Origin of the sequence: Paenibacillus endophyticus (genome assembly GCF_014192395.1) — a bacterium.
GTDB lineage: Bacteria > Bacillota > Bacilli > Paenibacillales > Paenibacillaceae > Pristimantibacillus > Pristimantibacillus endophyticus.
In genome coordinates this window covers 25,202-82,872 of record NZ_JACHXW010000027.1, presented here as the reverse complement: position 1 = coordinate 82,872, position 57,671 = coordinate 25,202, and the positions used below count along the sequence as shown (strand labels likewise).

General features: G+C 48.2%; 50 protein-coding genes and 2 pseudogenes (1 of these 52 cut by a window edge). 36 read left to right on the top strand and 16 right to left on the bottom strand.

Annotated features, from left to right (window positions below; genetic code table 11):
- The 5 genes from FHS16_RS28365 to FHS16_RS32845 all read left to right on the top strand — a co-directional run.
- Positions 1–591, top strand: the end of a protein-coding gene (locus FHS16_RS28365; protein WP_183570592.1) for a sugar ABC transporter substrate-binding protein. 732 nt of this gene lie to the left of the window's left edge; only the last 591 of its 1,323 coding nucleotides appear in the window; the start codon falls outside the window, past its left edge; it ends in the stop codon at positions 589–591.
- Positions 592–768: 177 nt separating this feature from the next.
- On the top strand, positions 769–2,082 hold the full coding sequence (locus FHS16_RS28360) for a carbohydrate ABC transporter permease (protein WP_183570590.1): 1,314 nt from the start codon (positions 769–771) through the stop codon (positions 2,080–2,082).
- 2 nt (positions 2,083–2,084) lie between these two features.
- Complete coding sequence (locus FHS16_RS28355; protein WP_183570648.1) at positions 2,085–2,924, top strand: sugar ABC transporter permease; 840 nt, start codon at positions 2,085–2,087, stop codon at positions 2,922–2,924.
- Between the two features lie 3 nt (positions 2,925–2,927).
- A complete protein-coding gene (locus FHS16_RS28350) occupies positions 2,928–4,607 on the top strand; it encodes an alpha-amylase family glycosyl hydrolase (RefSeq protein ID WP_246432014.1) in 1,680 nt (559 codons plus the stop codon).
- Positions 4,608–4,927: 320 nt separating this feature from the next.
- The gene (locus tag FHS16_RS32845; RefSeq protein ID WP_446685753.1) at positions 4,928–5,062 is read left to right on the top strand and encodes a Ger(x)C family spore germination protein; all 135 of its coding nucleotides are present in this window, start codon (positions 4,928–4,930) and stop codon (positions 5,060–5,062) included.
- A 127-nt stretch (positions 5,063–5,189) separates the two neighbouring features.
- Here FHS16_RS32845 and FHS16_RS28345 read toward each other — a convergent pair whose 3' ends face one another.
- From FHS16_RS28345 to trxB, 4 genes are all read right to left on the bottom strand, one after another.
- Positions 5,190–6,470 carry an MFS transporter gene (locus FHS16_RS28345; protein WP_221226498.1) on the bottom strand — a complete coding sequence of 427 codons (1,281 nt, stop codon included), beginning with the start codon at positions 6,468–6,470 and terminating at the stop codon, positions 5,190–5,192.
- Positions 6,471–6,626: 156 nt separating this feature from the next.
- The gene (locus FHS16_RS28340; protein WP_183570588.1) at positions 6,627–7,559 is read right to left on the bottom strand and encodes a LacI family DNA-binding transcriptional regulator; all 933 of its coding nucleotides are present in this window, start codon (positions 7,557–7,559) and stop codon (positions 6,627–6,629) included.
- Between the two features lie 455 nt (positions 7,560–8,014).
- The gene (locus FHS16_RS28335; RefSeq protein ID WP_183570642.1) at positions 8,015–9,928 is read right to left on the bottom strand and encodes an alpha-glycosidase; all 1,914 of its coding nucleotides are present in this window, start codon (positions 9,926–9,928) and stop codon (positions 8,015–8,017) included.
- 232 nt (positions 9,929–10,160) lie between these two features.
- Entirely contained in the window at positions 10,161–11,105 is a 945-nt protein-coding gene (gene trxB / locus FHS16_RS28330; RefSeq protein ID WP_183570586.1) for a thioredoxin-disulfide reductase, read from the bottom strand.
- 157 nt (positions 11,106–11,262) lie between these two features.
- Here trxB and FHS16_RS28325 point away from each other — a divergent pair, with 157 nt between their 5' ends.
- The 5 genes from FHS16_RS28325 to FHS16_RS28305 all read left to right on the top strand — a co-directional run bounded on the left by FHS16_RS28325 (position 11,263) and on the right by FHS16_RS28305 (position 17,142).
- On the top strand, positions 11,263–11,937 hold the full coding sequence (locus tag FHS16_RS28325; RefSeq protein ID WP_183570584.1) for a response regulator transcription factor: 675 nt from the start codon (positions 11,263–11,265) through the stop codon (positions 11,935–11,937).
- On the top strand, positions 11,934–13,325 hold the full coding sequence (locus FHS16_RS28320; protein ID WP_183570582.1) for a HAMP domain-containing sensor histidine kinase: 1,392 nt from the start codon (positions 11,934–11,936) through the stop codon (positions 13,323–13,325). Before FHS16_RS28325 ends, FHS16_RS28320 begins: the two co-directional genes overlap by 4 nt.
- A 223-nt stretch (positions 13,326–13,548) precedes the next feature.
- Positions 13,549–14,427, top strand: a complete 879-nt coding sequence (gene galU, locus FHS16_RS28315; RefSeq protein ID WP_183570580.1) for a UTP--glucose-1-phosphate uridylyltransferase GalU — start codon at positions 13,549–13,551, stop codon at positions 14,425–14,427.
- Positions 14,428–14,751: 324 nt separating this feature from the next.
- Entirely contained in the window at positions 14,752–16,011 is a 1,260-nt protein-coding gene (locus FHS16_RS32540; protein ID WP_183570578.1) for an FxLYD domain-containing protein, read from the top strand.
- Positions 16,012–16,023: 12 nt separating this feature from the next.
- A complete protein-coding gene (locus FHS16_RS28305) occupies positions 16,024–17,142 on the top strand; it encodes a S1C family serine protease (protein ID WP_183570576.1) in 1,119 nt (372 codons plus the stop codon).
- 112 nt (positions 17,143–17,254) lie between these two features.
- On the opposite strand, the gene FHS16_RS28300 is transcribed toward FHS16_RS28305, so the two are convergent.
- Positions 17,255–17,602, bottom strand: coding sequence for a hypothetical protein (locus FHS16_RS28300; RefSeq protein WP_183570574.1), 348 nt, complete (start codon positions 17,600–17,602; stop codon positions 17,255–17,257).
- A 34-nt stretch (positions 17,603–17,636) separates the two neighbouring features.
- Here FHS16_RS28300 and FHS16_RS28295 point away from each other — a divergent pair, with 34 nt between their 5' ends.
- A complete protein-coding gene (locus FHS16_RS28295) occupies positions 17,637–18,065 on the top strand; it encodes a hypothetical protein (RefSeq protein ID WP_183570572.1) in 429 nt (142 codons plus the stop codon).
- Between the two features lie 160 nt (positions 18,066–18,225).
- Here the strand turns inward: FHS16_RS28295 and FHS16_RS28290 are convergent, their stop codons facing one another.
- The gene (locus FHS16_RS28290) at positions 18,226–18,837 is read right to left on the bottom strand and encodes a superoxide dismutase (protein WP_138755821.1); all 612 of its coding nucleotides are present in this window, start codon (positions 18,835–18,837) and stop codon (positions 18,226–18,228) included.
- 345 nt (positions 18,838–19,182) lie between these two features.
- Between FHS16_RS28290 and FHS16_RS28285 the strand changes: the two genes are divergently transcribed.
- From FHS16_RS28285 to folE, 8 genes are all read left to right on the top strand, one after another.
- A complete protein-coding gene (locus FHS16_RS28285) occupies positions 19,183–19,605 on the top strand; it encodes a GNAT family N-acetyltransferase (RefSeq protein WP_183570570.1) in 423 nt (140 codons plus the stop codon).
- Positions 19,606–19,714: 109 nt separating this feature from the next.
- On the top strand, positions 19,715–20,272 hold the full coding sequence (locus FHS16_RS28280; protein ID WP_183570568.1) for a DUF402 domain-containing protein: 558 nt from the start codon (positions 19,715–19,717) through the stop codon (positions 20,270–20,272).
- 2 nt (positions 20,273–20,274) lie between these two features.
- Entirely contained in the window at positions 20,275–20,892 is a 618-nt protein-coding gene (lepB, locus tag FHS16_RS28275) for a signal peptidase I (protein ID WP_183570638.1), read from the top strand.
- Between the two features lie 13 nt (positions 20,893–20,905).
- Positions 20,906–21,340, top strand: coding sequence for a ribonuclease HI (gene rnhA / locus FHS16_RS28270; protein WP_183570566.1), 435 nt, complete (start codon positions 20,906–20,908; stop codon positions 21,338–21,340).
- 3 nt (positions 21,341–21,343) lie between these two features.
- Positions 21,344–22,531, top strand: coding sequence for a tRNA epoxyqueuosine(34) reductase QueG (gene queG / locus FHS16_RS28265; RefSeq protein ID WP_183570564.1), 1,188 nt, complete (start codon positions 21,344–21,346; stop codon positions 22,529–22,531).
- Complete coding sequence (locus FHS16_RS28260) at positions 22,524–23,063, top strand: methylated-DNA--[protein]-cysteine S-methyltransferase (RefSeq protein WP_312891109.1); 540 nt, start codon at positions 22,524–22,526, stop codon at positions 23,061–23,063. The genes queG and FHS16_RS28260 overlap by 8 nt, the downstream gene beginning before the upstream one ends.
- Before the next feature lie 123 nt (positions 23,064–23,186).
- A complete protein-coding gene (locus tag FHS16_RS28255; protein WP_183570562.1) occupies positions 23,187–23,408 on the top strand; it encodes a YneF family protein in 222 nt (73 codons plus the stop codon).
- Positions 23,409–23,443: 35 nt separating this feature from the next.
- Complete coding sequence (gene folE / locus FHS16_RS28250) at positions 23,444–24,037, top strand: GTP cyclohydrolase I FolE (protein ID WP_183570560.1); 594 nt, start codon at positions 23,444–23,446, stop codon at positions 24,035–24,037.
- 356 nt (positions 24,038–24,393) lie between these two features.
- Here the strand turns inward: folE and FHS16_RS28245 are convergent, their stop codons facing one another.
- Both FHS16_RS28245 and FHS16_RS28240 read right to left on the bottom strand, forming a co-directional pair.
- Entirely contained in the window at positions 24,394–25,479 is a 1,086-nt protein-coding gene (locus FHS16_RS28245) for a Fe-Mn family superoxide dismutase (RefSeq protein WP_183570558.1), read from the bottom strand.
- Between the two features lie 81 nt (positions 25,480–25,560).
- The gene (locus FHS16_RS28240) at positions 25,561–26,613 is read right to left on the bottom strand and encodes an alpha/beta hydrolase (protein WP_183570556.1); all 1,053 of its coding nucleotides are present in this window, start codon (positions 26,611–26,613) and stop codon (positions 25,561–25,563) included.
- A gap of 254 nt (positions 26,614–26,867) precedes the next feature.
- Here FHS16_RS28240 and FHS16_RS28235 point away from each other — a divergent pair, with 254 nt between their 5' ends.
- On the top strand, positions 26,868–27,611 hold the full coding sequence (locus tag FHS16_RS28235; protein ID WP_183570554.1) for an IclR family transcriptional regulator: 744 nt from the start codon (positions 26,868–26,870) through the stop codon (positions 27,609–27,611).
- A gap of 245 nt (positions 27,612–27,856) precedes the next feature.
- Here the strand turns inward: FHS16_RS28235 and acnA are convergent, their stop codons facing one another.
- A complete protein-coding gene (acnA, locus tag FHS16_RS28230; RefSeq protein ID WP_183570552.1) occupies positions 27,857–30,580 on the bottom strand; it encodes an aconitate hydratase AcnA in 2,724 nt (907 codons plus the stop codon).
- A gap of 244 nt (positions 30,581–30,824) precedes the next feature.
- On the opposite strand from acnA, the gene FHS16_RS28225 reads away from it, so the two are divergent.
- From FHS16_RS28225 to FHS16_RS28170, 12 genes are all read left to right on the top strand, one after another.
- Positions 30,825–32,144: an amidase domain-containing protein gene (locus tag FHS16_RS28225; RefSeq protein WP_246432013.1), complete on the top strand. Its 1,320-nt coding sequence runs from the start codon at positions 30,825–30,827 to the stop codon at positions 32,142–32,144.
- Between the two features lie 23 nt (positions 32,145–32,167).
- On the top strand, positions 32,168–33,289 hold the full coding sequence (locus FHS16_RS28220) for a D-alanine--D-alanine ligase (RefSeq protein WP_183570550.1): 1,122 nt from the start codon (positions 32,168–32,170) through the stop codon (positions 33,287–33,289).
- A gap of 720 nt (positions 33,290–34,009) precedes the next feature.
- Entirely contained in the window at positions 34,010–34,327 is a 318-nt protein-coding gene (locus tag FHS16_RS28215; RefSeq protein ID WP_183570632.1) for a hypothetical protein, read from the top strand.
- Between the two features lie 3 nt (positions 34,328–34,330).
- Positions 34,331–35,359 (top strand): UV DNA damage repair endonuclease UvsE, encoded by a 1,029-nt coding sequence (gene uvsE, locus FHS16_RS28210; RefSeq protein ID WP_183570548.1) that lies wholly within the window; start codon positions 34,331–34,333, stop codon positions 35,357–35,359.
- Between the two features lie 102 nt (positions 35,360–35,461).
- On the top strand, positions 35,462–36,280 hold the full coding sequence (locus FHS16_RS28205; RefSeq protein ID WP_183570546.1) for a sulfite exporter TauE/SafE family protein: 819 nt from the start codon (positions 35,462–35,464) through the stop codon (positions 36,278–36,280).
- A gap of 104 nt (positions 36,281–36,384) precedes the next feature.
- On the top strand, positions 36,385–37,239 hold the full coding sequence (locus FHS16_RS28200; RefSeq protein WP_183570544.1) for an inositol monophosphatase family protein: 855 nt from the start codon (positions 36,385–36,387) through the stop codon (positions 37,237–37,239).
- Between the two features lie 72 nt (positions 37,240–37,311).
- Entirely contained in the window at positions 37,312–38,487 is a 1,176-nt protein-coding gene (locus FHS16_RS28195; RefSeq protein ID WP_246432012.1) for a PQQ-dependent sugar dehydrogenase, read from the top strand.
- Positions 38,488–38,651: 164 nt separating this feature from the next.
- Positions 38,652–39,254, top strand: coding sequence for a sigma-70 family RNA polymerase sigma factor (locus tag FHS16_RS28190; RefSeq protein WP_183570541.1), 603 nt, complete (start codon positions 38,652–38,654; stop codon positions 39,252–39,254).
- Positions 39,181–40,503 (top strand): DUF4179 domain-containing protein, encoded by a 1,323-nt coding sequence (locus FHS16_RS28185; RefSeq protein ID WP_183570539.1) that lies wholly within the window; start codon positions 39,181–39,183, stop codon positions 40,501–40,503. Before FHS16_RS28190 ends, FHS16_RS28185 begins: the two co-directional genes overlap by 74 nt.
- A gap of 339 nt (positions 40,504–40,842) precedes the next feature.
- Entirely contained in the window at positions 40,843–41,361 is a 519-nt protein-coding gene (locus tag FHS16_RS28180) for a hypothetical protein (RefSeq protein ID WP_183570537.1), read from the top strand.
- Positions 41,362–41,611: 250 nt separating this feature from the next.
- On the top strand, positions 41,612–42,460 hold the full coding sequence (locus tag FHS16_RS28175) for a stalk domain-containing protein (protein ID WP_183570628.1): 849 nt from the start codon (positions 41,612–41,614) through the stop codon (positions 42,458–42,460).
- Positions 42,461–42,482: 22 nt separating this feature from the next.
- On the top strand, positions 42,483–43,409 hold the full coding sequence (locus FHS16_RS28170) for an aminoglycoside phosphotransferase family protein (RefSeq protein ID WP_183570535.1): 927 nt from the start codon (positions 42,483–42,485) through the stop codon (positions 43,407–43,409).
- Between the two features lie 111 nt (positions 43,410–43,520).
- On the opposite strand, the gene FHS16_RS28165 is transcribed toward FHS16_RS28170, so the two are convergent.
- The 6 genes from FHS16_RS28165 to FHS16_RS28140 form a co-directional block, all read right to left on the bottom strand.
- On the bottom strand, positions 43,521–45,032 hold the full coding sequence (locus FHS16_RS28165) for an ABC transporter substrate-binding protein (RefSeq protein WP_246432011.1): 1,512 nt from the start codon (positions 45,030–45,032) through the stop codon (positions 43,521–43,523).
- A gap of 62 nt (positions 45,033–45,094) precedes the next feature.
- Complete coding sequence (locus tag FHS16_RS28160; protein ID WP_183570531.1) at positions 45,095–45,856, bottom strand: response regulator transcription factor; 762 nt, start codon at positions 45,854–45,856, stop codon at positions 45,095–45,097.
- Positions 45,831–47,594, bottom strand: a complete 1,764-nt coding sequence (locus FHS16_RS28155; RefSeq protein ID WP_183570529.1) for a sensor histidine kinase — start codon at positions 47,592–47,594, stop codon at positions 45,831–45,833. Before FHS16_RS28155 ends, FHS16_RS28160 begins: the two co-directional genes overlap by 26 nt.
- A 236-nt stretch (positions 47,595–47,830) precedes the next feature.
- Positions 47,831–49,333 (bottom strand): ABC transporter substrate-binding protein, encoded by a 1,503-nt coding sequence (locus FHS16_RS28150; protein WP_183570527.1) that lies wholly within the window; start codon positions 49,331–49,333, stop codon positions 47,831–47,833.
- Between the two features lie 87 nt (positions 49,334–49,420).
- Positions 49,421–50,350, bottom strand: coding sequence for a carbohydrate ABC transporter permease (locus tag FHS16_RS28145; protein ID WP_183570525.1), 930 nt, complete (start codon positions 50,348–50,350; stop codon positions 49,421–49,423).
- Between the two features lie 12 nt (positions 50,351–50,362).
- A complete protein-coding gene (locus tag FHS16_RS28140) occupies positions 50,363–51,319 on the bottom strand; it encodes an ABC transporter permease (RefSeq protein ID WP_183570523.1) in 957 nt (318 codons plus the stop codon).
- 209 nt (positions 51,320–51,528) lie between these two features.
- Here FHS16_RS28140 and FHS16_RS28135 point away from each other — a divergent pair.
- Together FHS16_RS28135 and FHS16_RS28130 are read left to right on the top strand one after the other, a co-directional pair.
- Positions 51,529–51,852: pseudogene (locus FHS16_RS28135) on the top strand (histidine phosphatase family protein); the annotation flags it as partial.
- Between the two features lie 193 nt (positions 51,853–52,045).
- A complete protein-coding gene (locus tag FHS16_RS28130) occupies positions 52,046–52,525 on the top strand; it encodes a hypothetical protein (protein ID WP_183570521.1) in 480 nt (159 codons plus the stop codon).
- 419 nt (positions 52,526–52,944) lie between these two features.
- On the opposite strand, the pseudogene FHS16_RS32840 reads toward FHS16_RS28130, so the two are convergent.
- Positions 52,945–53,253, bottom strand: a pseudogene (locus FHS16_RS32840) (IS4 family transposase); the annotation flags it as partial.
- A 186-nt stretch (positions 53,254–53,439) separates the two neighbouring features.
- On the opposite strand from FHS16_RS32840, the gene FHS16_RS32535 reads away from it, so the two are divergent.
- Positions 53,440–55,971: a winged helix-turn-helix domain-containing protein gene (locus FHS16_RS32535; RefSeq protein ID WP_183570519.1), complete on the top strand. Its 2,532-nt coding sequence runs from the start codon at positions 53,440–53,442 to the stop codon at positions 55,969–55,971.
- 125 nt (positions 55,972–56,096) lie between these two features.
- Positions 56,097–57,671 (top strand): InlB B-repeat-containing protein (locus FHS16_RS28120; protein WP_183570517.1); only part of this gene is annotated, 1,575 nt, incomplete at its 3' end.

Genomic DNA, 57,671 nt, shown 5'->3' with positions numbered 1-57,671 from the left:
ACAGAAGGCGCAGTTAGCGGCTTGAAATACTATGGCTCGCTAAAAGACAGCATCCTGCCGCTGAACTCCGGAGACATCACGTATGACATCAAAAAAGGCATGTTCACAGGCGGTACGCTTGCTATGGACATTAACGGCCCTTGGACGATCGCGGATTACAAAAGCGCTGGCATTGATTTCGGCGTGGCGCCAATCCCGAGCATTAATGGCCAACCGGCTTCTTCGTTCTCAGGCGTTAAGGCTTGGTACGTGAATCAATTCTCGAAATATCCGAATGCGGCTCGTTTGTTCGCAAATTTCGCTTCCACTAAGGCAGCTCAATTGAAGGATTTTGAATTGACAGGCGCTATTCCAGCCAACACAGAAGCAACAAATGACGCAGCAGTTCAAGGTAATGACATCGTAAAAGGTTTTGTTGCGCAGTTCAACCAGTCGACGCCTATGCCTTCGATTCCAGAGATGGGCAACGTATGGAGCCCAATCGCGGCGGCGTTCTCCGATGTGTGGAATTCCGGCAAGGTTGCGAAAGCAGCTCTTGATAACGCGGTTCAACAAATCAAGGACGCGAATAACGGTACAACAGCAAAATAATAACCATAGCAAAATAATAACCATAGCAAGATAATAACCATAGCAAAATAATAACCGTATCTGGCACAACCCGCCGAGCTATGCTCGGCGGGTGAGTCGATGTGCTGAAATCTGCGGCTTTTTTAAGCGTATGGCGGTTTAAATTGTTTTTGATATGAAAGGAAGGGAGCTTGGCGGATGAAACGTCATCGCAGCACCGCGGCTATATTTTCGTTACTCGTAATGGGTCTTGGCCAATTGTATAACCGCCAGTTTATTAAAGGCTTGATCATGCTTGCTGTCGAAGCGGCAGCGCTGATGTATTTTATACCGAATCTAGGAAGAGCCATATGGGGTATCGTAACATTAGGCGAAAAAACGCAAGGGCTCGAGAAAATCGGAAAAATAAGTGTGCGCGTGGAGGGAGATCACTCGATCTTTCTATTAATCAGCGGTCTAATTACGCTATTCCTCTTTATACTTTTTATCATCATCTACATTATGAATATTCGCGATGCTTATCGGAATGGCAAGCAGAGAGATGAAGGCGTACTGCCTGCAAGCTTCCGGCAGACGTTGGCTTACGTGACGGACCGTAATTTTCCGCATTTGATGCTAACCTTGCCGGCGCTCGGCGTTTTGTTTCTAACGATCATGCCGATTATCTTCATGGTTATGCTTGCTTTCACCAACTACGCGTCGCCTGATCATATTCCTCCGGCCAAGCTGGTGGATTGGGTAGGCTTCCAAACGTTTGCTAATTTGCTCACGCTCAAGACGTGGAGCCATACGTTTATTGGCGTGTTTACATGGACGATAATATGGGCTGTTATCGCAACGGTAACGACGTATTTCGGCGGCCTGCTGGTTGCCCTATTAATCGAGCAGAAGGGCATTCGTTTCAAAAAGCTGTGGCGGACGCTGTTCATCATTCCTTATGCGATCCCGCAGCTGATTTCCTTGCTCGTCATGCGAAATCTATTCAACGGGCAATTTGGCCCGATCAATCAGTACTTAGGATATTTCGGCATGGGCAAGCTGCCTTGGCTGACAGATCCCTTCTGGGCAAAAGTAACGGTTATTCTAGTCAATATGTGGGTAGGCATACCGGTATCCATGGTGCTTATTCTCGGCGTACTGACCGCTATTCCGAAGGACCTGTACGAAGCGGCGGATGTTGATGGAGCAACGGGTATTCAGAAGTTCCGCATCATCACGATTCCGTTTGTGCTGTTCTCCACAGCGCCGATTCTGATTACGCAATTCGCGGGCAACATTAACAACTTCAACGTTATTTTCCTGCTTACGAACGGGGACCCGGTAAAAGGTGATTATCAATTCGCCGGCAGCACCGACTTGCTCGTCACGTGGCTGTATAAACTGACGCTGAACAACAGTCAATTCAACATGGCCTCAGCTATCGGTATTATTATTTTCATCATCGTTGCTACATTCTCGATTTACAACTATCGCCGTACGCGGTCATTCAAAGAGGAGGATATGATCCAATGAAAATGGGGCGTAAAACCGCAAATGTTGTCCGTTTAACGTTAAGCTATCTCTTATTGATTGCGATTGCCATCTGCGCGATCTATCCGGCGCTTTGGGTGCTGCTGTCGTCGCTTCGCCCGGGCACATCGCTTTTCAGCTCGAGCTTGATTCCGGAATCCTTTACGCTTATCCATTATAAAGAGCTGTTCACGAATCCAAGCTTCCGTTACGGAGCCTGGTACTTGAACACGCTGAAGATCGCGACGTTAACGATGATTTTCTCTACAATTCTCGTTACGTTAAGCATGTATGCCTTGTCGCGCTTCCGCTTCCGCGGCCGCAAGATGACATTGACGATTATGCTCGTACTGGGCATGTTTCCCGGCTTTATGAGCATGATTGCGATCTTTATTTTCTTGCTGCAGCTTAATTTGCTGGATACGCATGCAGCGTTGATTATCGTGTATTCGGCAGGGGCGGTACTCGGGGGCTTTGTCGTAAAAGGTTTCTATGATACGATTCCGCGCAGCTTAGATGAAGCGGCGCGCATTGACGGCGCATCTCATTTGCAGGTATTTGTGAAAATTATGCTCCCGCTGTCGCGCCCAATGCTTACGTATGTGGCACTAACGACATTCGCGGGCTCATGGGTTGACTTCATATTTGCGAGATTGGTGCTGCGCAGCAAAGATAACTGGACGCTGGCTGTCGGAATGTGGGATCTTGTTAACTCCTATCAGAACAGTAACTTTACGCTCTTTGCAGCTGGTGCGGTCTTGATTGCGATTCCAATTACGCTGCTATTCGTCTTCTTGCAGCGTTTCCTTGTGCAAGGGCTTATGTCCGGCGCTTCAAAAGGATAAGGGATGAAAGACAAACGTTTGCATAACATTGGAATTGTCCTGTTTAGTCTAATGCTGCTTACTGCACTAGCTGCTTGCTCATTTGGCGGCGACGGCACCGAGCAATCGGGGAATTCAGCTCCAGGAAACAATGCCGTGAGTACACAAGAGGATGAAGATGAGGATGAAGGTGAGCCGCTAGCAGCCGCTTATCAAGTGGATGAGCAGCCAGGCGGGGTTTATTATGAAATCTTTGTCCGTTCCTTCTACGACACGGATGGAGACGGGATAGGCGACTTGAACGGGGTTACCGCCAAGCTTGATTATTTGCAGGAGCTTGGCGTGAGCGGCATTTGGCTTATGCCGATCAATGCTTCTCCAAGCTATCATGGCTACGACACGACCGATTATTATGCTGTTAACGCGGAGTACGGTACGCTTGAGGACTTGAAGAAGTTGCTGGGTGAAGCGCATAAGCGCGGGATAAAGATCATTATGGATCTTGTCGTGAATCATACGAGCAAGGAGCATCCTTGGTTCAAAGAAGCGCTCGCGGATGAGAACAGCCCTTACCGCAGCTGGTATACGTTCGCGAAGCTTGATGAGAAGGTCCGCGCAGACGGCGCGGTTGGCGGCGACCCCTGGCATAGCTACGGCGGTTTGAAGTATCTCGGCGTGTTCTGGGAGGGCATGCCTGACCTGAACTTCGAAGAGCCTAAGGTTCGAGAGGAAATGGTCAAGATCGGTCAATATTGGCTGGATCAGGGACTGGATGGTTTTCGGCTGGATGCAGCGAAGCATATTTATGGAGACTTCGCTTCTACGGCGGGCACGCCGGACATTCAAGCCAAGAACAAAGCCTGGTGGCAGGAATACCGCACAGGCATGACGAAGTCGAAGCCGGATGCGTACCTCATTGGAGAGGTCTGGGATTCACTGACCGTCATTGCGCCTTACTTTGACCAAGCGCTTGATTCCGCGTTTCACTTTGATTTGGCAGGGCGCTTGCTTAGTGCAGCAGACAAAGAACGGGACGCTGACTTGGCCTTCTCGCTAGGACGCGCCTATGGCGTCTACGAGAAATCCTCGGGCGGCAAGTTCGTGGATGCGCCATTCCTAAGCAACCACGATCAGAATCGCGTCATGACTGTATTGAATGGTAACGTTGATCATGCCAGAATGGCGGCGGCTATGCTGCTGACGCTTCCGGGAACGCCTTATCTTTATTACGGCGAGGAACTTGGGATGAAAGGCGCAAAGCCTGATGAATACATCCGTGAGCCTATGCCATGGCATAGCGATCCAAGCGGCGGCGAAGGCCAGACGGCATGGGAGAAGCCGCGACATAATACGGAGCCGCAACAGGTGTCCGTAGAAACGCAAACGAATGATGAAGCCTCCCTGCTGAACCATTATCGCCAATTGATTAAGTGGCGGAACGAGGAACCCGCGCTGCAGGACGGAAGCATTGCGGAGTTCAAGCTGGAGCCGGCAAACCAGAAGCTTAGCGCCTATGTACGGATGACAGCTGCAGAACGCGTTCTCGTTGTTCATAATTTATCCGCAGACGAGCAAACGACGGCATTGCAAGCATCGCTGGCATATGGCAGCTTTGAGTCGCTTGTCAGGGCGACGAGCACAGGAGCCGAGCTAGCTGAGGGCAGGCTAACACTACCAGCGTACAGCACCGTTATATTGAAATGATGAAGAGGGAACTGCACATAGAGTGCGGTTTCCTCTTTTTTGCGTACAGAAGTAATAAGAAACATTTTATAGCCAGAAAAATACTTTGATCTGTTTTCAATGGAAAAGCATGGTGATTAGGTCGCAAGCGACAAGCGCAAGCAATGAACGCAATGAAATGAATTTCGACAATCTAAAGGCTCTCAGACAAGTGACAATTGAATAAATGAGGTGAAAACCTTTGAAGCGTATGATGTGAGGCATGCTATTGTTTATGCCAGCAGCAGCGGAATCGCACTTTACCATGCTACGGCTCCCATATTGTTTGAGCATTCCGTAAGCTGACGGAAACAAGCTCCGGAAAATTTTATTTCGAACACATTCGGTTTCTGGTTTTGGGGAAGCCGCATACAAGGGAAGGAATAAGTGAGTTGCTGGATATGCTTTGTCGAAATTCCGAAGCGCACACCGATTAATATTTGATAGTAGTTCGCACTACCTCGACGATGCAGCTGCTCAAAACATTGACTTCTATTGAGAAACATAAAAAAACCGGTGCGCTGGCAGGTTCATTAAAGGGTTAGCTTCCGGGCAGCCCCCCAGCTACTGGAAGGTACGAATAGCCGTGAAACGCCGGTAGGCAATCATTCCAATCAGAAGCATGGCGGCACCGCTTGCCGCAATAATGACGGCAGGGCCGTACAGATCCGATAAGGTGGAGAAGACAGCGAGCCCGATTGGCGGGGCAACGCTGGTTAAAGCGCCAACCAGGCCGAATACCCTGCCCTGCATAGATGGTTCAACGGCAACCCGCAGCGCGATGAAAATAATGGTTGTGCTGAACGAGAAAAGGAAGCCGACAAGCAGAATGAGCGGCAAAGCCGAACTTGCTGATGTCATAAACGAAATGGCGATAAATAAAGGACCCATTAGGATCACGCTCCATAACGTCCATTTCCCTCTGCTTTTTAGCCGAGTATCGAGCCGCATGATTAGTATGGAGCCAATCACGTAGCCTAGCGGGATACAGGCTTCCATGAGTCCGAAAACAAAAGGCTGCGCATGCCACACCTTCACAGCCATGACCTGTATAAGCATAAAGGTCGATAGGAAGAAAAACATGACGAGCGGGAGCAGTAAAACAGCAGCTTTGGCAAACGGCTCCTTCCATACATAATGGAAGCCTGCTGCGAGATCATCCTTGAAGGAGGTTTTGGCTATGCCTTCGTCCTTAGGTGCTTGGTAAGGGAATTTGCCTGCAATCAGCAAAAGGATTGCCGAGAGAAGGAAGGTGGCAGCATCGATTGCGATCGCGAAAGCGCCGCCGACTGCAGCGACTGCTATGCCTCCGAGCGCAAAGCCGGATATACGGATAATATTATCGGAAATGCTGATGGCGCCTACTGCTTGGGTAATCTGCTCTTTGCCCACGATCTCGACGAGCGAGGCTTGGAAGGCGGGTGTACGGAATACACCCGCAAATGCGACAAGCCCGGTTAACAGGACGATATAGGCAAAAGGTACATTAGGCAAGTAAATGAGTACAGCGATCGCTGCGACAAGCACGAAGCGTACGGCATCGGATATCCACATTAACGTGCGGCGGTCGGTACGGTCTGCAAAGGTGCCTGCGAAGGACCCGAACAGCATGCTGATGACGAGATGCGTGATGAGAACGACGGACATGAGCTTGGCGCTTCCGGTCGTTTGCAGCACCCAGAGATTGAGCGCAATGCTGTGAAAGGTATTGCCGAGCAGCGACAGGCTGTAGCTCGAGAATACGGCGAGAAAAGTCCGGTTTTTCCAGATGGATACTGCACTGCTGTCATATGGGAGAGCTGCCGCTGACGTATCGTTTTTAGACGGTTTAGCTATCTCAAGCATTTTAAAACCTCCTAAATGAATAGTTGGAATAGTGGGTGAGCCAGTGGCCAAATTTTTCTAAATTGCCTTTTACTATTTTGACTTAAACGTTTAAGTTTCCGTAGATATATGGAAGGCTAGCCGCTGTCCAGACGACTGGACAGCGAATTAGCATCGTTAATTCGTTCTGACCGCTTTCACAAGCACATATTGGTTATCGGGGCCTTCCCTCGGCGCTGCTAACAGCTTAATCATCAATTGATAAGCACCTTCCGCCTTGAGATTGCCAAACGAGATACGTATGGCTGCGTTCGGTAGAATGTCCGGACATCCTGCTGAGCATATAACGGCTAAATTGGCCGGATTCACGTATTTGGCCGCTATAATGGCCGCAAATTCGCTTAATGCCAATCCTGTCTGAGTCGTCTTGCTGCTCATAAAACGCGAGAGCGATTGCTCATCTTTTAGCAAATGGACAGCATCCTGCCCCAAACCCGAGAGGGAGGCGATGTAATGGGCAAGCTCCACATTGTTGAAGCTGTCGATAATGATATATCCGAAGGGAGCAAGTGGGGATGCTTTTGCAAGGGCGAAGGCATCTTCATAATCGTAATTCACCTTGTAAAACAAAGAATCATCAATGATGCTGTCCACCACGATAAGAGGTACGCCTATGGAGAAGCGACTTGAGATGAGGTGGAAATTTTCAGTTCTGACATCTACGACGAAAACGCCATCGAGCTTGCGCTCGGAAATGATATCGAGTTTCGGGTCAGCGGCGTCAAGGCTGAATAAAACAACATGATAGCCTCGTGCCGTGAGCAGCTGCTCCAGGCGATTAATGAATGGCGAATAATGGAGCTGCCTCCAAAAGCCTTCATTGTCGGCACGGTTGACCAAGATTCCAATCAAGCCGGACTTCTGCTTCACAAGCGATCTCGCCGCTAGGTTGGGAACGTAATGCAGCTGCTTGGCTGCTTCCAGCACGCGGCATTTCGTCTCCTCGGGTATCGTCTGCGTAGTAACGTTGTTGAGCACATAGCTGACGGTTGCGACAGACACCTCAGCGGCTTTGGCAATATCTTTGAGCGTAGCTTTCTTGATCGTCATACAGCTCCCTTCCTCTTTGCCTGCAAGCAAATATACGATGGCATTTGGGGATAATAACTAAATGATGCAGTGTAATCATAACGACTTAAACGTTTAAGTCATTATGGCATCATACAAGCTCATTTGTCTAGGGGCTCTCTTATGCAGCAAAGCCCAATAAGGTGAGGACCAGCAGGGCTTAGAAAGGAATGCCTGATAGGCCGAGATCGGCTCGAGGCATTCCTTTCTATCATAAGTTGAAATAACGAATGAGCTGCGCGGGCGGAGAGAATAAAGTCGTTCTGGAGAAATGTAATGTTCGCTTTTGCAGACCAAATGACAACTATAAATGGCAACTATATATGAAGCTAACGAATCAAAACCATTGGCTGCAACCGCGATCGGAAAAATGACTTTGTTCTGGCAGCAATAACGGCATACTAACTTTTAATTCATCTTATATAGGTTGCCTATTATTATTTGCTTTGCTCTAATACGACAAAACCGTATGCCTGAAGAGTAAGGTTAAGCTTGCCGCTGATCGTATCGAACTTTAAAGCTGCGTTTGCTGCAGGAGCGGAATCGCTTGAAAGCACTGTTGTCCAACGGGTTTCACTCGCATAGTCAGCCGTTTGGAGGATGCTTGCTGCTGCCTTATCAGTTGTAAGCAACCCAACAGGCGGTTCTGAATCAGCGCTCACAAAGCCGGTAAATGTAATAGCTTGCGGCTGCAAATCATCACCTTCTTGCATTGATGGGATAGGGATGCTAATTTCCGCTTCATTCTCGCGCGCATTTAATGCGATTAACAAACGCTGGTCGCCATCACGCCGTTCATAGACGAGAATACCGTCAGTACTGCCGGCATGGACAAAGCGAATGTCGGCGCTGCGAAGCGCGCTGTATTGGTGGCGAAGCCCGATTGCCGACGTATAGAACGCGAGCAGATCGTGATTTTGCTCAGCCGGGTCCCAAACCATGCACTTGCGGCAGCCGGGGTCACCTGCGCCATTCAAGCCTACCTCATCGCCATAATAAATGCATGGGGTTCCCGGGTAGGTTAGCTGGAACAAGGAGGACAGCTTCATTGCAGCCGCATTGTCGCCGCAGATTGTAAGCAGCCTTGGCGTATCATGGCTGTCCAGCAGGTTGAAGGCCGTTTCGGTTACCTGCTGCGGGTAAGCCGCCAGCTGCTCGCCGATCGCCAGCGCAAATTGTGATGCATCAATTGTCTGGTAGGCGAAGAAATCTAATACGGCGTTCGTGAACGGATAATTCATGACGGCATCGAATTGATCCCCTTGCAGCCACATGATCGAATCATGCCAAATCTCGCCCAAAATGTAAGCCTCCGGGTTGACCTTTTTCACCGTCAATCGGAATTCGCGCCAGAACTGGTGATCAACCTCATTCGCTACGTCAAGCCGCCAGCCGTCGATTCCGATTTCCTCGATCCAATAACGCGCTACCTCGAATAAGTATTGCTTCACCTCGGGATGCTCGGTGTTCAGCTTCGGCATAAGCGGCTCAAACGCGAACGTTTCGTAAGTAGGAACGCCGTCAACCACTTGCAGCGGCCATTCCCTTACATAGAACCAATCCGCATATTTGGAATCACGTCCATTCTGCTGCGCATCGACGAAAGGCGGGAATGTTTTGCCTGAATGGTTGAATACGGCGTCCAGCAAAACGCGAATACCGCGGGCATGGTAAGCATCAACAAGCTCTTTGAGCTTCTCGTTTGTACCGAACTGAGGATCGACCTTCATATAATCCTGCGTATCGTACTTGTGATTGGTCGTGGCCTCGAACAGAGGCGTGAAATAGACGGCATTAATGCCAAGCGCGGCAATATGGTCTAAGTGATCGATTACGCCTTGCAGGTCCCCGCCAAAGAAATTGTAAGGCGTCGGTTCGCCGCCCCATGGCAGAACATTCTCTGGATCAAGTGAAGGATCGCCGTTCGCAAAGCGCTCCGGGAAGATTTGATAGAATACGGCATCCTTTACCCAAGCAGGCGGCTTGAATACATCAATCGGATTGATATAAGGAAAGTCGAAAAAAGTGTTCGGGTTATTCGGCAATAATAGCTCGAAGCCTTTATCCGTAAGCAAGATGCTCTCAGAGCCGCTAGTTAAGCGGAAAGCATAGCGAAGACGGCGAAAAGGGGGAATAACAGCCGTTTCCCAATAATCGAAACGCGCATCCGAGGAAAAAATCCGCATAGGAACCGCAGTGATGGTTTGATCCCAAGCATATTTGTCGCCGACGATAGCCTCAACCGCGGCTACGTCATTTTTTTTGGTACGGATGCGCAGGTGCAAGGTTTGATCGTCGTAGGCATAAGCCCAGTTCTGTTTTGGTCTGTGGTATACCGCTTCTAATAACATCATAATCGCTCCTTTTGGCTGAATGGGAGAAAGGATGAAAACGCGAAAAAAGGTACAACCTCTGCTAATTAAAGCCGAGGTTGTACCTTCTCCCATAACACGTTCAGGCGCCGCTAACGCGATGCATAATGTGAACATATGGATGCGGTAGCATTGCCTTTCTATTGTAACTCTCAACACATTTATTATACATAATTTGCACGTATTGTACCAGTAACAATTTCAAAAAAGTTTATGCGTGAATGGCTTCGTGTGCCTGCGATTCCAAGAAGCGCTCACAATCCAGAGCAGCCATACAACCGCTGCCTGCCGCTGTAATGGCTTGACGGTAATTGCGGTCCTGAACGTCGCCGCAGGCGTATACGCCTGGGATATTCGTCTCGGAGGTACCCGGTTTCACGATAATATAGCCTTGATCATCGGTATCGATTTGTCCGCCAAGGAAGCTAGTATTGGGGGTATGGCCTATCGTAATAAATACGCCGTCCGTCTCAAGCAGCTCTTCCTCGCCAGTTTCATTATTGCGCACTTTCAACCCTTGCAAGCCCATGCCTGTCGCTGCTACTTCAAGCGGCGTGCGATTTAAGCTCCACACGATTTTTTCGTTGGCGCGAGCGCGATCCTGCATGATTTTGGAAGCGCGCAAATCGTCGCGGCGATGTACGAGTCTGACCTCGGAGGCGAAGCGGGTAAGGAATACCGCTTCTTCCATGGCAGAGTCGCCGCCGCCGACTACAATAATTTTTTTGCCGCGGAAGAAGAAGCCGTCGCAGGTTGCGCAGGTGCTGACACCGCGTCCGATATTGTCCTGCTCGCCTGGAATGCCAAGGTACTTGGCGGAAGCGCCGGTCGAGATAATAATCGACTCCGCCTGCAGTCCGCCGATGCCTTCAACGTCCAGCGTATAAGGCCGTTTGCTGAAATCAACGCTCTTTACGGAGCCTGTTTTGAAATTCGCCCCGAAGCGCTGTGCTTGCTTGCGCATGTTGGACATCAGCTCGCTGCCTAGGATACCGTCTGGGAAGCCGGGGAAGTTCTCTACCTCTGTCGTTGTTGTCAACTGACCGCCTGGCTGCCAGCCTTCTATTACAAGAGGCTCCATGTTCGCGCGTGCTAGATAGATGGCAGCTGTCAAGCCTGCAGGTCCTGTTCCGATAATGATCGTTTTGTAAGTCATCTATATTCTCCTCCATTTCGTATACGTTCAATGTAATAAATACTACTTTAAAATTATTACAATCTAAATATAATGTCAATATCGTTCATGTAACGTTCATGTTCGTATTATATGCTGTCTGTAGAGCTTGCTTGAGCAGGACTGGAGGACGATTGAAATGCCGAAAATTGTGGTGGTTGACGATGACCCAAATATTCGCGAGCTGGTAAGCCTATTCCTAAAAAGAGAGGGCTATCAGGTAATGGAAGCCATAGATGGAGTGGATGCGCTGGAGCAGCTGGATGCGGTTCGCCCCGATTTTGCCATAATCGATGTGATGATGCCGCGAATGGACGGATGGGCGCTATGTACCGCGCTGCGGGAAAGCTACGATATACCGCTGCTCATGCTGACGGCAAAGGGAGAGACGACCCATAAAGTCAAAGGCTTCGAGCTTGGAGCGGATGATTATATGGTCAAGCCGTTTGATCCGCCGGAGCTGGTAGCAAGGGTCAAGGCTTTGCTTAAAAGATACCGCATAACCGCGTCCCAGACAGTCGAGTTCGGCGAAGTGACGATGAATAAAACCGACTTCCATATGTCTGCAAGCGGAGAGAAGATCACCTTGCCGCCAAAGGAATTCGAGCTGCTGTTCAAGCTTGCCAGCTATCCAGGCAAAACGTTCGCGCGCGATCAACTGATTGAACAAATATGGGGCATGGATTACGAGGGAGATGAACGGACGGTCGACGTACATATCAAAAGGCTCAGGGATCGTTTTCCGGAGGAGTCCTACCGATTCTGTATCGTTACGATACGAGGGCTTGGGTATAGGCTGGAGGAATGGTCATGATTCGCAGCTTGTATGTCCGTATTACAGCAACTTTCCTCGTCGTCGTCTTAATAAGCATTGGCGTTGCCTTTCTGTTTACGAATCAAATGTTCAAGCGTGACGCAAGGGGACAGCTTCCGAATCAGATGGAGAAAGCGATCAACAGGATCGAGCAGCTTTATGCCGTTTCCAAGCCAGCATCACTGAAAGAGTTTTTGGATGAGGTATCGGATCAGCAGGGCTTGTCGATCATTGCAGTCAGCAGCGCGAACCGGCTCGTACAGGCGGGCGTGCGAAGCGATGCGATGGTGAATAGGCTGACATATGAGCAGCTGGGCAACGTGTTCCGAGGGAACATGGTCAACATGGGAATGTTCAATCGCGAGGAAGGGAGCCCACCGATGCCGCCTGCCATGGGCAAGCTGGTTCAGTTCGGTAGCGAGAACTGGGCATTGTTCGTGCAGCCGGAATCTTTCCCGCAGAACAGTAATTTTATATGGACGGCCGTTACGCTGCTCGTCACGCTGCTTGTCGTCGGAAGCGTGCTTATTCTCATTGCTGCCCGTTATTTGGTCATGCCTCTTAAAATGATGACGAATGCGGCGACGCGGATGTCGGAAGGAGATTTCACGGTTCGCCTGCCTGTCAGGCACGGGGACGAGCTTGGCGAGCTGGCCGAAGGCATGAACAAGATGGCGCTAAGCTTGTCCCAGCTTGAGATGATGCGCCAGGACTTCGTATCGAACGTCTCCCATGAAATTCAGTCGCCGCTTACGTCGATTGGAGGCTTTGCTGAAGCGCTTCGCAGCGAAGAGGTGACCGAGTCGCAGCGTGATCGCTATATCAGCATCATCAAGCAAGAAAGCATGCGTCTGTCGCGCTTAAGCGAAAATCTGCTCAATCTGGCTTCTTTGGATTCGCGGCAGCATCCTTTTCATCCAAAGCCTTACCGGTTGGATCGGCAGCTGCGCGATGTGGTGCTTGCTTGCGAGCCGCAGTGGATGGCTAAGCGGCAGACTGTCGAGCTTCTAATGGAAGAAACGACGATAACAGCCGACAGCGACCAGCTTAATCAGCTATGGATAAATCTGTTCGCGAACAGCATGAAATTCACGCCGGAGGAAGGGAAAATATTTTTTGGGCTGAGTGAGCAGGATGGGTATGCTATCGTCCGAATATCTGACACGGGCATAGGCATCAGCGAGGATGACCGCGAGCGTGTCTTCGAGAGGTTCTATAAAGGCGATATGTCGCGGGACCGCAGTCAAGGAGGAAGCGGTCTTGGATTATCGATCGCGCAAACCGTTGCCCATATCCATGGAGGCAGCATCATGCTTGATCCGCATGCGGATCAGCTGGCAGGCGCAAGCTTCATTGTGAGACTCCCTCTCGTGGCAATAAAGCGATAATGCAGGGTTTCTCCTTCTCAAAGCGTTAGAGCGATAATACGGTGTGTCTATTTCTTGTTGTGTTAGAACGATCATGCAGTTTGTCTCCTTCTCGTGACGTTAGAGCGATAGCTGTGGTATGGCTCCTATATTGTAATGCCTAAAGCATGGATAAACCTGGGCCAAGCGGTTATGATGGAGGGAGAATATATCATACATGTAACGTTTTGGGGGAGAAGCTTGAATGGAGAAGCGGATACGGAAAGCCATCATACCGGCGGGAGGGCTAGGGACAAGGTTTTTGCCTGCAACAAAAGCGCAGCCGAAGGAAATGCTCCCGATTATCGATAAGCCTGCTATTCAATATATTGTAGAAGAAGCTGTTAATTCTGGCATTGAGAGCATTGTCATTGTCAGCGGCCGCAACAAGCGGGCAATCGAGGACCATTTTGACAAATCAGCGGAGCTTGAGATGGAGCTGGAGGCTCGCCATAACGAGGAAATGCTGGAGATGGTGCAGAAAATTTCGCAGCTGGCGGACATTTATTATGTCAGGCAGAAGGAGCCGCTCGGACTTGGGCATGCCGTATTATGCGCGCGCCGTTTTATCGGAGATGAGCCTTTCGCAGTCCTGCTCGGCGACGATATTCTGAAATCAGACCCGCCTTGCTTGCGCCAAATGATGGATATCTACGAGCGTGACCAATCATCGGTTGTCGCAGTCATGGAAGTGCCGTGGAACCAGACCCATAAATACGGTATCGTCGATATCGAAAGCGGCAAGCAGATTGCACGCGTACGCGATATTATCGAAAAGCCGGCAGCCGGTCAAGCACCTACCAATTACGCGGTTGTAGGACGTTATGTTCTGGATCCCGCTATATTTGGATTGCTGGAGAACGCAGCGCCGGGAAAGGCGGGGGAGATTCAGCTTACGGACAGCTTGCAGCAATTAAATCGGCTTTCTTCATTGACCGCTTACCGTTTCGATGGCCGCAGGCATGACGTAGGCGACAAGCTTGGTTTTGTTCAAGCTACGATCGACTTTGCGCTGGAGCGCGCGGATCTGGGTGATGACGTAAGGAAGTACATGCTGGAGCGATTGAAGGAAACCAACGCATAGGATATGTATTGAAGTAAGGAAAGAATGACAGTTAGAACTAGAACCTTCTTCCGCCGAAAAAGGCAATGTCAGGTCTCTGATCGAGGAGATTATATACCCGCAAGTTATAAGCAGCCTATCCGGTCACTATTTTCGTGACCGTAAGGCTGCTTTTTGTATGCCATGAAATAATGGGGCGCTGTATGATATCAACAATATGATGTCTTAGTTAAATGATACGCAATTCCCACTAATTAAAAATGGAGATCATTTACTTTTTGAGATAGAATAGATAAATGTGTATAGAGAGAGTGGAGAGATTCATGGGCTGGGGGATGAACGGGAGTGTATTGCCATCATTGTGGAAAGAAGCGCACAGACGATGCGGTTTATTGCAGCCAGTGCGGCAGGTTGCTTGCTGCTGAAGAGAATGAAACGGCAAGCGTTAGCTCGGAGAGTACATTGGTCGTATTGGAAACGGCTGCTGCCATAGAGACAAGGCGAGCAGGGACGATAGAGAGCTTGAGCGTGCCGGCAGGCGTATATCGAGGAAAGAGAAGAGGGTCGGCTTGGGCATGGCTGCTGCCTGTTATTCTTTTGCTCGTTACAGGTGCCTCGCTGTTTAGTTACTATATATATCAAGCTGGAATGAATGATAGAGTTGTCAAGCTGCAATTAGAAGCGAGGACGTCAGCGCTGGAAGGCAAATATGAAGTGGCGCAGGCTAAGCTTAAAGAGGCAGCAGAAGCCAGGCCCGCTTTTGCCTCGGTTCAGAAGGATCTGGAGATCGTTGCGATGGCAATCGAGCTGTCGCGTTCTGTCGCAGCCGCAGGCAAGCAGCTGGAGGAGAAAAATCTGGAAGACGCTGAGCTGACCATTGAGAAAGCTAAAAATGAGCTGCATGGGCATAGCGAGCCGATTTTTTTGAGTATGAAAGAACAGCTGCGGGGGTATGCCGTAAAGCTTAACGTATTGAAGCTGACAGCGGAGCTGGCTGATTTGAATACAGTGGATGAGCTGGGAGCGAAGCTCAGCATCGCAAGTCAGCTGGAGGGCGAAGAAGCTGCTGCCGTGAAAGAGCAAATTATTGTTAAAATCGTAGAGATTAGCATAAAGGAAGCAGATGCTTTACTGAAGAAGAAAAGTTATTCCGATGCTTTGGCGATAACGGGCAAGGGACTGTTGTATGCCAAGGATGAAGTCAAGCTGATTAATCTGGAGAAAAAAATTACCGATGCTCAGGCTGCGTACGAGCGGGATGAGCAGCGCCGGCTGGAGCACGCCATGCAGCAAGCGGCAGCGGAGGATTTGAAAAATCAGACAGCAGCCGTTGAGGTCGTCCAGATTGAATCAACGCTGGATGAATTCGGTGACCTGAACATTGAAGGCGAGTTAAGAAATGCGGCAACGCGTCCGATTTATTCGATTTCCGTGAAATTTATCGTACGCGACGCCGAAGGCAATGAGGTAGGCTCCGGCACGGCCGAGGCAACGCCTGATTATGTAGAACCGGGCGAGAGCATTCGCTTTACAAGCACCGTATACGGCGTCTACATTCAGAATACGACTGTCGTCGTGGATCATGCGACATGGTACTTGGATTAAGGTGGTGGTGAGATGAGCAAACGAGCGTGGATCAGCGCGATCGCTTCCGCCTTGATCTTGTGCGGAGGAATGGCGGCTGCAGCAGCTATCCATTCAGAGGTGCCAAGCAGACTAGAAGGAAAGCCGCTGCTTGCAATTGCCGATGAATCGAAAAAAAAGTCATTGAAGGATATTATATTCGAAACGCAGAAACTCGTTGTGATGATCGAAACGGATGACGGCACACAAGGCTCCGGGTTTCTCTATAACTCGGAGGGAGACCTGATTACGAACGCACATGTCGTTGCAGGCGCCAAAAAGGTAAAAATCAAAACCGCTGATGCTCGTGAGCTCGAAGGTGAAGTCATCGGCATCAGTACGGTGACGGATGTTGCTGTTGTGCGTGTCGATGCACTGGCAGGCACCGAGCCGCTGCAGCTTGTGCGCGATGAAAAAGCTGAGGTCGGCGACGAGGTAATGGCGGTAGGAAGCCCGCTCGGTTTTCAAAATACGGTGACAACCGGCATTATTAGCGGACTCGGACGGAGCTTCGAGATCGAGCCGTATCTTTACTCTGATTTGTACCAAATATCGGCGCCAATCGCGCCAGGCAATAGCGGAGGCCCGCTTGTCGACCGATCGACCGGCGCTGTGCTGGGGATCAATTCGGCTGGATACGAGCAAGGCTCCATAGGGTTCAGCATGCCAATCTCGAACGTAATTGATATAGCGGAAAGCTGGTCGAAGGAGCCTATGGCGGAGCTGCCGGAGCTGGAAGTGTCAGAGGAGTCTGCTGTTAACGAGGCTGACGCGAAAGTAGAAGAGTTCGCAGGTTATCTCGTGACGCATTTCTACGACAGTCTTAACAATGCGGATTATGTCTACGCCTACTCGCTGCTCGGAGGGAATTGGAAAGAAGGCACGAGCTATGAGAAATTTAGAGAAGGATATCTAGGCACCTTGAATGTCGTCATCGACGATATGCACGTGAAGGACAGCAGAGACGACAAAGCTACGGTCATTGCGGTTATTTCGGTGGATGAGCGCGTCGACGGCAAATATGTATTGAGCAAGTATCAGGTCACCTATGAGGTTGGCTATGAGAATGATCAATTGAAGCTGGTAAGCGGCAAAGGAAAAGCGATCAAATAAACAGCTCCAAACAGTAGGATTACGCACAAAAAAAGAGCGAGAGAAAGCCGTTCAGGGGAAACGGCTTCTCTCGCTTTTTGGTTATCGGAGCAGGTCGGATATGATGATGAACCTAGTCCTGCTCGCTAGATGATCCAAGGAAGTCCTGCTCATAAGCGAGCTCGCCTTCCTCTTCGCGCAATATCGGATTGAAAATCAGCACGAGAGCTACAGAATCGTTACGTTGAACAGGGAAGCTAAGCAGCGATGCCGGTATGACGCGTCCATTCAGTTGAAGCTGATAAGTGGTTCTGCCGCCAATGGGCACGCCGCTGACGGAAACGATTTGTCCGTTGAAGTTGAAGCGAACGGCGCCTGTTTCTGCTAATGCCTGATAAATCGTCAAGCCTGGACGGAAAGGAACCCTGTAGGCCTGCGTGACGTTAGGAAACGTTCTGCCTCCGTTGATTATAACCGTCACCGACGCCTGCTGCCCAGGAGGAAACGGCAGAGGAATGGGAAACGGAATAGGGAACGGAAATGGAAACGGCGGACGCGGCGGAGGGAACGGCCCTGGCCCTGGAGGGAACGGCCCTGGCCCTGGAGGGAACGGCCCTGGTCCAGGCGGGAACGGCCCTGGTCCAGGAGGGAACGGCCCTGGTCCAGGAGGGAACGGCCCTGGTCCAGGCGGGAACGGCCCTGGTCCAGGAGGGAATGGCCCTGGCCCTGGAGGGAACGGCCCTGGTCCAGGCGGTAACGGCCCTGGCCCAGGCGGGAACGGCCCCGGCCCAGGCGGGAACGGCCCTGGCCCTGGAGGGCCGAAGCCGCCGCCTGGCGGGGGAGGCGGCATAATGGACCTAGGCCCGCCGCAGCCGCAGTCGCTGCGGGTGCCGGTTGTCATCGCTTGCTGCGTGTACGCAGGAAATTGTTGCTCGTTAGTGTAAGTATAATCCATACAAGCACTCATACTCCTTTACGAAACAGATTAGGCATCTATCCTTATCTATCGTATGCGGCAATTGCCTATCCGGTGTATGCAGCGTATAACGCAAAAAAACGACGCCGTCTCATAAATGAGACAAGCGCCGTTTCAATTCCAAACAATTATTTTACAGCTGCTTCGTAACGTTTGCCAACTTCATCCCAGTTAACTACGTTCCAGAACGCCGCGATGTAATCAGGACGTTTGTTTTGGTAGTTCAGGTAGTAAGCGTGCTCCCATACATCAAGACCAAGAACTGGCGTTTCGCCTTCCATGATCGGGCTGTCTTGGTTCGGCAAGCTGTATACTTTCAATTTGCCGTTAGCAACTGCTAGGAATGCCCAGCCGCTGCCGAAACGAGTTGTTGCTGCTTTAGCGAAATCAGCTTTGAAAGCCTCGAAGCCGCCAAGCTCGCTTTCGATTGCAGCTGCAAGAGCGCCAGTTGGTGCGCCGCCAGCGTTCGGAGCAATTGTTTCCCAGAACAAGCTGTGGTTAGCATGTCCGCCGCCGTTGTTGCGAACAGCTGTGCGAATGGCTTCAGGTACGCTTGCAAGGTCAGCAATCAATTCGTCGATTGATTTGCTTTGCAATTCTGGAGCGGACTCCAGTGCAGCGTTAAGGTTAGTCACGTATGCGTTATGGTGACGGCCGTGGTGAATTTCCATTGTAGTCGCATCGATGTGCGGCTCAAGTGCGTTGTGCGCGTAAGGCAAAGCTGGTAGTTGATGTGCCATTATTTACAGCCTCCTAATTTGTATGTAGTTATTCCATTCCATTATCCCTTATCCGATCGAATAAATCAACATTATTGTTTCAAAAGTCGAAAGGGGAACAGCGCTCGAAATAGGGTATCACCGTCCTATGGAAATTATACGAAGTAGGTGCAAGGAACGGCATCCGTTAACACAAAAACCGATTAAATGACTGTAAGCGCTTAATATAAAGCGTTTTCACGAGATAATCGATGATTTGTTTAATTTTTTTAAGGAATATTAAAGATTCAAGCAGGATTTCGTTAAATTTTGTCGTAATATATTCTAAATGCAGTACTATGACATGGTATAGAAGGTGTAATTTTAATGAATGTTCGTTCCTTCCAGCTGTCCGATTACCGACCAATTACAGCACTGCTTGAGGATGTTCTTACCGAAGAGTGCTACGAACAAACGATGGAGGCTTTTGCCCGCCAGTTGTCATGGGATAGTGATTTGGTTCTAGTCGCTGTCGAAAACTCCGAGATCGTGGGCATGATTATCGGTACGATCGATAATAACAAAGGTTATTATTATCGCATTGCCGTGTCTCCCCTCCACCAACGGAAAGGGATCGGCAAAACGCTTATCCAGTCACTGCGTCAGCGCTTCGAACAGCGCAATGTCACAAAGATACTAATTACCGCGGACGAGCACAATGAGCCTGTTCTGCCGCTGTATGAATCGATGGGCTACGTTGCCAACGATTTTATCAGATCATTTCAGAAGCTTAGTATTGTAGCCGGTTAACGCGAACTTTACTGCATGTACGTTGTACGCAGGGCATATCTGCATCGCCATTGCTTTTGGCGGTCAGATATGCTTTTCTTATTACTATATACTATATGAGGAGAACGGGATGGAACCATATCGGCACTGTGTTATCAAAAGCTTTAAACATAACGGTCACATTCACCGTACTTGGCAGCAGAATTGGCTTGTTCCGGACGAGCTGCTTGATGACAAGCATAGAGCGGAAGCGATGAAGGTATTCATTAACCGCCAAACGCCAATTCAAGAGTCGGATGGGAAGATATGGATCAGCCGTGTGCCGGCAGTCTCGTTTTTTATACCGAAGCAGTGGTTCAATGTCGTTGCTTTATTGGAAGAAGGAGGCGTTCGCTACTATTGCAACATTGCTTCTCCTCCTTATTTGCAGGGCGATGTATTGACCTATATTGATTACGACCTGGATGTTATTCGTACGGCAGGCGGCGAGAGGTCCATCGTGGATCAAGATGAGTATGAGCTGCATAAGGCGGCCTATCACTATCCGAAGATGGTGGATGAGAAGGTGCAGATCGGCCTTTCTGCGCTATTGGAGCGCATGGATCAGAACCTGTCACCTTTCCAGGATAAGCTCATTACATCCTATTACGAGGCATGGGTCAAACGCAGCGATGAGGTGGAACAATGAGCATGAACGAGCTGAGCGGCGGCCGAGACAAGGATCAAGCTGCTGAGAACCAGGAAGCCGGTGCTTCCAAGCAGACACCTGCCGGCAAGCGGCCACGCTGGATGACAGAGACGGAGGATTGGGCCAAAACGCTGATCATTGCCTTTTCGGTCGTGCTGCTCCTGCATTTTTTTGTATTCAACCTCTCTAAGGTTGAAGGGCATTCCATGGAGCCGACGCTTACCGCTCATGAATGGCTGTTTGTAAACAAATTTATATATCTGGTCAGCAAGCCGAAGGTTGGCGATGTCGTTATTCTGAAGGAACCGGATACAGGCGACGGGGAGCAGAAGTACTTAGTCAAACGCATTGTCGGCATTCCCGGCGACCGCATCGAGGTTCATGACCAGCAGCTTTATCGTAATGGATTGCTTGTCGATGAGCCTTATACGGACACTGCAATTGAAGATATGAGCTACGGGCCAGAGGTTATTAACGATGGGCATTACTTTGTCATGGGAGACAATCGCCACGCTAGGGCAAGCTTGGACAGCAGATCGTTCCATGCGGTGCCGAAAGGGCTTATTAGGGGCAGGGCGGATTTCATCCTATGGCCATTCAAAGAGATAAAAGCGCTCTAAGGAGGATTCAACTATGAAGGACGTTATGATCTATACGGATGGAGCATGCTCTGGCAACCCGGGTCCGGGCGGCTGGGGAGCGGTGCTCTTTTTTGGCGTCCATCAGAAGGAAATCTCAGGCGCGGAGAAGCACACGACAAACAATCGCATGGAGATCCAAGCCGTGATCGAAGGCCTATGCATTCTGAAGGAGCCGTGTCAGGTCAAGGTGTACAGCGATTCCGCATATGTCGTGAATTGCTTTCAGAAGGGCTGGATTAAAGGTTGGCTCCGCAACGGCTGGAAAAACAGCAAGCAAGAGCCCGTTGAGAATCAAGAGCTTTGGAAGGCGCTTTGGGAGCTTATGAAGAAGCATAAGGTAGAATACGTAAAGGTAAAAGGCCACAGTGACAATGAATGGAACAATCGCTGTGACGAGCTTGCTCGTGCAGCGATTAAACGGTTGTAGCGTATGAGCGATAAATGGGAAAAGCTGAAAGCGGAGATGCAGGCGGCTGCGAAGAGTCTGGGTATCGACAAAATCGGCATTGCTTCGGCAGATCCGTTTGTATCCCTAAAGCAAATATTGCTGCGCCACCGCGAGCTTGGCCGAGAGTCGGGCTTCGAGGAGCCTGACATCGAGAAGCGTACGAATCCCGCATTGTTATTCGATAATCCACAGTCAATCATTGCGATTGCAATCGCATATCCCTCGAAGCTGAAGGATCCGCCCAAATCGGAGCCTGGAGCAAGGCGGGGTATTATGTCCCGTTCGGCGTGGGGAGAAGATTACCATAAGGTACTCCGCGACAGGCTGGCCAAGCTTGAGGCGTGGCTTCGGGAGCGGGTTCCTGAGCTGCGTGCAGAAAGCATGGTCGATACGGGAGCCTTGTCGGACCGAGCCGTAGCAGAGCGTGCAGGCATTGGCTGGAGCGCTAAGAATTGCTCGATCATCTCGCCTGAGCTTGGATCATGGATATATCTTGGCGAGATGATTACGAATTTGCCTTTCGCACCGGATGAGCCTGTCACTGAAAGCTGCGGAACGTGCACGAAATGCATCGATGCGTGTCCGACCGATGCGCTGGTTGGACCGGGACAGCTGAATTCGAGTCGCTGTATTTCCTTCGTTACGCAGACGAAGGGCATGCTGTCAGATGAGTTTATGCGCAAAATCGGCAATCGGCTCTACGGCTGCGATACGTGTCAAACCGTCTGCCCGGTGAACCGAGGCAAAAGCTGGACGCATCAGCCGGAGCTGCAGCCCGAGCATGAGCTGGTGAAGCCTTTGCTTGTTCCTTTGTTGACAATTGGCAACAAGGAGTTTCAGTCCAGATACGGCCGAACCTCCTCGGCATGGCGCGGTAAAAAGCCGATTCAGCGCAATGCGGTTATCGCGCTTGGCAACTTCAAAGAAGCAAGCGCAGTACCGGATTTAATAAGGGTGCTGGAGCAGGATACGCGCCCGGTGCTGCGCGGGACGGCAGCATGGTCGCTTGGCAGAATCGGCGGAGAGCAAGCGAGCGCTGCATTGCAAGCCGCTTCTGATAAAGAAAGCGATGAAGAAGCGCTGCAAATGATTCATAATGCGCTATTCGCGCTAAGTGAAGGCAAAAGGACTGAACAGTCCGCGATAGAAGCAGGTGACCACGGTGAGTGAAACGTTTTATGCGACAACAATGGATACGCCTATCGGTCCGTTAACGCTGACAGTTAATGACGAAGCCATTTGTTATTTGGATTTTGCCCCGTACGAGGCTGCCTCGGAGAGGTTCCGTCAGTGGGCTGGTCGGCAATTGGGCCAGCATGCTGCAGATATGGTATTGGTTGAAAAGGCTAACCATGTTTTGCTTAAAGAGGCTGACAAGCAACTTAAGCTTTATTTTGAAGGAAGCCTGCAGCAGTTCGATCTTCCCCTGCACATGCACGGCACGCCTTTTCAGAAAAAAGTGTGGGCGGCTCTTGAGCAAATCCCGTATGGAGAGACAAGAACCTACAAGGATATCGCCGTTATGATAGGCCAGCCAGGCGCGATGCGTGCAGTAGGCGGGGCGAATAACCGCAACCCGGTTTCGATTATTGTGCCATGCCATCGCGTGATTGGAGCAAGCGGCCAAATGGTGGGGTACGGCGGCGGGTTGCCTATTAAAATAGCGCTGCTCGGCCTAGAGCAAACCGTTAGGAATAAGTGATGGATTCCGTTCCAAAAAAGGAAGAACCTGCAAGAATACGTTCGTTGCGCGTACGGGATGAACATGCTATCATGGGAACATTATACACACAGCAGGAGATATAGAAAGGGTCTGGTGAAAGGTATGTCTTGGGTTAATATCGTAGTTCCTATCGTTACATTATTGGCAGGAGCGGTTGGGGGATTTTTTGTAGGGGTATTCTATCTGCGCAAGCAGCTTGAGAAGATGCAGAACGATCCGGAAATGATTCAGAAGATGGCCAAGCAAATGGGCTACAACCTTAATAAGCAGCAAATGCAAAAGGCGCAGCACATGATGAAAAACCAAAAAATGCCTCGGAAATAAAGTTTTCGTGAGGGAGGCGGGAGGAGAATTCGGAAATGGCGGGAAGGAAAGACTACGTCAATTCGGCTGTAACGAGCAATCGTGAACAGATTGAGTATCATATAAAAGAAGTATTGAAGCTGATTGGTGAAAATGTCGAGCGCGAAGGTTTGCTTGAAACTCCTGCTCGTGTAACTCGGATGTATGAGGAAATTTTTGCCGGCTATGAGGTCGATCCTCGCGAGGTGCTGGGCGTAACTTTCGATGAGCAGCATGAAGAGCTGGTCATTGTCAAAGACATCGTCTACTACAGCCAATGCGAGCATCATATGGCTCCATTCTTCGGGAAAGCGCATATCGGCTACTTGCCAAGCGGCAAAATAGCAGGGCTTAGCAAGCTTGCAAGACTCGTAGAAGCGGTTACCCGCCGCCTGCAGGTGCAAGAGCGTATTACATCACAAATCGCAGACATCCTCGATGAGGAGATGCAGCCTCATGGCGTAATGGTCGTGGTGGAAGGCGAGCATCTCTGCATGTGCGCGCGCGGCGTGAAAAAACCTGGCAGCAAGACGGTCACATCCGCTGTGAGAGGCGAATTCCGTACCAATTCCGCCCTTCGTTCCGAGTTCCTTACTCTGCTTAAGCAATAGCATGACAACATAAAGTCCGACTAGGGAGCATCCCTGTCGGGCTTTTGTTGATAGATAAGCATTTATATGTTTTCACATGAAAATTTGCTTTTCTATCTCCGCGAAACGACTGCTTTTGCCACAGAGGACGGCTTCAGCCGTTTGCGCTTGACGTATAGGAAAGCATATGAGTTTGCTCATCCTTTCTCTATACGTTTCGTCGAAACGATGGCGTCTATAGAAAGTACGCCGTCAGGCGTTTCTTCTTAAAATATAGGAAAGTATATGATTTCGCCATCCTTTCTCTATATTTCTCGGTATGAAACGCGCTGCGCCGCCAAAGGACGGCGACAGCCGTTTCACCTTGCATAACGGAACTAGTAGGGGGCCCATGTTAGTTTGCGTGCTTCCTCAAAGCGCTCGTTCACGAACGGCCATATGACAACGTTCCACCAGCTTTGAACATAATCGGCACGATTGTTTTGATGCTTGAGGTAATAGGCATGCTCCCACACATCGAGTGCGAGAATAGGAACAACATCCCATTGCGACAGGTTCTGATGCTTCTCGGCCATCAATATTTCAAGTCTTCTGCTGCGCGGGCTCCATACGAGAAGAGCCCATCCGCCGCCTTCCACCTTTATGGCTGCTTCGCTGAACTGCCTCTGGAAAGCTGCCGGGCTGCCGAAATCGGTTCGGAGCTGCTGGCTCAGCGCCCCGACCGGCTCACCCCCGCCATAAGGTGACATGATGCTCCAGAACAGTGTGTGCAAATAATGCCCGGCGCCGTTGAAGGCAAGCTCGCGCTCCCAATGCTTGACGAGCTCGAATCTATTCGATTCACGCGCGGCTTGCAGCTGCAGTTCAGCTTTATTCAGGCCGTCGACATAGGCTTGATGATGAATATCGTGATGGATACGCATTGTTTGCTCATCTATATAGGGCTCAAGCGCATCGTAAGCATAAGGAAGCGGCGGCAGCTGATGCCCGCCAACGGGAACACGTTGAAGAGGTGCGCTTTGCTCACGGCTCGAAGAACGGTTCGCGCCTTGGCGGTAAGCGCTCATTAAGCCGACGTAATAGTTTGATTCCCGAATCGCATGCAGCATAACGGTTCGGGATAGCGGCGTTGAGACAGCAGCTGTGCGCTCCATGAGCTGTGACAGCTGATCGATATACGTACGGGACTGCTCAAGCGCCGCATCAATCAGGGATTCGATCGTTTGCTCCACATAGGCAGGCAAACGAGTAGGATAAGGAAGCCATTCATCCAGCCGCTGATTCGTATAATGGGCAGTTTGGGAGAAAACGGGCTCCCAGGATTGAATAAGCTGAACGTATTGCGGTTCGAGCTCCGGCGATGCTTGCATAATAAAAGCAGCATGCTCCTTTTCTTGCAGCTTCCAATGGCGAATCAATTCCATGACGCGAACGGGCATGAGCGCTCCGTAAACAAAAAGCACGACCATCGCCTCCTTTGTTGCAACAAGTGCATCTATGTTAGATGTATTCGTTGTCAAAGGGGCTTATGTCGTGCTTGTCGATTATATTCGTTCAGCTTGGAGCTGCTGATCGACTTGGCTGAGAAACAAAGCAGCTCTCTGAATATATTCGCTCGGATGAACCTGGAACAGCAGCTCGTGCTTGCCATCCTGTACGATCCAAGAGCGGGAAAGAACGTTTCCTTGGCCTTCGGCAATCGCTTCGGCTGTTTCGAAAGGGGCTTTCACATCGTTGGTGCCATGGATGATGAACAACGGGATATCATACACATTAGCGATGACTTCGCTGGCTGGAATGGAGCCGAAGCTCGTTCCCGTCCATAATGGAATCATGGATTCAATTAATGGCAATGAGAAATCCGGCAAGGATACGAATTGATTCAAGTTATCGAACAATGCTTCTGAGCTTGGGATAAATAAGCTGTCAAGAATCATAGCATCGATCACATCAGTCTGAAGGGCAGCTTGCAGGGCAGTGCCTGCGCCCATTGAGAAGCCCCATACGACGATGTCCTCTGCCCCGCGTGACTTGGCGTAATCAACAGCTGCAAGCAGCTGCTGCGACTCCTCCAGACCTCCTGTTGCCGGAGCTTTGTATTGCTTCGAGGCGTATCCATAGTCGAAAAGCAATATATTGTAATTCAAGCCGTGAAGCAGCTTGGAGAGTTCATACATAGGTACCCATGATTCTTCACGATTGGCACCGTATCCGTGGCTGAAAACGACCGTTCGAGCAGAGGGCTCAGACAATGTGCTATCCGCATCTGCAGGAATGAACCAGCCGCTGACCGTCGTATCGCCGCTTTTACTAGGGAAAATGACATCCTCGTAATCTAGGCCGATAGCCGCTTGCGGATTGGAGGAGAGCGGAGCCACATAAGGATAAGCAAGCATCCAAGCCACATAGCCGTGAAAGATAATGATGGCAAGCAAGCACATGGCGGTTACGGAAGCGACAGACGCAATAAGCAAATGCTTGCCGCGGCTTCTCGTTCTTCGCAAGAGGAATGAATGGTCGGAATCTCCGAGCGGAAAGGGTTGAAGGCTCTGCGGGAACCCGCCTTCAAGCGGCATTGGTGTCATTATCGTGCTCATGTCGGTGTCCTCCCTCTGCGTGCAAACGTCTATATGGTCTTAAACAAGCCATAAGTTGTAAGCGCTTTTTGTTTCTAGTACTTTTATCGTAGTCCGGTCCTAGGAGCCTGTCAATTGATGTCGAGGTAATGTTAATCATTTGTAATATTGCTGTAATGTAAAGAACTTTTCTTTACGTGGATGGAAGCAATGAGTTATACTGAATGAGAATCGGTTTCATTGGATGAAACCCTTTGAATGGGAGGTGCAGCTGCATGGAAGAAGGAAAATCGACGGTTCGGGCAGTGGATCGGGCGCTGGATATTTTACTGTGTTTTACTTCGAAAACGGACTGGGCGATGACGGAGATTGCCGAACATGTTGGCCTGCACAAAAGCACGGTTCACCGGATGCTTGCAACGCTTGAAGAAAAGGGCTTCATTGAGCGGGATCGCTCGACGGACCGTTATCATTTGGGTATGAAAATGTGGGAGCTATCCGCCAATATATCACGTTCTGATGATCAAGCTACGATTTGGCTGCCAGAGATGGAGAGGCTTCGCGATCAGCTGGGAGAAACAGTTAGCATATACGTAAGAGACGGCTCTGAGCGGATTCGCATGCAGGCCGTACAGAGCAACCAACCCGTAAGGCGGGTGGCGCCGGTGGGTGCAAGACTTCCTCTTTATGCAGGTGCTTCGAGCAAAGTACTCATTGCCTATTCTGACCCATTGGTGCAGGAGAGCATATTCGGAGATCCAGCATGGCTGTATTCGATTGATCTGGATCTTTATAAGCAGCAGCTGGAGGAGATTTGCCAGCAAGGGTATGCCACAAGCTTTGAGGAGCGAGAGCCCGGCGCTGCTGCGTTGTCTGCTCCAATATTCAATCGGACGGGCAAGCTGGCCGCCGCGTTGTCGGTTTCGGGTCCGGCAAGCAGATTAACGATGCAGACGATGCGGGATTACGCTCCGGTTATGATGGAGTCGGCCAAACGAATGGGAATTATGATTTTATAGGCAGGAAGCAGCTCTGGGATAAGTTCCGGAGCTGCTTCTTTTTTGCGTAGTAAAAGGATGTGGCTTCCATGAAAATCAATGTTGGAAACTTTAGCATCTACTTGTACATAACGCGTAATATAGGATAAAAAAATAACCTTCAGCTCCACTCGTTCAGTGGTGTTGAAGGTTATTTTGAGCATGTTGCGAAATGGGTTCAAGTTCAAGCGGGTTTACCTAATAAGAGTACACCCATTGTTCAGCAATTAAGCTGTTGTGTTCATGTTCGCAATCATTTGGCGAAGTACCGTTTGAAGGATGCCGCCGTTGCGGTAGTAATCAACGTCAACTACGGAATCAAGACGAACAATCGCTGGGAAATCGAATGTCGTGCCGTCTTCGCGCGTCGCTGTAACGGTTACTTGCAAGCCTGGCGTTACGTCATTGGACAAGCCAACGATGTCGAACGTTTCACGGCCGGTAATGTTAAGCGTCTTCCAGCCTTGGCCCTCTGGGAATTGAAGCGGCAGTACGCCCATGCCGACAAGATTGGAGCGGTGAATACGCTCGAAGCTTTCAGCGATGACAGCTTTCACGCCTAGAAGGAAAGTACCTTTTGCCGCCCAGTCGCGGGAGCTGCCTGTACCGTACTCTTTACCAGCAAGCACAACAAGGTTTTTGCCTTCTTTCTGATATTTCATCGAAGCATCGTAGATGGACATCACTTCGTCAGTTGGAAGGTAAGTCGTTACGCCGCCTTCTGTGCCAGGAGCCACTTGGTTACGAATACGGATGTTCGCGAACGTTCCGCGCATCATGACTTCGTGGTTACCGCGGCGTGAGCCGTACGAGTTGAAGTCTTCGCGTTTAACGCCGTTGTCGATCAAGTATTGGCCGCCCGGGCTGTTAACGGTAATGTTGCCGGCAGGGGAGATATGATCCGTTGTTACGGAATCGCCCATAAGCGCAAGCACATTTGCCGAATGGATATCTTTAATGTCGGTTAAATCCGGTCCAAGGTTTTCGAAGAACGGCGGGTTTTGGATGTAAGTTGATTTGTTATCCCACTCGTAGCTTTCGCCTTTAGGAACCGAAATCGCGTTCCAACGCTCGTTTTGTGTAAACACGTTCTCGTATTTATCGCGGAACATTTGCGGGTTAAGCGCAGCTGTCATCGCGTCGTTGATCTCTTGGGACGTAGGCCAGATATCTTTGAGGAATACCGGTTTGTTGTCCTCTGTGTAACCGATAGGTTCGGTTGTCAAATCGATATTAGTCGTACCTGCAAGCGCATAAGCGATAACAAGCGGCGGCGAAGCCAGGTAGTTTGCTTTTACTTGTGCATGGACGCGACCCTCGAAGTTACGGTTACCGGATAGTACGGCGGATACCGTCATATCGTTGTCGGCAATTGCTTTGCTGACTTCATCCGGAAGCGGACCGGAGTTACCGATACAAGTTGCGCAGCCGTAGCCTGCAACGTGGAAGCCAAGGGCTTCAAGCGGCTCGATTAGATTTGCTTTTGTTAGGTATTCCGTAACGACGAGCGAGCCAGGCGTCAGGGAGCTTTTAACGTAAGCAGGTTTTTTAAGTCCCAGGGCTACAGCTTTCTTAGCCACGAGGCCAGCGCCAACCATTACGCTTGGGTTAGATGTGTTCGTGCAGCTAGTAATAGCGGCAATTACGACTGCGCCAGTGCCCATTTTGCTCACTTGGCCGTCATTGTGCTTAACCGTTACCACTTGCTCGATTTTCTCGTCGCTTAGGCCGTATCCGCCTTTGTCGATCGGCGTTCGGATGATGCTGTTGAACGATTCTTTCATTGCAGTAAGCTCAACGCGGTCTTGCGGACGTTTTGGACCTGCAAGGGAAGGAACGATGGTTGAAAGGTCAAGCTCAACTACATCCGTAAATACTGGATCCGGTGTATCGTCCGTGCGGAACATATCTTGTGCTTTATAGTAAGAGCCTACAAGCTCAATAAGGTCCTCAGAACGACCCGTTTGCTGCAGGTAGCTGAGTGTTTCGTTATCTACAGGGAAGAAGCCGATTGTAGCGCCATATTCCGGAGCCATGTTGGCAACTGTAGCACGGTCAGCAAGGCTGATGTTCGAGAGGCCGGGGCCGAAGAACTCAACGAATTTGCCGACAACGCCTTTTTTACGCAAAATTTGAGTGACGGTAAGCGCAAGGTCAGTTGCTGTGGAGCCTTCCGCAAGCTTGCCAGTCAATTTGAAGCCAATAACCTCAGGCATTACAAAATATAGCGGTTGGCCAAGCATACCAGCTTCAGCCTCGATACCGCCAACGCCCCAGCCAACAACACCGAGTCCGTTGATCATCGTTGTATGCGAATCCGTACCAACGAGGGAATCAGGGAATACGACCGTTTCGCCGTCGATTGTTTTGGTTGCAGCAACGGATGCCAGGTACTCTAGGTTAACTTGGTGAACGATACCTGTGCCCGGCGGAACCGCGCGGAAGTTATCGAATGCCGTTTGTGCCCAGCGAAGGAAGCGGTAACGCTCTTCGTTGCGCTCGAACTCTACCTTCGTGTTGTACTCAAGCGCTTCAGGTGTACCGAATGCGTCAACCATGATGGAGTGATCGATTACAAGGTCAACCGGAACGAGCGGGTTGATTTTTTTCGGGTCTCCGCCAGCTTTTTTCACCGTATCGCGCATTGCCGCAAGGTCAACGACAACGGGAACGCCTGTGAAATCCTGCAATACGATACGAGCAGGGATGAAAGGAATTTCTTTATCTTCGCGTCCGTCAGCCCAAGTTGCAAGCTGCTTTACATGTTCTGGAGTAATGGCGCGTCCGTCGAATTGGCGAACAGCCGCCTCAAGCAATACTTTAATAGAGAAAGGCAATTTGGAAATATCGCCTAATCCTTGTTCTTCAAGTCCGCCTAGACGGTAGTAAGCGTAAGATTTGCCACCCGCGTCCAGCGTTGTGCGAACCGAATAATGATTTTGTGTAGCCATCGTCATTCTCCTCTTTGAATGTAGTTTGTGTTTCATACTGTGAAACACAATTTCAAAATCGCTATATCTACAGTATATCGTTAAAATAGTGCTTACGTAAAGTCCAATTATGTCTTTTTCGGCATGCCTGCCACTCCAAAACGTAAACTTACGAATGTTACATGAAACGTAGGGCTGCTTCATATAATGAAGCAGTTAATCTGCGTTTAGCTTGCAGTCACGACTAAGTGAAGGAGGGATTGCTTTGCCGCGAACAGGTAACCGGGGACAAGGGTATGCGGGTCTGAAAAAAACGCAAGCTCCACCTAAACAGACTGCCTCCGAGCGCAAACCGCAGCTTAAGGGCGCAGCGCCGCCAGCTCCGAAGCAGCAGGCTTCTGCCGAATTGCATGCGATGCGCCAAGACGAACTAAACCGCCATGCGCCGCATGACCGGGAACGCTCGAACCAGGATGAAAAGTCGCCAAGGCAGCAGACGTCTAAGCTCAATTCGCTGCTTCGTTCATCCGATTACGAGCAACGAGACGGGGAAGAAAAGCTGCGTGGCTGGAAATCAGCCGTTCACCGGTATGTGAGCCTGTACAATCAGGCGGAAGCCAATCAGCATGCAGCCGTGCTCACCGATTACGTAACCGACTCGGATCATTGCGACCGCCTTCGCGGCAGGCTCGAACGCCTAAGAGAGCGCGATTTGCTCAGAGGCGCGCTTCCGGCCGGCAGCGAAACGAAAGCGGAGCTCATTCGCGTTAACGAATCATCCAGCGAGGTTTCTGTCCTCGTCAGACTGCATATCAAACGGAGGATGGAGCAGTCAGGACGGTATTATATGGAGGAAAGATCCGAATTCGAGCGTCTTTGGCTTGGATTGTCAGGCGGTGCCTGGGATGTGCTGCGCGTTGAGCCGATTATTGCAGAACGCAGACCTCGCTTTGGCACAGCAACCGACAACTGGATGACCATCGATGACTATTCGGAGCTATTTGGCGATCTATCGTCACCATCAACACCATACTTAAATTATGACCTATTACAGCAATTCAAACACAGACCATCCGGTATTCGGTACAGGAGAGATTTGGTTGCGGCATACGCGGACCGTTGGTGGAATGAAGGAAACCCGGCATATGAGCTTTTTGAGGTGAATTGTACCAATTACGTGTCGCAGTGCATCTTTGCAGGCAATGCCCCGATGAACTATACTGGTAAAAGAGAAACGGGCTGGTGGTATAAAGGACGAAATAAAGGCAGCGAATGGTGGAGCTACAGCTGGGCCGTTTCGAATGCAATAACCAATTATTTGACCGGCTCCAAGTCTTCCGGCTTGCGCGCGGAGGTTATGCAATCTGCTGACGAGCTGCAGTTAGGGGATATCATCACCTATGACTGGAATGGCGACCAACGCTTCCAGCACAGCACGGTCGTAACCGCCTTTGACTCGTTCGGCATGCCGTTAGTAAATGCCAATACCGTTTCCAGCAGGCATCGCTACTGGGATTATCGTGATTCCTATGCATGGACGGAACAAACGAAGTATCGTTTTTTTCATATTGCCGATCTATTATAAATTATTGTACCGGAGGATATGCCATGGGGAGCAAGGTTCGAGTAGGTTTAGTTTACGGGGGAAAATCGGGAGAGCATGAAGTTTCTCTGCAAACGGCTTACGCGGTTATGGGTGAGTTTGATTACAACAAATACGAAATTAAACCTTTTTATATTACGAAGCAAGGCGAATGGAAGACGGGAGACGTACTGCATGCGCGGCCGTCGAACGCTGAGGAGCTTCGGTACGCATCTGGAGAGGCGAAGCGGGCTGGCTTCGCTCTGGCTCCGTTATTCGCGCGTTTAGGCTCTGAAGGCTCGTCTGAAACGGCTGGGGAGCCTGGTATCGATGTTTTATTCCCGCTGCTGCATGGCACATTCGGCGAGGATGGCACGATTCAAGGTCTATTCGAGATGGCGAACATGCCATATGTCGGAGCGGGCGTTCTCGCTTCTGCCGTTGGCATGGACAAGATTCTGATGAAAAAAGTATTCGCGCAGGAAGGCTTGCCTCAATGCGTATTCCGTTATTTCAACCGGACACAGTGGGAGCGCGACGCATCCTTCTTCATTATGGAATGCGAGGTTTCGCTCGGCTATCCATGTTTCATCAAGCCGGCCAACCTTGGCTCCAGCGTCGGTGTTTCGAAGGCTAAAAACCGCGAGGAGCTAATAGCGGCGGTAAACTATGCGTTCCGATTTGACCGTAAGGTTATCGTCGAGGAGTTTGTCGATGCCCGTGAAATTGAAGTAAGCGTACTCGGCAACGACGATGCGAAGGCGTCTGTTCCAGGCGAGATTGCGCCATCTAATGAGTTCTACGATTATAAAGCGAAGTATATTGACGGCAAATCGACGATGCAGATTCCGGCTATTTTGTCCCCGGAAATTACAGAGTCGATTCGAGAAATGGCTGTCCGCGCATTCCAATCGATTGACGGCTCCGGCTTGTCGCGCGTTGATTTTTTCCTTCGTAAAAGCGATAACCAGATTTTTATTAACGAAGTCAACACCTTGCCGGGGTTCACGCCGTTCAGCATGTATCCGCTCATGTGGAAGGAAACCGGCATTCCATATAAAGAACTATTAGACACCTTGATCTCGCTCGCGCTTTCCCGACACGCCGAGAAACAGCGTATAGACTTTACCGGCGAAGCAGCAAAATAAGATTTAAGTCTGTGCTGAGCTAAGCCGCACAGATCCCCATTGCATATATCCAGAGGGGCAGCTCTCTGGATTTTTGTTTGTTAAAAAAATTATTCAAAGCCGAAAGGCAGAGTGGAATCAGCTTAGCATAGAAGTGAGCTCAGAAAGCAGCTGTTAGCACGCATATGTTCTTACAGCAGCCAAGTAACCCGAAAGTGTGTGATGTAAGCACGCATGCGTTCTAATGGAGCCAGATTAGAGTATAAGGGAGCTCAAAAAGCAGCTGTTAGCACGCATATGTTCTTACAGTAGTCAAGTAACCCGAAAGTGTGTGCTGTTAACACGCATACGTTCTTATGGAGTCAGAGCAGCAGCGTTGAAGCGACACATTGTGGATTTCGACGTAAAGCGTGTCCCGCAGGGACGAGAGCGCTCCCTGAGCAAAAGCAGCTATTATGCTCTTCGCAGCACCAACGTTAGTCCAGTTGCAGGAGTCCAGAGGGTGCAACCCTTGGGGCCCTCCCTTGGAAGGGAGGGTTTGGGTGGGTTCGAAAATCTTTGAAGGTTGGTAGTTAAAGCCTTTGAAGGTTGGTAGTTAAAGCCTTTGAAGGACTGGTTGTTAAAGCCTTTGAAGGTCTGGTAGTTAAAGCCTTTAAAGGTGTGGTAGTTAAAGCCTTTGAAGGTCTGGTAGATAAACCTTTAAAGGCCTGGTTGTATTCCAAGGAAAGGGGGGGAAATCAAATGGGATTTGCAACGGAGTTTAATTCGGTTTGTAAATTTAAATCCGAGCAAGAGCTGTATGAATTGTTGGAGTACGGTCGGGGCAAAATGGTCAAGAGCGGCTTTCGCGTGTTTCCAACGGGGCAGAAGGTCATTGCCTATACGCCTGGTAATGAAGCGATCGCGATTGTCCGCATCTTAGCTTCTATTGCAGAGATTAATTTTCAAGGCGAAGAAGTGACACAGGTGGAGATGGAGCTCGTGAGAAAGTTGACTGAGGAAGAATCAAAAATTCAAACGGCGCTTGCGTTTGAGATGTTTTTCGGAGAGAAGGCCTAATCGATGATCGTTAGATTAGGCTTTGTTGCAATGAGCTTGCAGCTCGAGAACGCCTCACCTTCCAAAACGATGACCTTTGCCAGTTTCTCCAAGCTTGGCGATCGCGAGGCGGGTATTAGGAAGCTGGAACGGATTGCCGAAGAGAACCTGCGCAGCTCGCTGCGCATTCTCAAGCATTGCAAAGCCAGCGGTATTCAAATGTATCGCTTTTCGTCCAAGCTCATTCCACTCGCTACCCACGAAGAATTGGCGGATTGGGATCCTTTCGCAGCGCTTAAGCGAGCTTTTCGTGAGGTAGGTGAATATGCGGACAAGCATGGCATTCGAGTCTCTTTTCATCCGGACCACTTCTGCGTGTTCAGCACGCCGAGACCGGAGGTGCTTGCGAAGTCCGAGCTGGATTTAATCAATCATGTGCGAATGCTGGAAGCCATGGAACTGGGCGAGGCAACCAAGTGCAATATACATATTGGCGGTGCTTACGGTGACAAAGTTGTAGCGGGCGAACGATTTGTTCGCCAATTCGGAGCTTTGCCTCCGCGTCTAAAGCACCGGATTACGCTCGAAAATGATGACAAGACGTTTAATGCGCGTGAAACGCTTGATGCGGCGGAGCAGGCAGGGGTGCCTATGGTGCTCGATATCCATCATCATGCGGTAAATTCCGGCGATATTGATGATGAAGAGCTGTATAACGGACTTTGGCCGCGGATTGTCCGTACCTGGGACAAGGAGCGTGGAAGGCTCGGTCTGACAGACGCAGGACAGCTGCCGCCTAAGATTCATGCATCGAGTCCCAAAAGCCTATCCGATCCGCGCGGTCATGCCGACTATCTGGAAGCAGAGCCGTTATTGCGTTTTCTCCGTCATGCGGCTCGAACGACCGAGCATGTGGACTGCATGCTCGAAGCCAAGAGCAAGGATGAAGCACTGTTTAAGCTGATGGCTGATTTCAAGCAATTGGAAGCGGAAGGCGGCGAAGGCATCAGAGTGCTTGACGGCGGACGGATAGAAATATCTGCCGTAGATTAATTATACGGGAACCACCGCCAAGGCATGCCTTGGCGGTATTATTATATGTAGGCAATCCGTCACGGCCCGTACAATGACCACATGGAAAAGGTGATAAACATCATGGAATGGATCTTATTAGTATTGTTAGGCGTCGTAGCCGCCATGTTTGGCAGTATTGTCGGTCTGGGCGGCGGCATTATCATCGTTCCCGTGCTTATGCTTATTGGTCCCGTATTAACGGGAGGCGAAATCGGACACGCCACAGCGGTGGGCATTTCGTTAACCGTACTCGTCGTAACGGCATTGGCATCAACGTTAAGCTACGCTAAACGGAAGATTGTGGATTTCCGCAGCGGCTGGTTATTTTTTATAACGAGCGGGCCTGCTGCAATGCTGGGATCGGCGCTGACCGGCTTGCTGCCAGCGGGAGCATTTCAGCTTATATTCGGTATTTTTATGCTGCTTATGGCCTCGCTGCTCATAGCTCGCGACTATATGAAACCGTTTACCAAGGAGTGGCCGATCGTACGGACGATTACGGATGCAACGGGGCAGGTTCATACGTATAGCTATGGGATCTTGCCTGCGCTCGCAATAGGCTTCGGTGTTGGACTGATGTCTGGTTTGTTCGGCATTGGAGGCGGCTCGCTGTTCGTACCGCTAATGGTTTTATTGTTTCGTTTCCCGCCGCATATGGCGACAGCCACCTCCATGTTCGTTATTTTCTTATCTTCCATACTTGGCAGCGGCATGCATGCATATTTGGGGGAGACGGACTGGCTGCTCGTGCTGGCACTAGTGCCAGGTGCTTGGATCGGCGGCAAGCTGGGTGCGGCAATCGCGGTTAAAATGAGCGGAAAAGGTTTGCTGTGGCTGCTGCGGGTGACGCTGCTGCTGCTCGCTGGACAATTAATCATTGAAGGTATTGGATCATTTTGATATGGTGGAGTAATCATAGGCGAAACCTGCGTGAGGCTTCATACGTAGTAGAGGATAATATGGTTTTTGTTCGTGAATTTACATAGAGGGAAGAGTGATGGATCGTGAGTGACCAGAACAATGCTTCCGTTGTTGGCGGGAAAAGCTTTACTGCTGTCGCAATCAATTGTGCGTCCAAAGCAGGAGAATGGATAAAGACGAAACTTGGCAATTATGCGAGCCTTGATATAAAGTACTCCTCGCATGACTTGGTGACCGAGATTGATAAAGGCTCGGAGCGCTTAATCAAAAATTTAGTCATGACTCATTTCCCGCATCATTCCTTTCTGGGTGAAGAAGGCGTGGAGCCGGGGCCAGAGGCATCGGCTAAGGCGCTTGCCAATATCCGGGACGCGGAATATTTATGGATCGTCGATCCGATCGACGGAACGACTAACTTTGTTCACGGCTTTCCGTTTTTCTGCGTATCAATCGCGCTTGCATATAAAGGCGAGGTTATCGTTGGCGTAGTGTACGATCCGATGAAGGATGAGCTGTTCGTCGCGGAGAAGGGCAAGGGTGCCTACGTCCACGGCAAAAGAATGCAGGCATCGAAGGACGAAACGCTGAGAGGCAGCTTGGTGGCAACGGGCCTGCCTGCAGACCACCACTATGCGCTGCCGTTGAATTTGAAAGGCATTCAAGCAATTGCTCCGCAGGTTCGGAACCTGCGTATCGCAGGATCTGCTGCACTGCACCTGGCGTATGTAGCAGCGGGGCGCTTGAGCGGATTCTGGGAGATCGGGCTCAGCAGCTGGGACCTAGCGGCAGGAACACTGCTTGTACAGGAGTCTGGCGGAATCGTAACCGACACGATGGGCAAGCCTTATGATCTGGGCGTCCGCAATGTCGTAGCTACCAATGGCCATATTCAAGATGAGCTGGTTGCGGCTCTTGCCGCGTCGAACGCAAACGAATAAACGAATGGGACAGCGTACTGCGATACTCGCAGCTGCGGTGTCCTTCTCTGTTTAAAGGAGGAGTCCATCCAAATGACCGCAAAAAAACGTATTGCCGCAATGATTATGACGACCCTATGCCTGGGGATACTTGCTGCTTGCGAGTCGAACGAAACAAAGGAAGCACAGCCAGCCACTGAGGTACCGACAGCGATTGCGACAGAACAACCCAACGAAACAGATACCGCCGTGGAATCGACTGAGCCTGGTCCGAATGAGCCTGAAATGAGTGATGAACCTTATACCGTGCTTGCACAGGAGCTGCGTGTCCCTTGGGTTATTGCATTTCATGAGGATATTGTCTATATAAGCGAGCGCGAAGGGAACATCGTAAAGGTCGATGGCGCGCAGATGACGCGGCAATCCGTCCATTTGAAGAAAAGCGTACAAGGGGTAGGGGAAGGGGGGTTCCTCGGGTTTGTGTTAAGTCCGGACTTCGCGCAGTCGAAGACAGCTTATGCTTATCACACCTATGAGGAAAAGGGACGTCTTCTGAACCGTGTCGTTCTTCTCGAACAAAGCGGCGACCAGTGGAACGAAATGGAAACTTTGCTTGAGGGCATACCCGGAGCCGCCAATCATGACGGGGGGAGAATGGCTTTTGGCCCGGACAAGCAGCTGTATGTCACGACGGGAGATGCGCAGCAGCGGGAACTTGCTCAGGACATTAATAGTTTAGCGGGTAAAATATTAAGGATGACGCCGAGCGGCGGAATACCGGAGGATAATCCTTTCCCGGACTCCTATGTATATTCATACGGGCATCGCAACCCGCAGGGTTTGGTTTGGAATGACGAAGGCATTTTGTACAATACAGAGCACGGTCCTTCAGGTAATCCGGGAGGGCATGATGAAATCAATATAATCGAAGCGGGAGGCAACTACGGCTGGCCCGCCATATATGGGGATTCAACTGCAAAAGGCATGATTGCGCCAATCTACCATACAGGCGAAGAGGCGATTGCTCCTTCGGGCGCGACGATTGATGCAGGCAATCGCATGCTGATTGCTACCTTAGTGGGCAGTGCGCTTTACCGTTATGATCCAGCTACCCAAGAGATGATTGTCGTATTTGAGGGCGAGGGAAGGCTTCGGGACGTGAAGATAAAGGACGGTCGCGTGTATGTGATTACGAATAATACCGATGGACGAGGCACGCCTAAAGAGAATGATGACAGACTTTTACTGCTTCAGGATCTAAATGAGTAGTAGAGGATCGATATAATAAATTCGGTGTTGGCTTGCTTTTATACACCTCCGCAACCACTTAGGGATAAGGAAACTTCCTTATGATTTGGTTGTGGAGATTTTTTTTGTAGATAATGAACTTTATTAGCCCGTGAGATCTCTTATTTATGAAAAGGGGTGAGAACGTGAATATAAGCCGTCTTGTCAAACAAGCCCAAAGAGGCAACAAGGAAGCTTTACTACAACTAATCATAGCCGATCAAGACGCTTATTATCGACTTGCCTATAGCTATATGAGAAATGAGCATGATGCAATGGATGCAATGGAAGACATGATTGTGACGTTGTATGAAAAGCTGGATCAATTGCAGAAGAGCGAGGCCTTCTACAGCTGGAGCAAAACCATTCTCGTCAATCGCTGCAAAACCATCCTTCGCGGCAAGGAACGATGTATTCCGCTAGAGGGCGAGGGTGAACTCTCGCTTGCTTCAAGGACAGATGACAATCCATACCGCGCTACGGAGTCTGAGATGGACATGGAGGTGCTGCTCTCTCATCTGAATGAGCGGCAGCGGGAAGCCATTGAGCTTCGTTACGTACATGATCTTCCTTATCAGACCATTGCGGATATGACCGGTACGCCACTAGGCACAATCAAATCAAGAATTTCGCAGGGCATACAAAAGCTGAAAACCATGATCGGAGGTGATCGTTATGAAAACGATCGAGGAGAGAATAGAGGAGCACAAGCAGAGCTTGAATATCGTACAGGCCCCGTCAAAACTTGAGGACAGGCTTCGACATGCACTTGAGCATGTACCCGCTAAGAAAAGAAAGATGAACAGAGCGATGACATGGGTTGCAGCATCGGCGGCAGCGCTCCTTCTGATTGTCGGAACTTATCAATACCCTGCATTTGCTTATTACGGAGGCAAGCTGTTGAATAAGATCGAGCTGAGTTCTCTAAGCTTTTCTGAGGTGGCGGAGCAAGGCTACGGACAAACGGTCAACAAGAGCAAAACGCTGGATGATGGCACGGTTATTACCATTAACGGGGTCATTGCAGACGATAACGGAATGTTAATGTATTACACCATCGATCGGCCCTCAGGCTCCGTATTTAAGGACGATAGAACCTTTCGTTACGGAGTGGGCAATATGCAAGGATTTTTGACGAATTCAAATCCGAGAGAAGGAAGCGGTGGCAATCTCACCGATGACGAGACCCATTTCGAGGGCACCTATAAATTCGAGTCGGTCAGCCCGTTCGCCAGAACATTAACCGTTACCTTTGATGAGTGGCTAGAAACCGGGGAGAAGGCATTGTATCCGATTTCCTTCAAGTTTGATGCAAATAAAGCGATGAACAGTTTGCTTAAAGAGGACATCGCGAAATCCGTTTCTGTCGATCAGGGAACTGTCTACTATGACTCCATTACGGCTTCACCCACTTCAACCGTTGTGAAGGGACATTATGAAATGGATAACGAGGAATTTCCGAGATTTCCAGGTAAAACAAAGCTTTATGTGAATGGAACAGAGGTGAAATCATGGGGCATGCAATCAAGTCGCGACGAAAAAAAGGGCAGACCGGGTTTTGAACTTGAATTTGATGTGCTTCCGACAGACAAGCTCGAAACGATTGAACTTGTACTCGAAAATTTCGACGGATACCAAAATGTGAAAAAGCCGATTTCCCTAGCTTCGCCTTCGGATCTATCGATCAAAATCGGTGATGAAAAGCTATGGATTCGAAGCGTTACAAAAAACGGTACAGGCTATGATATTGTAATCGCCAGAAAACAATTCACCTTCGTCGAGACGGAAAATTTATCGGTACAGACTGGGGATATTAAGGTTCCCGTATCCGCCATTTCCACTCCACGTCCTTGGGATCTGAAAAATGGCAATATCCTGTGGGAGCAGACGTATTCTTTTAACACGATGGAACAACCGGAGCAGCTGCTTATGGACGGTTTCCGCTATATTAAAACCTATGATAAGACCATATTAATACCTATAGCTGCTAAAAAATAAAATCATGTCATATGACAGCTGTTTCAACTTTTTTGCTGCTTTAGTTTGTTTTAAAATGAAAAAAATAATTGGCAAATAAAATAGATATTGGTATATTTGTTTTATTGTATTTATTCTTGCGAATTGCGCGATAGCATGTAACTAGGCTGTATATGGCTTAATGTTACTGCCACGTGCTGATGTATCGATTAGGTGAGGGCGGGTTCGGGGACTTGTTCAATTGTATTTGATGAGACAGTAGGCTTTTAGCTGACCTGTCTCTTTTTTATATAGCTGATGAGGTAAGCCGATCCTTCTGGAACAGAACTGTCATATCGCAGTGTTAGGGGGGAATTGGAAATGAGAACATCATTTTCTATCACAATAGCCTTATTCGTATTTCTTATCTTGGTAAGCGGATGTTCAAAGAATGAAACATCTATAATGGAGAAGATTCGAAAAGAATTCCCTGATTATGTTCAAAGTGATGAGGTTTACCATGCTGAAATGATCAAAAATGGTTTGCTTGTCTTTTATAAAAGTAATGAAGGTTTAGGTGCAGCATTTATTAGACAAAAATCAGAAGATTGGGAATGGGTAACAGGAACAGGATACACACGACTTAATCCAGATGAGGGCTTGTCAGCCTTATATGCCAATATGGACTCGGTTTATTTAAATTTTTCATACGGTGTAATTACGGATTCACATATTTCCGAAGTGCAGTCTTCGGGCAACAAAGCAAAAATTGTTCAAGTCGCGGATGGTACGAGAATATGGTTCATAACGTATGATAATCTTCTTGGGTCCAGCGGTTCGGTTCTACCTGCCATAATCGGTATAAATAAAGACGGGAATGAAATCATAACGATTCAGTGAATGTAGTTCCGGCATTCCTTATTAAATGGAAGGAGATGAAAGAAACGGTGGAAAACTTCGTGGTTACGCAAGCAGAAAGGATTGCAGGCCAATTTCTTCTCGAACAAGTAAAAACATCATACCAGATCATAGGGAAAGGCTTTGTAAATCAGGCCTGTGTAGTCGAGACAGAGAGCCGCAACAAAACATTTTTGTCTTATTATGGGGGCGATATTATTCACCTAATATAATTAAAAAGGAGTGATCCATGATGAAAAAAACATGCCTTGGTTTTTTTGTTGCGATTCTTTTATGTATTACATCATCAACTGCTTATGCGGCAGCCATTCAAATCAAAATGGATGGAGTTACTATTGCATCCGATGTGTTGCCCGAAATAAAGTACAAACGCATAATGGTGCCTCTTCGTGCAATTAGTGAAAACTTGGGTGCAAACGTCGAATGGTCCAATTCAGCGGTTATTCTCAGTAAAAACGATATGAACGTAATCATATCGCTAAACAGTAGTACAGCGGTGAAGAATGGTGAGAAAATGCCGCTTGACGTAAAACCTTATATGAAAAACAATTGCATGTTTGTTCCGCTTCGTTTTATTGCAGAGACGTTTGAATGCAACGTTAATTACAGTAAATTAGCAGTGACTGTAGATACTAAACCATTTCTCATAGACGGTGTACAGGTGAAAACCACGCAACTAGAATACCATATGATCATGGGCGGAGTAGTACAGCAAGTATATGGGAATGCATATAACGAAGCAATCCATCATATTTTTGTGAAAAACAAAGGTGAAAAGGTCGAAGCTCCTACTAACTACTCTTGGAATCTTAATCTTGACATACCTGGTTCTTATTATAAAAATGGACAATATGAATTTCTAGACCAAGAAGGAAACCGTTTAGTTCGTTTTGATGTTTATTCTTTAATTCGTTCTTTTCCATCAGAACTTTTAACGGGATACCCAGAGACTTTGATTCATGATGCATACAAAGATGAATGGTTTTTGTTTAGAGATAAGGCAATACAATCCATTGAGCATATAATTGGTACTGCCGCTAGGAACGGTTTTCTGACAACTATAAGCAATACCGTTGTGTAAAGGGAAAGAGTGAGGTGTGGCAATGACTGCATATGAGAAACCAAGCGTGACTATAAGCGAGGTTGAGAGAGTATTAAAGACTCAACTAGGTTCTAACGTGGCAGAGATAACGCCAATGGCAGGCGGCAACTTGAGCAGTGTTTTCTCCTTCAATAATGAAGGGAGAGGATACGTCATTAAGTTCAGCGACATGGAAGGAGCGTATGAAACGGAGCATTATATATCAACTATGCTTTCCAAGCAGGGGATTCCATATCCCAGATGCCTTAGGCAAGGGAAAGCCGGACATTTAGCATATTGTATCCTAGAGAGGATGGACGGCCGCATTCTAGCGGATTTCTCAGCCGAGGAGCAAACCCGCCAGGTTCCAGAGCTTATCAAAAACTTGACGCGTCTAAATCAAGTAGATCTCGGGCGAACAAGCGGATATGGGTGGATAGGGCCTACGGGTGACGGAGCATTCCAGACATGGAAGGACTATTTGGTTGCAGCATTTGCGGAGGAACAGCCAGGGAGCTTCTGGGACAATTGGTATGAATTATTTGAAAGCACTTGTTTAGAAAAAGACGTCTTTGCTGAATGCTACAGCCGCTTGATGGCCTACTCCTCTTACAATGAACCGCACCGCTACTTTATTCATGGGGACTTTCACCAATGGAATATTCTGTCCGACGGCACGCGTATAACCGGTATTATTGATGGCAACTGCGCATATGGAGATTTTCTAGTTGATCTCGCCATTCTCGATAGGCACATGGAGGGTCGTGAAGTCATTCAGGCTTATCAAGAATACCAAGAAAAAGCTGGAATAGTGATTCCGAATTTCGAAGAGAGATTAATTGGAGCATATTATTTTAAAGGAATGGACGGACTTCGTTTTTATGCAAAAATGGGATGGGAAGACGCTTATTGCAGTACGCGCAACTTTCTTCTCCGTTTAAACACCTGAGCCGCTTTTAGGCAAGAGGCATCAAAAGTGCCCCCGATGGCATAAAAACAGCGGAAGCGAGACCGTATTCATTCGGTCTTGGCTGCCGCTGTTTCTATTTGCAGAGTTAATCTATTGGGATGCAGAAGCTGCCAACGCACTTGACGCTTTAAGCTGAGCATCCAGCTGCTTCTGTACTTCCTTCATTACCGCTTCAATGCCTGCTTGCTTTAGCTCCTCATTGAATTTGGGGAGGATCGAATCAACATCGACGGTACCCGTCATGAGGCTCGGATAGTATTTTTTCCAAATCATCTCAATATTCTCGATTTGGGCGGACTGCTTGGATAGATCAGGAGTGAAGCCTAGAACGGTCGATTGGACTGCTTCAGCGTTGTATTTGCGGAATTGCTCCCATTTATCGAGAGGTTCCGGGTTATCGCCGCCCATGGTTTTCAGAATAAACCAGTTGCCTTGCGTATATTGTACGCCTGCATAGCTTGCTGGCGCATCCGGAATGGGGTCGCCTTGGCTGTCTTTCCCGGGAATGGGAATCGCTTGCCCTTGTTCGCTCAGCGTGTAATGCACCCCTTCAATCCCATAGTTGAATAGGTTTCGTATTTCAGGATCGGTATTGAGCAGATTCAGAAATTTGATGCACGCAATGGGATGCTTGGTGTTGGCATTAACGGCCATGATTCCGCCACGGACCGATTCCGTAGTGACGACGCTAGGGGTTACGGGATTGGATACAACCTTGTAGCCGCGATCCTTGCTCCATGTTGTCTCCGAGATGGGGCCGCCGCCGGAGGACTTCCAGAACACTTTATCTCCACGCTTAAGTCCGCCAGGCTCCCGCAGCGCGGCGTCTTCGTTAATGAAGCCCTCTTTATAATAGCGCCTTAATGTGTCCAATACTTGCCGTGCTTCCTTTGTCTCGAAGATATTGACAACTTTCGCGTTAGCATCCAGTGATTTCACCATTAAAGGAACTTTGTTGTTCACAATATATTCGTAGCCATAGAGCGCGAAGAAATTGTGGGAATCCCGGTCCAATTCCATCGGAATGTATGCAGGCTCATTCTCTTGAACCATCCGGAGCAAAGGCTCAAGCGATTCGAGCGTATCGTATTCGGTAATGTCGATATCGTACTTATTTATGATTGAAGCGGGGTACATCCAATGATCACGCACGGCCAGTTCTTTATTGGTCGGTACCCCATAGATGCCTCCGTCATTCATTTGCAGCCCTTGCCAGAAGGTTGGGTCAATAGTATCGTACAGATCCTTGCCCAGGCTTGTAAGATAGTCATTCAGTCTTAGCCATGCGCCGCGCATAGCGGTGTTTGCATAGTTGGGTGCAAAAGCAATGTCGAAAGGAGTGCCAGCGGAAATAAGGGTGTTCAGCCGGTCTTCATATTCCTGCCACCCAATCTTTATATAAGTGATCGTGACGCCAATTTTACGAGCCATGATTTCATTGATTTTATCATTTACGAGCTTCAGATCCTTGTCCGGCTCTCCAATCGTGTAATAAATCAGATTTACGGTTTCACCATACTCGTTATCATCGATGTTTCTGCCAGGCTGCTGGGAGCAGCCGGTTGCATACGCTGTGAGCAGCAGTATAATACTGATCGTCATGAAGATACTTCTGTATCTAGAGCGCTTTAGCATCCATATTCTCCATTCTGCCTAGATCGTTATTATCCTTTTCCCCGCAGATCAGAGGGAGATTTCCCGAAAAAGCTTTGAAAGTGAGTATAGAAATAATTGAGATTGTTGTAGCCTACGGAAATGGCGATAGAAGAAATCTTCTCATCTGACGATTGAATACGTTCTTGTGCGAGAAGCATCCGGTAAGCCATGAGATACTCTGAGAATTTCATTCCGGATTCTTTAAGGAATAATTGGCCAAGATAGGTGCTGTTCATCTGGAAGAGCTCTGCCACTGATTTTAAGGTGATATTCTGAGCATACTCGGTCTTGATCATCAGCAGTATGCGGTTGACCAGCTTGGACAAGCGGTCATAGCTTACACCCAGTACCGGATCCTTGTTCAAGCTCTCGCAGCTTATATTGCCGATGGTACCGCCCAGATCTTCAACGATAATTTTCTCGATCACTTGCTGCAGCTTTGTACGATCCAAAGGCTTGAGCAAATAGTCTTTAACGCCACAACGAATGGCCTCTTGGGCATACTTGAATTCACTATAGCCGCTCATAATGACATACTTGGTAGGAATTTGGAGCTCGTTAAGCTTTTGGATCGCTTCGTAGCCAAGATCCTTGCCAACGCAGACATCAAAAATCGCGACATCCGGCAGGAGGTCTACAACCTTAGACATGGCCGCCTCAGTAGATTCGCAGGTATCTATTCGACTGAATCCGTATTGCTTCCAGTCTAGGATCCGCTTCATGCCCTCCAGAATCTGTGGTTCGTCATCCATGATCAGCAGTTTGTACATTCTCTATCACCTCTTTTGGAATCCGTACAGAAATCTTAACGCCAGCTTCCTCATTATTTCCGATCTCTATGGAAAAGCTTTTCCCGTAAAAGAAGTGAAGCCTTGTGTAGACGTTGCGTAAACCGATACTCTCGGAGGAAGTGTCATCCTGGTTGGACAGTGTGTTTCGCACGGCATGTAAACGCTCCGATTGAATACCACGCCCATTATCCACAAATTCTAATACGTAACATTCCTCAGCTTCCCAGCCATTCACGACATACAGATTAAACTCATTGCTAGCATTAAAGCCATGGATAAAAAAATTCTCAGCCAAAGGCTGCATCCAAAATTTCACGGTGGGGATCAAAAGCAGCGTCGGGTCTACATTGACTTGATAAAAAAAACGTTCCGGATACTTAAACTCCATAATCTCCAAGTATTTCTGCAGCAATTCCAGCTCACTTGCAAGCGTAATGATATTTTCCTTTTTGACTATTTCGCGATAGAGGGCTCCTAAGGTAGCGATGGCATCAGCGGTGTCCCTATCCTGGTTAACGAGAGCAGTGGAGCGTATGACCTCCAACGTATTATAAAGAAAATGAGGGTTGATCTGATTTTGGAGTGCTTTCATCTCTGTTTCTTGCTGCTTTAGTTTAAGCAAATATTCATTCCGGATATGCTTATCGAGCTGTTGAATCATATCGTCCAATTCCCTTGCGATCATGCCGTATTCATTGCGACGATAACGGGCAGGGCGATTAGGTGTGAAATTGGCTGTTTTCACACGTCCAATCGATTGAATAATTCGGTGCAGGAAGCGGGAATCGTCCCGCATATTGTACACAATGAGCAATAGTACACTAATCATAGTCGTTAATACGATTAGAAATATGGTGATCAGCATCTTGGCATGCTGCCGAATGAGCATAGATAAATCAACGATGCTAACGAATTTGAAATTGAACTTTGTGGATGGGAAGGCGATAAAAAAGCTATGCTCAAATAATCCCTTCGAAATATAACCATGACTGCGTCCATTCGCTACCGCTAGACGGGATAATTCCTTCAAGTCGGGGTCCTGTCCGTTACCGATCAGGTAGATCTCACCGGAAGCGCTGACAGCAGCGGCCTCTCCCAACCGATAATTTTGAATAGACTTAAAGATTCGTTCACTGCTGACCAAGAAGCGAAGCTCCCCTAATTCCTTAGAGCCCAGCGCTAGATCCGAGAGTTTCTTGCGATATACGAAGCCATTCAAAATGGTATCGTTAAAAGCTTCATCCGTATTCGGCAGACCGAACATGAAGCTTGCAATTCCGTTATCGTTAAATTGTACGACATTGCCATATTGTCCGGTATGCAAGCTAACCTGCGTAATTCCGCCTTGCGCCCAGCTGTAAAGGTAGGTTTTAATATCCTCTGGAAAGGATACCAGCGGCTGTGAGAATTGGCTGTTTTGCAGGCTATTGGTTAAGTAGCCTTCGGCACTGCTGCTTAAAAAACTGCGAGCATCATCCATCAGACCATGGTTGGAATAGATACGCTGCATGTAAGCCTCAATTCGGTCAGCATCATACTGAAGCTCGTTCTCTACACCCGCGAAAGCATTGGCAGCCTCCAAGCGTGCATCCCCAACCCATTGATTCAGCAGCATGGCACAGGTCAGAATGCCAAGCGCGAGTCCAATGGTCACGACGAAGATGACATAGGCAATAAACTTGTAACGATAAATTTTGATTTGTAAAAAAGAGCTCATTCGACACCTCAATTGCAGCAGCATGCTCTAAAGTAAGCGTTTACCTTACCACTGTAACATGATTAAGCGAAGCTTCATAGATAGCAAGAAAAAAGCATCCCATACCGAGGTATCTCCATAAGGGATGCTTATTTAAAAGATAGGAAAGCCTATCATTTCGAATTACTGTCTCTATATTTCTCGGAAGGAATCGCGCAGGCGCCGCCATAGGGCGGCGATAGCCGTTTCACCTTAACTTACTTGAAGTAGCTATTAATTTGCTCTTGCGCCGCTTTCATAATCGTATCCATGCCAGCGGACTTTAATTCAGCCGTAAGCTTCGGAATCACTTTCTCCGGATCGGATGCGCCTGTAATGAGTTCGTATTTGTATTTATCCCATACGGATTGGCAATTCGCTACTTCTGTCTGAAGATTGCTGATGTCCAGCGCGAAACCCAGTAGAGAGGAGGATGTCGCTGCATCGTTTAGCTTTTTAACTTGATCCCATTGGTCCTCAGGGGCACCTTTGGTAACGGCTAGGTTAAAGAATGTAGCTTGAGAATAAGCAGCCAGCGGCCAAGTATCGGAGGTGCGCTCGATTACCTTCTCGCCATCGACATTTTTATAATCTACGTCCAGTTCGCCGAATGCAAGCATATTGCGCAGTTTTGGATCTGTGTTTACTAATTCGAGGTACTTCAATGCTTCGTTCTTGTATTTCGAATTCGCAGAAATGGCGTTCAGGGAGCCTTGGATCGTACTTGTTGTATAAATAGGTCCGAAGTGCTGAACCATATCATACTTTTGAACAGCATCATTGATTTGCCAGCTTACTTCTGCGCCTGGGAATGCCTGTGCTGCGAAGAATGGTCTGCCTTTGTCGCTCTCTGTTTTAGTCGGAGCATCAGGATTGATGATGCCGTCTTGATACCATTGGTGCAGGAGCTTCAAATCGGCCATAATATCAGGCTGCTCAAGAACAGAGACAACCGTGCGTGACGCATCGTCTGTTTTTACACCAATGGGTGAGAAGCCTAGCGTTAGATCGTCATAATTGTTAAAGAAACCGTTCAAGCCTTCGCCTTGCGTCATTGGCATGGGGTAGAAGCTCTTGCCTTCGCCAGCCTTTATGCTGTGCAGAGGCGCATCAAGGTCCTGCAGTGTTTTGATGTTGTTGATATCGATATTGTATTTTTGCACGTATTTATCATCGTATACCCAATATTGCGTTAGCGCAGAATCCTTATAGGTAGGAACGGAATAATATTTGCCGCCAATTTTCGTGCCGTCCCATACCTTTTCAGGAATCAATTTGTATAAATCAGGAGTTTCGCTTTGAACCAAATCAGTGATGTCGGCAAAAGCTCCCATAGCTACTTGTTTGCTGTATTTGCCGCTGTTTGTGAACATAATGTCGAATGGCTCGCCCGTATTCACAATCGTGTTTATTTTGGTATCCCATTCACCCCAGCTGGCGACTTTAATGTCAATTTTCACGCCAATTTTCTCGGCTGTGTACGCATTCATGGCATCGATAGCTTTGCTGAAGTTATTCGGCACTTGGCCGCCGATGGTCCACCAGACCAGCGTCGGAATATCCTTGCTAGGCTCCGTGTCCTTTGGTGCATCTGTAGCTTCATTCGTTGCATTAGCTGCATTTGTTGCAGCTGGTGAATTCGAGCCGGAGCAGGCTGCTAAAGCAGCCACCAGCAGTGTGAGCGTACAGAGCATAGAGATGAGCTTCCAAGATTTCTTCATTTCATTTCCCCCTTATTGAAGTTGTATCACCGTACGAGGCGTAAAGTGATCTATCATAAACCAAGCTAGCCTGGCTTATTTCGTTGGTTATCCTTTGACAGCGCCAATCGTCAGCCCGGAAATGAAATATTTCTGGAAGAAAGGATAGGCAAAGGCCACAGGCAGAACGATAATAATAGCAACAGCCATACGTGCAGATTCCTTCGGCATTGTTGCGACTAGCACGGCATAGCTAACGCCCATGCTTGCAGCATTTTTGGCAAGCGCGTCTACGTTGCTCATCAAGCTATTTAGGAGCGCCTGCAGTGAGTAGAGGTTCTGGTTGTCGATGTACAGCATCGATTGGAACCAGTCATTCCAATAAGAGAAGCAGAGGAACAACCCGATTGTAGCAATGACCGGCAAGGATATAGGCAAGATGATAGAAAAAAAGATTCGCAGCTGGCTAGCGCCATCTATTTCAGCAGACTCAATCAGCCCATCGGGAATCGTGCTTTTGAAAAAGGTTTTACAAATGATTACGTTGAACGATGAGACGGCCAGCGGCAGAATAAGCGCCCAGACGCTGTCCTTTAGTCCTAATAAATTTGTGTTAATGAAGTAGCTGGATACGAGACCGCCGTTGAATATCATCGGGATGAACACGACCCAAGTCAGAAAGCCATTGAGCTTGTAAGTTGGGCGAGAAAGCACATAACCCATAGAGGTGGTAAGCAATACGCCGAGCACAGTACCAACCACAGTAACAAGAGCAGATACACCGAGCGCCCGCAGAATCATCGTTCCCTGCTTAATGACATAGGCGTAGGCTTCTCCTGACAAAGCAACGGGCAGCAGATGATACCCTGTCTCCCGTATGGAGTCCTCACTGGAGAATGAAATGGATAGAACAACGATTACAGGTATGACGCAGAGCAGCGCCAAGACGATAAATATCAGGTTGAAAAAAAGGTTTACGACGTTGCTCGTACGGTTGAATTTCTCAAGGCCTGTTTCATAAGTCTTTCTCGTTGACATTGCGTTACCTCCTTACATCATCGCGCTATCCGGATCAATTTTGCGAACAATCCAGTTAGCGATTAGAATAGTTGCACAGCCCAGAACCGACTGCACGAATGCGGCTGCAGCTGCCATCCCCAAGGTAGCGGATTTCAGTTGTTTATACACCATGACATCGATGGTGGTGGACACGTTGAACAAAGAGTTGGAATCTCGCGTCACCTGATAGAACAAGCCGAAATCGGTATAGAATATACGTCCAACCGCCAAAATGAACAGCATGACGATAACGAGTTTGAGCATTGGCAATGTGATATATCGCGTCTGCTGCCAAATGGAAGCGCCATCAATAACAGCTGCTTCGTAATAGGTGCTATCAAGGCTTGTGATGGTTGCCAGATAGATGACCATGCCATAGCCTAAGCCTTTCCAGACATTTAAGAGAATGAGAAAATAGGGCCAGTATGCCGGCTCCATATACCAGTTAACAGGATCGCCACCCATATTGACGAGCATTTGATTGAGAATGCCTTTATCAAAGCTCAGGAACGCCCAGCCTACCGCAGAGACGACAACCCAGGATAGGAAATAGGGGAGGAACATCATCGTCTGATAAACTTTACTCGCCTTGCGGCTGTGGAGCAGTCCAATCATAATAGCGAGTAGGACGGGCAGAACAATACCTAGCACGATAAAAATAATGTTGTATCCAATGGTGTTTCGAATAATAATCCAAGCGTCATTCGACTTAAATAAGAACTCGAAGTTTTTGAAGCCTACCCAAGGACTATTGAATACATTGCTCAAGAACCCGCCGCTAATTCTGAAGTTTTTGAAGGCAATAATGATCCCGAACATAGGTAAGAAACAAAAGAGGATGTACCATATCGTCGTAGGCAATGCCAAAAGAGTCAGTTCCGTATCCTGCTTGTGCCAACGAATTCGTAAGCGCTTTCTTTTATCTTGAAGCTCAACTGTCGATTTCATGCCTTTCGCTCCTTTCGGTGTTGTCTCGGTTGTATTGCTCTTGTTGAGTTCATTGTATAGCAGGAGGATTCGATGCTTCTAGATAACAAACTTGATACTATAGTCAACAAACGTTAGTTTCGAAAGACCATTTTCACAATTGGTGCATGATTCTATTAAATGGATACGAACAAATGGCACTTAGCAGATTTTAATGGGATAAGGTATAAAGAGCTATCATTGATACGAGACTTGATGTTTTTGATTTAGGTGAAGCTGATAGATTAAAAAAAGTCGAAGTGAAAATGGTTGGAGCAGTTCCTGATTCTAGCGTGTATAAAGGAGTTGAACAGATCCCTAGGTTCATAAAAAGAGTTTTTGAATTTATGCATGAACTTAAAAACAAATATGGCGCAAGAGAGATAAATATCTTATTGTCTGGACACAGGTGTACAACTGGTTGTATTGGAGCTTATTTTGAGGGGGTACCGGAAGATGGGAATATTTTAAAATTCTCATCAGATAATGGCCAATATAAAGTATATAAACTTTAATTCGCGCTAACGGACTGTACTAAGGAAGACATTGACGATATCGTTTTTTAATGGACGAATTAAGCTGCCCAACAGGCTATGAGGACATGAAAGGACGCTTGGTTTGTAAATAGTCATGCATTAACAGCAACACTATGATCCGAATGTCAAAGAGGTTAACTTAATAAGAAGGTAGGATTGGAGGAAAGAAAGCATGAGGAAGGAAGACTGGATAAAAGTAATCTTAGTAGTATCAGTATTATGTAATGGTGCTTTATTTGCGAGTCAAAAACGTATGAGCAGAAATCAAGCATTGAAATATGAGCTATTAAATGCGTACATTTACCGAGACTTAACCCAATTAGAAGCGACGATAAAGTATCAAATAGATAATAATTGGGATAACGAACCTCTTGTTATTCAAAAATTAGATGATGCGATTGATTCAGTTATCTTACACATTGGAATGGAAAAAGACGATGATAAGGAAGAAATTCTTTGGAATCTACATAATTATTTAAAAGGGTACAAGGTTGGTGACGAAAACTTAGAGGGTAGCCTAACCAATAAGCAACGAACTGATTACATCTATTTAGGAGAGAAGCTCCGATCAAGCGGGTGGAACTATGGAGTAGGGTATGATACAAAATGGGATATTTTTGAATCAAAAGTAAAAGGGCTCATTGCGGCATGATAATGGATTTCTTTATTAATAGAGAGGAAATAAAATATGTGGATATCGATATGATTACGTGTTCCAAATTATTAATGGTAAAGTAAAGCGAATCTATGGAAAATCCATTCCATTAGGCAAAGGTAAGTCTGACGTTTACACTCTACGGTTCGCAGAAAATACAAAAGGTAACATTGATTATAGAAATTGTGAATCTATTCTGACTGTAATTGATCCAAAGAACCGTCTATATAAGAGAAGCGGCTTTCCAGAGGTGAAACATGACCAGAAGACAATATATTGGTAAGACAGTAGGCTTCGGTTCAGGGAGGTAAGGAAGCATTTAGACAATTGGTTGGACGATAGGCCAATGCCGTTTATTTAACTGCCTATTAAAGGTTGGGCGATTCTCATGAAGCAGAAGATGACGTCACTCTCGTAAGTGAGGAAAACTGCCGGACTATCGTCAAACTAAACGAATGAAGAAAGGCACGCAACGCAAAACTGGGATGATTTAGAAAACGATAGACCACATCTTTGCCTGGCAATGAGCCGCCTCGGCCACTTTCCAGCAGTCGAGACCAATTCTTCCCCTCAAAGACAAGCGAGAATAGCAGCTGAAAGACAGCGAGCGCTGAGAGGCCAAAAGACTAGTGAATGCCAGCCGCCAGAAGCAGTTTGCCGACTTTCAAAGAAGTAAAAACAGTCGAAAAACGAGACTGGTCAGACAGGGAACGATGGTGTACCATAGATTACACACCTTTCTTTGTTTGCATGGTTGCTAGTCACTCCCACGATACAAAACGAAGAAGGCACTTTTTTGTCTAGAGAATGAAAAAACACGATTTATCCCTACAGCCACAAGGAATTCAAGCCAATTTCGCGTTGCGAAAGTTGAGTTATTAATTTAGAGCTTTTTTGTGGAGGAATCAACAGTGATTGTAAGTGCAAAATTTCAGATCCCCCATATACGAAATACTTTGGTACCCCGTCCAAAGCTGATGCGCAAGCTTAACGAGGGGATGGAAACCAAGCTGACGCTTGTTTCCGCGCAGGCTGGTTATGGAAAGACAACAGCTTTATGTGAATGGGTGAAACAATGCAGCGCGCTTGTTGCGTGGGTCTCTTTAGATAAGCATGATAATGAGTGGATTTCATTTTGGAGTTGCGTAACGGCCTCCATTCAGGAGAGAATCCCTGGCTTTGGCCAAACGATTGGGTGTCTTCTTGAGAAAGGACCTTCGGAATCTTCAGAGCCTATGATTAAGGAACTTTTGAATGAATTGAATCATATAACCGGTGAACTGGTAATCATACTCGACGATTATCATTTCATTGAACTCCCCGATATTCACCAATCATTGAGCTACCTACTGGAACATTTCCCTCCACATATTCATCTTTATATCGTTAGCCGTACCGATTTGCCGATTCCTACTACCAGACTTCTGGCGAAGGGCGAAATACAGTATATCCAAATGAAGGATTTGCGCTTTGAACTGGAAGAGGGGTTTGTATTTTTTCGAGATACGACGGATTTATCGCTAACGAAACGGCAAGTAACCGAGCTGTTCCATCAAACTGAGGGTTGGGTGAGTGGATTGCAGCTGGCGGCAATCTCTCTGAAACGCAGTACTAATATAAAGCAGTCCATTCAGCAATTTTCGGGTCAACAGCATCATATATCCGATTACTTGTTGGAAGAAGTGTTCCTGCATCAGTCGGAAACCATGCGGTCCTTTTTATTGGAAACGTCCATTTTAAGTAGAATGAACCATTCTTTATGCCAGGCAGTAACGGGTCAAATGAACAGTCAAGAGCAATTGGAGAGACTGGAGCAGCTGAATTTATTCATTATACCCTTAGACGAGGAGCGGAATTGGTATCGATATCACCATTTGCTTTCCGATTTCTTGCGACAGTTAGGGTCCAGAACGGATTCGGACAAATGGATTCAAGTGCACATCCGCGCTGCGAATTGGTTGGAAAAGCATGGGTTTGATGAAGAGGCGGTGGAGCATTATTTAGAAGGCCAACAGTTTGCGGATGTTATTCGTTTGATCGAGAAAAATCCCCCAGCCTTGATGCAATCGAAGAGTGCTGCGTTGATGAGGTGGGTAACTGTTTTACCTGAAAGCTCCTTTGCGGAGAAGCCAATGATCGAAATGTTTTATATAGCCGTAATGATGCTAGGAGGTAAGTGGGAAGCCGCTTTTCAGAGAATGGAGCAAACCAAAGATCGGTTTGAAGCACTGCAAGGGAAATTACCCGATGTAGACTGGAACAAGGTTATGGGTAATATCTATTTCTATTGTGGTATGGCCTCTTATATCCAAAATGACTTTGTGCGAGCATCGGATTATTTGGCCCTTACAGAACGATATATGCCGGAAGGAAGCTACTTTCAGGTGATGGGGGTAAACCGGTATGAAGGGTATAGTAGGAATTATGATCAATTAACTTTAATCAAAGATCTGTATGCGGCGGAAGACTTCATTTTGAAATGGATTAAAGTATGGGAGTATAAAAAAAATTATCCTTTTATTGGATATATGTACTTGGCATATATCCATTTGCTGTATGAGTGGAATCGGTTGGAGGAGGCAGAATTTTACTTCGGTCTGTCATTGGGGCGCATAGACCAACAGCCTCTTGCACGAATTATGATCCAATTGGGCATCGCTGCATCGCGGATTGAGCAAGCCAAAGGAAATCCAAAGCGAGCGTCCGAACTATTGGTGCAATTGAAGTCGAAAATTGATTCACCCGATTATGCTTTATTTATTGAGAAAATCGAAACGGAACAAGCTTATCTATCTTTGCGGCAAGGCTCGCTCCAAGATGCGCTTGATTGGTTGCAAAGGTGTGGTCTTACGCACACGGATGAGGTTTCATTGAATCTTATGGCAGAGCATCTGATTTTGGCTAGAGTGCTTACGGCGTGCGAACGAATAGAAGAAGCGCTATACCTGTTAGAAAGATTATATCTATTGGTGTGTAAGGGAGACTGTCTCCGTGATCACACAAAAGTATTAATTGTGCAAAGTGTGACGCTATGGCATTCGGGTCAAACGGAGGCTGCGCTCATTCCATTGGGCACTGCTTTGGATTTGGCCAAGCCAGATGGATATATTCGTAGTTTTATTGACGAGGGTTTTGTCATGGAGGAGATGCTTAACGCTTATTCAAAGGTTCAGCAAGACAGCAATTCTTCTTCGGGTTCCTATGTAAAGCAACTGTTGCGTGCTATGAATGATACACCAGAGGCCGATCAATCACCGAAAGGAATACTGACAGTGCAGGAGTATACAATTTTGCTGCTAATCAGGGATAGATTGATGAACAAGGAAATTGCCGAGCGTCTGAATATTACGGTAGATACCGTGAAATTTCATATTAAAAACATCTACAAAAAGCTTGAAGTAAACAATCGTAAACAAGCATTGGAAATTGCAAAGCAATTATAGAGACGTGGTTAAAATGCCTATCCTGTTTTTAAAAACCTACCCCAGGCGGGTAGGTTCTATTTTGTTTATTTTAATTTATAGTAGAGGAGAATGTCGAATCTAGACAAAGGTGAGTGAAACAATTTATGAACAAACGTTGGATTTCTTTAGTAATGGCATTAATTATTCTATTGGGGATGATCCCCACTTTTGCTAGTGCTGCTTCTACTGATCATTGGGTTAATCAGAAACCTGATAACCTTCTTACCAGTAATCAGGACGTCTGCTACGGTAACGGCAAGTTTATGGCGGTGACTGATGAGGGAGGCATCTTAACCTCGAGTGACGGAGCGAGTTGGACGTATTACCAACCGGAAAATACACTCAAGCTTTCTAGTATCAGTTGCGACAATGGCCAGTTTGTGGCTGTGACTAGAGCTGGACTTGCATCGTCCTCTAGTGACGGAGTGATCTGGAAAACGGGCCATACCCTCAATAATTATTTATCCCTTTGGGGCGTTAGTTACGGCAACGGCCTTTATGTGGCGGTAGGGAACATAGTTGCTGGAAATACAGGAGCCATATACACCTCTACGACGAGCGAGACGCCGGACTTATGGACGAATCGCAATGTAAGCACCACGTCAGTACTTAAGGGCGTCACCTACGGCAACCAAAAGTTTGTGGCGGTGGGGCAAAATGGAACGATACTGACCTCTAGTGACGGAGTGAGCTGGACGAGCCGAAATTCGGGCACTGCGGCAGATCTTAAAGGCGTCAAATACCTAAATGGTAAGTTTGTGTCCTGGGCAGTAAACGGAAAAACGATATTGACCTCCGTTGACGGAGTGAGCTGGAGTATGATCACCACGTCGGGTATTATCTGCGTGGCATGTGAGTCGGTAAATTCTGGAGTCCTTCATAGTGTCTCCTACGGAAATGGTACGTATGTGGGTGTGGGATCATTTAATTCTATCTATACCTCCAGTGACTTAGTGAGTTGGACGAAAAGCTATGAGAGTGCGTACGGGTCTCTTAATGGCGTCACCTACGGCAACGGCACGTTTATCGCGGTAGGTAACAGAGGAGACATATTTCAAAACATTGATCTCCCGACATACAGCGTAACCTATAACGGCAATGGCAGCACGGGAGGAACCGTGCCAACGGATAGTAATCCGTACGAGCAAAGCGCAACAGTAACCGTATTAGGAAACACGGGAAGCTTGGTGAAGACGGGCAACACCTTCACAGGCTGGAACACGGCGGCCAACGGAACAGGAACACCCTATGCGGCAAATGCAACGTTCGGCATGGGAGCGGCGAACGTGACGCTGTACGCGCAGTGGAAGGCCAACCCGACATACACCGTAACGTACAACGGCAATGGCAGCACGGGAGGAACCGTGCCAACGGATAGCAATCCGTACGAGCAAAGCGCAACGGTAACCGTATTAGGAAACACGGGAAGCTTGGTGAAGACGGGCAACACCTTCACAGGCTGGAACACGGCGGCCAACGGAACAGGAACACCCTATGCGGCAAATGCAACGTTCGGCATGGGAGCGGCGAACGTGACGCTGTACGCGCAGTGGAAGGCCAACCCGACATACACCGTAACGTACAACGGCAATGGCAGCACGGGAGGAACCGTGCCAACGGATAGCAATCCGTACGAGCAAAATGCAACGGTAACCGTATTAGGAAACACGGGAAGCTTG

Bases quoted from the DNA above. Each gene is read 5' to 3' on its own strand.
- FHS16_RS28155 (WP_183570529.1), bottom strand. From the start codon at position 47,594: ATGAGCTCTTTTTTACAAATCAAAATTTATCGTTACAAGTTTATTGCC.
- FHS16_RS28340 (WP_183570588.1), bottom strand. From the start codon at position 7,559: ATGACGATCAAGAAAGCTACGCTCAAAGATATTGCCAAAGCCGCTGAG.
- FHS16_RS28180 (WP_183570537.1), top strand. From the start codon at position 40,843: ATGAGAACATCATTTTCTATCACAATAGCCTTATTCGTATTTCTTATC.
- FHS16_RS28175 (WP_183570628.1), top strand. From the start codon at position 41,612: ATGAAAAAAACATGCCTTGGTTTTTTTGTTGCGATTCTTTTATGTATT.
- FHS16_RS28255 (WP_183570562.1), top strand. From the start codon at position 23,187: ATGTCTTGGGTTAATATCGTAGTTCCTATCGTTACATTATTGGCAGGA.
- FHS16_RS28320 (WP_183570582.1), top strand. From the start codon at position 11,934: ATGATTCGCAGCTTGTATGTCCGTATTACAGCAACTTTCCTCGTCGTC.
- FHS16_RS28185 (WP_183570539.1), top strand. From the start codon at position 39,181: ATGAAAACGATCGAGGAGAGAATAGAGGAGCACAAGCAGAGCTTGAAT.
- folE (WP_183570560.1), top strand. From the start codon at position 23,444: ATGGCGGGAAGGAAAGACTACGTCAATTCGGCTGTAACGAGCAATCGT.
- FHS16_RS28285 (WP_183570570.1), top strand. From the start codon at position 19,183: ATGAATGTTCGTTCCTTCCAGCTGTCCGATTACCGACCAATTACAGCA.
- FHS16_RS28170 (WP_183570535.1), top strand. From the start codon at position 42,483: ATGACTGCATATGAGAAACCAAGCGTGACTATAAGCGAGGTTGAGAGA.
- FHS16_RS28235 (WP_183570554.1), top strand. From the start codon at position 26,868: ATGGAAGAAGGAAAATCGACGGTTCGGGCAGTGGATCGGGCGCTGGAT.
- uvsE (WP_183570548.1), top strand. From the start codon at position 34,331: ATGATCGTTAGATTAGGCTTTGTTGCAATGAGCTTGCAGCTCGAGAAC.
- FHS16_RS28325 (WP_183570584.1), top strand. From the start codon at position 11,263: ATGCCGAAAATTGTGGTGGTTGACGATGACCCAAATATTCGCGAGCTG.
- acnA (WP_183570552.1), bottom strand. From the start codon at position 30,580: ATGGCTACACAAAATCATTATTCGGTTCGCACAACGCTGGACGCGGGT.
- trxB (WP_183570586.1), bottom strand. From the start codon at position 11,105: ATGACTTACAAAACGATCATTATCGGAACAGGACCTGCAGGCTTGACA.
- FHS16_RS28220 (WP_183570550.1), top strand. From the start codon at position 32,168: ATGGGGAGCAAGGTTCGAGTAGGTTTAGTTTACGGGGGAAAATCGGGA.
- FHS16_RS28130 (WP_183570521.1), top strand. From the start codon at position 52,046: ATGAGGAAGGAAGACTGGATAAAAGTAATCTTAGTAGTATCAGTATTA.
- FHS16_RS28195 (WP_246432012.1), top strand. From the start codon at position 37,312: ATGACCGCAAAAAAACGTATTGCCGCAATGATTATGACGACCCTATGC.
- FHS16_RS28295 (WP_183570572.1), top strand. From the start codon at position 17,637: ATGGGAAACGGAATAGGGAACGGAAATGGAAACGGCGGACGCGGCGGA.
- FHS16_RS28160 (WP_183570531.1), bottom strand. From the start codon at position 45,856: ATGTACAAACTGCTGATCATGGATGACGAACCACAGATTCTGGAGGGC.
- FHS16_RS28150 (WP_183570527.1), bottom strand. From the start codon at position 49,333: ATGAAGAAATCTTGGAAGCTCATCTCTATGCTCTGTACGCTCACACTG.
- lepB (WP_183570638.1), top strand. From the start codon at position 20,275: ATGAACGAGCTGAGCGGCGGCCGAGACAAGGATCAAGCTGCTGAGAAC.
- FHS16_RS28205 (WP_183570546.1), top strand. From the start codon at position 35,462: ATGGAATGGATCTTATTAGTATTGTTAGGCGTCGTAGCCGCCATGTTT.
- FHS16_RS28290 (WP_138755821.1), bottom strand. From the start codon at position 18,837: ATGGCACATCAACTACCAGCTTTGCCTTACGCGCACAACGCACTTGAG.
- FHS16_RS28345 (WP_221226498.1), bottom strand. From the start codon at position 6,470: ATGCTTGAGATAGCTAAACCGTCTAAAAACGATACGTCAGCGGCAGCT.
- FHS16_RS28355 (WP_183570648.1), top strand. From the start codon at position 2,085: ATGGGGCGTAAAACCGCAAATGTTGTCCGTTTAACGTTAAGCTATCTC.
- FHS16_RS28335 (WP_183570642.1), bottom strand. From the start codon at position 9,928: ATGTTATTAGAAGCGGTATACCACAGACCAAAACAGAACTGGGCTTAT.
- FHS16_RS28140 (WP_183570523.1), bottom strand. From the start codon at position 51,319: ATGAAATCGACAGTTGAGCTTCAAGATAAAAGAAAGCGCTTACGAATT.
- rnhA (WP_183570566.1), top strand. From the start codon at position 20,906: ATGAAGGACGTTATGATCTATACGGATGGAGCATGCTCTGGCAACCCG.
- FHS16_RS28305 (WP_183570576.1), top strand. From the start codon at position 16,024: ATGAGCAAACGAGCGTGGATCAGCGCGATCGCTTCCGCCTTGATCTTG.
- FHS16_RS28145 (WP_183570525.1), bottom strand. From the start codon at position 50,350: ATGTCAACGAGAAAGACTTATGAAACAGGCCTTGAGAAATTCAACCGT.
- queG (WP_183570564.1), top strand. From the start codon at position 21,344: ATGAGCGATAAATGGGAAAAGCTGAAAGCGGAGATGCAGGCGGCTGCG.
- FHS16_RS28360 (WP_183570590.1), top strand. From the start codon at position 769: ATGAAACGTCATCGCAGCACCGCGGCTATATTTTCGTTACTCGTAATG.
- FHS16_RS28350 (WP_246432014.1), top strand. From the start codon at position 2,928: ATGAAAGACAAACGTTTGCATAACATTGGAATTGTCCTGTTTAGTCTA.
- FHS16_RS28165 (WP_246432011.1), bottom strand. From the start codon at position 45,032: ATGACGATCAGTATTATACTGCTGCTCACAGCGTATGCAACCGGCTGC.
- FHS16_RS28215 (WP_183570632.1), top strand. From the start codon at position 34,010: ATGGGATTTGCAACGGAGTTTAATTCGGTTTGTAAATTTAAATCCGAG.
- FHS16_RS28240 (WP_183570556.1), bottom strand. From the start codon at position 26,613: ATGAGCACGATAATGACACCAATGCCGCTTGAAGGCGGGTTCCCGCAG.
- galU (WP_183570580.1), top strand. From the start codon at position 13,549: ATGGAGAAGCGGATACGGAAAGCCATCATACCGGCGGGAGGGCTAGGG.
- FHS16_RS28280 (WP_183570568.1), top strand. From the start codon at position 19,715: ATGGAACCATATCGGCACTGTGTTATCAAAAGCTTTAAACATAACGGT.